The following is a 40,492-nucleotide window of genomic DNA, read 5'->3' as shown; positions in this document are numbered from 1 at the left end:
TTCTGAATTTAATCAACTAATTAGTCTAAGTTTTTCACTTAGAAACAAGTCGCACTTCCGGCAAGCTCCAACTTCATATAAGTCAAGAATTTCTAAGCATTAGACTAGTCCTTTATTTGGGTACCCGGTGGGCGCAGAAGGCATGCACACTTCGCTAGAATAAGTCGTTGTCCCGTAAATGTCCAAGCTAAAATATTAAAGGTCATGAATTTTTATGGCCTTTTGTGTTTATAAAGATATTGAAAATTAGGGTTTATTCTTTAATTTCAGCTGGAACACTTCGGGAAACGTTATTTAGCGAAATGTACATGCCTTCTTTGTTGTATTAGGGTTTCTTGATGTAAATCATGGAGAAGGTGTTACGATGGTTTGTGGTGTATTGTGCTAATTGAGATAATATTGCATGCGCAGATAGAGTTTTTTTGTAAAACGTGAGAATGGGAAGAGAAAGATAATGTTTTTATTTTCTTATGACGATTATTTAGATTTACTTCTGAATTTTAACTCCAGAAAGAGTCAATACTTAATACCAAAGAGCTTTGCTCCACTGAAATTACATTGACACTTTCTTCAGCAGTTAATTTAGATGCAGTGATAGGATTAAAGGCTGCGCCTCAAATCCTATGAACTATAGAAAGCATATGGAATATGAATTATTCTAAAGATTGTGGAGAAGTCCCATTGATTTATTACATAATTTAAGGAAAAGTAATGCATGTGCATAAGAAAGGGGCGCCTTGGACTTGCCCTCACAAGATAGAGAGAAGATTTATTGGAAGGTGAGGGCAGGTCCACAATGTACATGCTTACCTGCTAGTATTTTTTAGTAATGGCGCTATTTCCGCTACAGAAATCCAATCACAAAAAATAATAGAAATAAATATAAGAGGTAATTATTTTTAATGATTCGGTTTCTTTCGCTTCAATAACACTCATTACTCAAAAAGGACAGGCGGAAAAGCAAGTACATTGACGGCGCCCTATGAAATAAAAGTACTATGAATGCTGAAGTTGTATTATATCAAATGAAGTATTTACTACTAGCAATTGATATAACATGTTTAGGGTCAATATTTCTAAGTGGAAATACTGAATTACAAGTAATGTTATTGATATTTTATCAGAAAGAAAATTAACCAATAGTTAATTTTTATGAATAAAAAATGAAAATGCTTCAATTGTTTACATTAAGCAGTTTTGATATTATTTAATTAACGAAGGCCGAAGTTAATCAAATGTATAGATAAGTGAAGGAGTTTATTTTATGAGAATAGGTGAAGTTATTAGAAAATGTAGAAAAAAAGAAAATCTTACTCAAGAGCAAGTTGCTAAGTATTTAAATATTAGTGCACCAGCAGTGAACAAGTGGGAAAATGGAATATCATATCCAGATATAACGCTTCTATCACCTCTTGCACGTGTGCTAAAGATTGATGTTAATACTTTATTAGCATTTAATGAGGAGTTAACAGATACAGAAGTAAATAAACTTGGAAGAGAAGTTAGTGAAATGGTATCAAAAGATGGATACCAAAAGGCTTTTGAAAGAGGTAGTGATTTAATTAAGCAATATTCAAGTTGTGATGAGTTAATATTAAGAATAGCATCACTATTAAGATTATTTTTAGTTAACTCGCAAGTAGAGGAAAAATATAAATATGAAGAAAAAATTATTGCTTGGGTTGAACTTGTAGCAGCAAGCAGCAATGAAAAAACTGCGTCCATGGCCAAAATATTATTATCCGGAATATACAGAGAGAAAAAAGAGTATGAAAAAGCTCAAAGTATACTAGATAAAATTCCAGAGTTTGAGATAGACATAGAGAAAAAAATTCAACAGGCATTACTATTTGAAAGCAGCGAAAAAATTGAGGAAGCTTACTGCGTGTGTGAAGACATACTATATAAAGACGCTCTAGAAACAACAGCAGCATTATTTTTAATAAAAAGGATGTTATTAAAAGAAAATAAATTTGATGAAGCAGAAGAGTGTACAGAGCGTGCTAAAAAGCTCGTTGAAGCGTTTGATTTAGGGGCGTACCAAAAGTATGATTTAGATTTGTATCTAGCTAAGGAAAAACACGATAAAGAAAAAGCTATAGAGTTAATTATAAATATGGTAAATGAAGCAGACAGTATGGATCATATAAAGTCAAAATTATACAGGCATAGAAAATGGAAAACACTTAATAGTTTGGGCAAAGATAAATATGAAAGCTTAGCCAAAATGAGAATAAAAAAAGACAAAAGCCTTGATTTTGTAAAAGATGATCCGAGAATAAAATTTCTACTTGAATAATACTGAAATTGGTTAAATAAGTTAATCATAAAGATACCATCCATACATAAAAATAAATAATAAATTGTAAAATTGCATTATTCAAGAGATTGAATCTGTAATTTTTTATACGTTATACTACAGGAAGATTGTAGATAATATAAATAACATTTTGTTATATTACTGTCACAAATCTTAATTATTATATAAATATTAAAGTAGTTAATAATGTGATATTTATAGTATATGTTATAATTAATTCGGAATAGTAAATAAGATGAAGGAAGACTATTTTATATTGTTACTTAGAAATGGAGAAAGCGTGTTATCATGAAAATTGATAGATTACTAGGAATTTTAAATGTCCTTGCCAATACAGATAGAACTACAATACAAGAATTAGCAGAAAGGTTTGAAGTCTCCAAACGCACAATTTTTCGAGATTTAGATACTTTGAACAAGTCGGGAGTTCCTATTGTTTCATATTCAGGAATTGGTGGCGGAGTATCAGTCATTGAGGGGTATAAAATCAAAAGTAATATTCTTTCTAAGAACGATATAAAAAATGATTTTACTGCGCTTAATGGACTAATGAGCATTGATGAAAGCGCTGATTTAACAAATCTAATAGCGAAACTAATTCCAGAAGAAACAAGTATGGTATTTTCAGAAAGTGATTATGTAATTGATTTATCCTCATGGTTCCAAGACAGTATTACACAAGAAAAGGTATCTATTTTGCATAAAGCAATTCTAAATAAAAATTGTATTTATTTAGAATATATTTCTAAAAGTTCGCATTCATCAAGAATAATTCAACCTCATAAACTTGTTTTTAAGCAATCATACTGGTATTTATACGCTTTTTGTGAGGATAAGCAGGAGTTCCGTTTGTTTAAAATCAACCGAATTGTTGATCTTAAAATTATGGATGAAAGTTTCAATTGTAAGGCAGTTGAAAAAATAGATTTTAGAAAAGATTTTGGGACTGGCTTGTTTTCTTCCCAAGACCCAACAGCATTGTTTGAAATCATATTAGAATATGATATTAATAATGAATTCTTTTTAACAGATAAGATAGATGCTAAATTTTTTAATAAGATTAGTAATTCAGAAGATAAAGGGCAGATTATATTTTCTGTTTCAGACTTAGAGTGGGCTGTTAATTTAGTTTTCAACCTGCAAGACAAAGTTAAAGTTATAGCACCTATTGAACTAAAAGAAGCAATGAAAACCAGAATAAAAAGAATAAATGAACTCTATAAAGATGACATATAGGTGTCATCTTTTTCATTGTAAAATACTTAAGAAAGGAAGTGTTACAATGAAAAAAGAAATACTTGTGTTTATTTTTGATGGATATGCAGATTGGGAAAGTTCTTATATTTGTTCAGAACTCAATGGAGCAGAAACAGATTATATTGTAAAAACTTTAAGTCTGGACAAAGATCCTAAAATCTCTATGGGAGGTTTTAGAATCATTCCTGATTATTCTGTAAGTGATTACCCAAAAAACTTCGAGATGTTGATTTTAATTGGTGGTTATGCTTGGATGGAACAGAAAAACAATGATGTTCAACCTGTGGTTGAGTATGCAGTTAATCATCATATTCCAGTAGCAGCAATCTGCAATGCCGCTAATTTTATGGCGGAGAATGGCTATTTGGATAATATCAAACATTCAGGCAACACTTTAGAATATATGAAGTCACAAGCCCCACACTACAAAGGTGACAAGAATTTTATTGAAAAACAAGCAGTTTGTGATTCAGGTATCATAACTGCAAATGGTACAGCTACTTTAGAGTTTGCTAAGGAAATTATGTTGTATTTGAATGTTAAGCCTACAGAAAAAATTAATGAATGGTATAAATTTAACAAGATAGGTTTCTATTAGCATTAGAGCAATGTAGTTCATTTTAATGAGGAATAAATAATATTTTGCCATATTGCTGTCACAAATCTTAAGTATTATATAAATATAAAGTAGTTAAATATTATTTACCCCTTATTAAATAAGTATTAACCAGTATTCAGAATGGTCTATTACACCCTAGTAGATCATTCTTTTTATTTTATTTCAAGTTCTAGTTGCATTGGTCTTGTATCAAGGTAATGTTCATATTCTATTTTATAGTATATGATTAATTTTCTTCTGCCCTCATATGGTAGTGTATTTACCAATGAATCAAATTGGGCTTTTGATACAAAGCCTTTTTCTTTTATAAGCCATGTTGTAAATGTCATTAGATTTAATCCTTTCATATAGATATTTTTAATGAGGGATAGAGATGCGTATTTCTCTAATCCCATTCAGTCTGTAGATAATTTATAAAGTATTGATATTTTTCGTGATAATATAAATCAGTTCTTTTAGATTCTTCTTTTGATAAGATAGAAAGCCAATCTTTATAGTGTCCGTAAGAATTAAAAGCTTCTTTAGTAGTGAGCCATTTTGTAAATGTGAAATTTCTCATATTTTTCTCAAATCCTCTCTTAACCTTATATTATAATTATTGCCAAAGATGCGAACAAATATTCGCAGGTACTTGTACTTATTTGTATATTTTTTTAACCATTTGAGTATAAGAAATTTGATTGTTGGCTAGAATATTTTACAGATAAGGAGTGGAATAATAATGGAAAATAGAAATAAAATAAAAAAAGAAAAACCACCAACAAAGCAGCTTCATGTGGAATGTGAAATTAAGTTATATGAAGACTTTGAGGCGTATTGTCATAGGAATGGAAAAGACGTTAGTAAGGCAATAAGAGGGTATATGAAATTATGTATTGGAGAATAAATTATAAATAATTAAAGTACCTAAAAGGTGCTTTTTTGTACATAAATAATGTCTAAAATTTTTGCAAGTGGGAATAATAAAAATATGGGAGGAGAGCAAATAAAAAGAAAAGGTGGCCATAAAAGTGGAAAAGAGAAAATACGAATCAAAAACATTAATAGCGGAGTACAGATATTTAAGCGAAAATAAAGAATTTAGATTTTCTGAAACAGCTTATAGACTAAAAGATGGCTCAATAATTATTGAGTATGAAGGCGCACCCTTAAGTCGTTATGGATTGAAATTAAGTTATAACAAGAATATAGGAAGAAAAGGAATATTCAGTGTTACCAGTGATGATTATGAATTTTGGAAGTCATTTAGAGGCAGAATTGATGATAACAGTTTTGTAGATTATGAAGCTGAAAGAAATGAAGATATAGAAAAAGTCAGGGAAACATATTATAAACAAGTAAATGCAGAACATGAAAATATATTAGAAAGTTTATCATGCGAGGAGCTGCCATACTAAATACATAAGGGGAGAAATCCCCTATAAAGTGAAACTTTTCAGTTATAGTTTTACTATAACTGAATTTAGTTGAACTTATCTAGGCTCGTGACGTTCTAGCACTCACATATAACAATATGTGAGTGCTAGAACGACTAGAGATCAGATAAATAAAGCGATAATAAGGACAAGCACTTAGCACAAGGAACCCAAGTGAAAAATAATAATATAAGCTATATTCTTAAGGGTCCAACCAATAAATTAAAAATAGCATGTCCAATCAAGCGCCACAATATCACATAGATTTTTCATATCAACTTCACATATTTATTTAAAATATAGGTCAAGATCAAAAGCGAAGCGTGTCTTGAGCTACATTTTAAATAAATGTACCATCTTATATGAAAAAAACTATATAAGAGGTATGGTCTAGAGTTTCTCAATGGGGGCGGTCTTGGACTGGCTTTTTTAATACCTCTACATAATTAAAAGTAGATAATAGCTCTGAAAATCGTATCATTAAAAATAATGTCCCTGTGATACAATTTGTTATTTTTAGTGATTGGATTTTTAGAGCGAGAAACCATATAATCAAACATTTTAGTAATGAACTTAAGCCTGTACAAGATAGACATGCCGTCACATTACTAATACTTTCTTATATAATTGTGACGGCATGTCTAAGCCCCCAAAATTCTTGTCAGCTTGTCTGGCCAACTAAACATTATCTTTATATTTTCCATACCAGAAACAATAATTTATAATGAACTTAAAAAGAATCATAAACAAAAGTTTTAGTCAGAGGGATGGATCAGTATCTTTATACATATTTTAAAGAAAGAATTTAACTGCATAGTTACCTAATTATAATTTATTCATGAAAATCCATCCTGAAGTGCCCCACCGGGAACCCAAACAATGGATTAGTCTAATGCTTACAGATTCTTACTTTGTAAAAGGCTCCGAGTGAGGAGGAGACTTTTACAATGTTAGAAGCCTGTAGCTGTATGACCTGTCCATTTTTGGGTGGTGGATTGCGGCACCCAAGGAGCTCTTAAGAAAATAAACTTGTCCTTTAGAAAATGCGTATATAGGTATACCAATAATAGCTATAACATAAGAACATAGATAAAATATAATTAATTATAAACTATTTATTAGTATATAAAGATAATTTAAATTGAGTACGTAGAAATAAAACTAAACTAATAGAGTGGCGCCGCCACAAGGAGCACGTAGTGCTGCAATATATTTATTCCTTGCTGCCGCAGGCTACAACAATTAATGAGAAGTTCAAGATATATAGAGTTTATAACTGCCCAGAATATACTATCGTGACATATAGGTTCTAAAAGTAATAAAATATGAAAATAGCTTGAACTTCTCTTCTTTAGGAGCAAAGCGACGTTATTGGATTACAAAAGATAGACTGATTGAAGCTATGGCTAAATTTAAAATTGTCTAATAACTGTAATAGATTTATTCTGTCCATCTTAACTCCTTGTATTATTTTAATTTGTTACATAATAATATTGATACAAGAATATGAAAAACTTGTAAATTAATACAGTTGTAATATAATAATAATTATATAAAGTGATATTGAATAGTTAAAAACTATAGGCTTATAAAAGATTATATTAAAAGTATACAATTTATGTAGTTAGGAGAAAACTTGTGCAAGTTAATTATATGGCTCTAATTATGAATTGGATCAATTTTGGGTTAATAATTTTAATAATAATAGGAATATACAAAGGGGTAAAAGCATTTAAAAGTTTTATAAAAAAGAATAAACAAATGAATGAAAAATTAGATACAATTTTAGATAAACTAGAAGAAAACAAGAAATGAATTTAAGGCGGTTTTTCAAAATATTTTTTGATAGTAGATTATTGTGCATTACATTATTTATAAAATACATGTTCATATATCAACAATTAAATCTAACGGAATATAAATAGAATTTAGGGCAATAAACGTTGAAGATTTAATATTTATTGTGTTTATAAATACATAAGTAAAAAGGCATTAGGAATATATCCAATGCCTTTTAGATTATATATTTTACTTTTGCTGATTATTAGTTCTATTAGTATTAGGTAGTAAAACTAATATTACACTCAGGCAAAGCATCTTTTAAAGCTTTTTTATCTGCATCACTTATTGGATTATTAGACAAATCAATATCTTGTGAATTTATTAGGCTTTTTAATGCATTTATATCATATATATAATTATTATGTAAATCAAGTTTTGTTAAATTAGTTAATTCATTTAATGGATTTATATTACGTAGTTGATTAATATCTAAAGAAAGTTCTCGTAATTGAGTTAATTTACTTAATGAACTTATATCACTTATTTGATTAACACATAAATCAAGTCCTTGTAAATTAGTTAATCTGCTTAATGGACTTATATCACTTAATTCATTATATCCTAAATCAATATATTGTAAATTAGTCAGGGTACTTAACGCACTTATATTACCAATGTTATTATATCTAAGACTAAGCACTTGAAGATTAGTTAACCCCTTTAAAACACTTATGTCTTTAATGTGATTACTGTTCATAATAAGAATTTGTAAATTAGTTAGTTCTTTTAATGGGCTTAAATCACTTATTTCAGAGAGAGTTAACCCAATATATTTTAATTTAGTTAATCCTTTTAAGGGACTAAGATTTTTTATTTTAGAATGTGGTATTTCAAAATATTCTAAATTTACCAAATTTTCAATTCCTACAAGGTTAGTTACTTCATTCAAGTCATTTGGAATTGATAATGCAGTAATATCTTTAACATCACTTTTGTACAATGTTCCAGTAGGTTTATTTATTATATTTCTTACTGCTTGTTCTAAATGTTCATCTGCAAATCTAAATATTTCTGAATTTCCATTTGTACCATTAGAATTAGGAATCCATGCTCCATTTGGATCTATGTAATACACATCAACCCATGTATCAGCAGCCATTTTACCATCATTATAGAAGTAGTACCAAGTTCCCCTTATTTTATGCCAGCCTTTTTTCATAGCTCCAGTAGCGCCACTATCAGAGCTAGTATTAAAGTAATACCAATAACCATCAATCTTTTGCCAGCCAGTTTTCATAACTCCAATATTACTTGTATCACTTTCATCCAAATAGTAAACATCTCCACCAGAGTCTATAAACCCTGTTGCCATTGGTCCATGGTCATAAAAATAATACCAGTTTCCATTATCGTTGAGCCAACCTGTCTGCATAAAGCCTTTTTCTTGCAGACCTTTAGCTTGTTTATTCAAATAATACCAATCTCCATCGATTTTCCTCCATCCAGTAACTAAATTACCCTGAACAGAATCTAGATAATACCATGAAAATTTATCGGAATTTATCAACTCTTTTTGCGCATAACCATCATAGAATTTTATCCAACCTTTTTGCATATAACCATTAGGCATAAAAAAGTACCATTTTCCATCAATTACCTTCCAACCTTGTGCAAATGAATTACCCACTGTATATCGCCAGCCTATAGAATCTTTTTTCCATGCTGCACTTGTGCCAATTGGATTTAATGTAAATATTGAAGCTGTTATAAGTGCAATAGCTATTGCTTTAGTTAATTTTAATTTATTCATTGTAGTTACCCCTTTTTATCATTTGTGATTTCATTCCCATTGTATCATGTTGCCCATATAAATTATTTATGTAATTAATGGCTATATTTTTAATATTTAGCTGACTATAATAAATTCAAAAATAATCTGCACAAATTTCTATTAGAACGAACTAAAGGCAACCAATCAAGGTTACCTTTGTTATTTCACCATTATTCTTAAAAATAACTCTAATAGTAAAATCAATATTTTATTTGAGAAAAGTATTGAAAATTATGTAATGTTATTTATATAGTGAAACTAATTCAGATTTGTAAAGAAGAGTGAACTATTATTTCACCTTTTTTATTTTTATATGAAAGCATTGTTGTTAAGAATCTATTATCTTGATAGAGATTATAATCAATTCGTGATTCTTTTCTTTCTTTTGTAAATCTATTTCCTATATAGGTTATTATATTCTCAATGCTGGTTTTACTGGCGTCAAGTACATATTTAATCTTTTTGCCATCATAGGTTATCATTTTAATTAGGGGTTCACCTTCAATGGTAAAGACTAACACATTAATACTATCGGGGTTACCTAACAAAACATTGTTAAAAAAAATAGATACAGGTTCCTCATAATCAATAAATCCAACAGAATCTATTAATGAACTTATAGAGTATTTAAACGAAGATTCTGGCATAATAACTCCTTTTAATTTTGATAATAGTTAATATATACTACTAATTCTTAATTTGTGTATCATTTTATAATTTAAATTGAAATTAAACTACTTAGTTTCGGTGTTCTAATACAAATAAATTTAAAGGCGATAAACACTAATAATCAATGTTTATCGTCTTTTTGCTCATGCCACTTTATGAGAATCATCAGTAGAACTCTCTGTATCAATAGCAACACCAAGTTTAGCTGATATTATGGTATTTAACTTATTAATTGAACTTGCTAAGCTAACAATTTGCTTCTCTAAGCGTATTAGCAAATATGCAGACACTGCCACGGGAAAGCCATTATTAACAATAAGATCCATTAATTGATTTACTTCCATAAACTCATCACCTCCTATAAAAGATATATGAAATAAAATATATTAGTTCATATATAGGTAATAAATAATTATTTGAAATTAAAATAGATAAACTAAATTATTGAGTGCCAGCTTCATTTACAATATGGTTATGATAATAATTTATAGCAATATCAACTATGGTACTGACACATACATTAATATCTGGATGGATGCTCTTTAATTCATTTATTTTTCTTATAGTAGAACTTCTAAGGGTGTAGCTTCTTTTAATATTTGGAGTTTCACCATCAATGGCAGGTGCAGCACCATTAGGTAGTGGAGTTCTTCTATTATCAAAGATGTATTTCGTAGAATTTAAAGTGTTTTTCATTTCTGTGGAGTTAGTTATTTCATTTTGAACGTTGCTACCAGTATCTGAAGCAGTATTAACTTGAGCATTAGATCCATGAGATTCTTGAATAGCACTGCCACTATTAGAACTACATTTAGAATTAGTTTGAATAGTATCAGTATTAAAATCATCATCAAAAGAGAATGAAGAAATGCAGTCACCAGCTATAGGAGCTTCGCTAGTAAATCCATATACTTCACCTTCATCATATTCAAAATCATTTTTAGGAACCTTTGATGTTTTTCTTCTAGCCATAAATTATATACCCTCCTTAGCAGTATTTTTATGTATCCTTATAAAAGATATATGGTTATTTATTAGAGATTCTAAAATTCTAAAGAATTTAGGAATATATATTTTTTAGAATTTTAGAATACAAGAACTTAAGAATAATGGAATTTAAGAATATTAGAACTTAAGAATATAAGAATTTGCTTGTAAAATGCGGGTTAGGAGAGTAGAAATACAAATTTAATCATGATTTTAATGTTATGTTACGGTATAAAACATATATCAATAATAGCAGCTATTAAATTTTAAAGCTGTAGATAAATTATTGGAGTGTGTTGTAAAAATGATTAGAGATGAGATTAAACTTAATTCGGAAGAAGGAGAGGTTTTTGATAAAAAGCAAATAGCTTTAGCAATTAGAAATTCTACCTTTCAGGATGATTTAAAATGTTCTTTGTTAGAGGAAGGGATATTAGATAAATGCCAAGGATGTAGCTTGAAATATATTTGTGATGGAATAGATAAAGTTGCTGATAGTTATATAGAGAAAGCTACAGAGGTTGTTAACAATTTTAGTTTTGAATAGGTAAATGAAATATTTGTATTATATAAAGATAACAGCTCCAAGGATTAACCTTAGAGCTGTTATCTTTTATGCCTAATAATACAATGAAATATTACTAAGAATTTTCATTAATATGTTTTTCTTTCTTTGAATAGCAGTAGAGTAGCACATATTTTTAAAATAAGCATATTCCTTTACAGTGTAATTTTTGTAGAATACAAAATCTATAAGTTCAAGTTCCTCTTCATTTAAATTCTTAAGGGCTAATTTTAAATCCTCATAGTCACACATTTCACATAATGAAGTTTCAGTTGAGATTTCAAGTTCTGGAAAATCATTTTCAACAGCATCATGTAATCCTAATGCATCACTCCCCTCAGTAGATCTTCTGGTTTTAGTTCTTTTTATTAGATCATTCATATTATTTTTAATAGCATTAGTAGCATAGGCAACAAATCTATGCTTTTTTAAATTGTACCTTGAAACAGATTTGAAAAGTGAATGATAGCATTCTTGGATAATATCATATGGGGTATATCCATCAATGAAAGTTCTTTTAGAGATATTATAAATTAAAGGCTTAAACTCATAAGCTAATTTTTCTTTTGCTTCTTCATCATTGTTCTTACATCTCGTAACTAAAGTTTCAACATAATCAAAATCCATATAAACCTCCATCTTCAATATAAGAGTTATGAATTAAAGTAATTATTTTGCATATATTGTGTCTAATGTTAAATTTATCTCTACATATAGTATATATGGCTAGATTACATATAACTTATATAGGAGTATAAAAATAATTAGATTTATGTTGTCACTTAGTTTTTTAATATTGAAGTTCTTGGTTACAGCATATATATGCTCTTTTTAAAGGCGTATAACTCATATTAAAAAGTAAAAAATTAGAGATTATAGAGGAGATGTGGAAAATGATTAATTTTATAATAGCAGTAGGTCATACCGCTAGTGGTAATGTTGGATGTGGAGTTATTGATAAGTTAGATGAGAGCAATTGTACAAGAGAAATTGGAGCTTTAGTTGCAGAGTATTTGCAGCAGAAAGGTTATGGAGTCGACTTACTTAGAATTGATAAGAACAATAGCTATAACTGTGAAGATTGTTATGAAAGAGCAAATCAAGCTAGTGAAATAGCAAAGACAAAAGATATAAAACTTTATGTTGAAATTCATATTAATGCAGGAGGAGGTAGTGGCCCTGAAGTATTAGTATTTGGGAAATCAGAAGTTGCTAATCAATATGCTACGAGAGTATGCAATGAATTATCAAGCACTTTGAATTTACCTAATAGAGGAGTAAAAACAAGAAACTTAATTGTTCTTAATAAAACTGTTATGCCCGCAATTTTAGTTGAATGTTTATTTGCCGATGGTGATGATGCAGATAAATATGATCCTGAAGTTATTGCGAGAGCTATTGTTAATGGATTAGTTGGCGCTGATAATTCTAGTGATGGTGAGTTGAAGGCAGGATGGAACAAAAATGATGTAGGATGGTGGTATTGCACGGATATAGAAAATAAATACTATTATACTTCTCAAAATGGCTGGCAAGAGATTGAGGGAGAGTGGTATATCTTTGATGATAGGGGATATGCTTTGCAGAATTGCTGGTATCATGATGAAAAGAATAATGATTGGTATTACTTAGATGAGAATTGCAAGATGGTTAGGGGAAGTAAAGAAACACCTTTGTGGAAGTGGATTAATGGGAAATGTTATGCTTTTGGAGAGAATGGTAAGATGTATTGTGATTGTGTTACTCCAGATGGTTATTGTGTTTATAAGCAGGGAATGCTCAAAGAATGATTTCAGAATTGGATAATGAAATGTTTGAGGTGAATGGAGCAGTTATCTATATCAAGCAGATACTCGCCAATACTTATGAAGTGTTGGCGTTTTCTTTTTTTGTTTTAGGGGAATAGACATAATGGGATGACAATTGTAACGACATTTATTACCAGGAATGAGGAACTATATGTTATGTCATCGTTACTCAGAAACATCAGCTGTACGGAAATTAAAAGATATGGGTTTATCAAGATATTTTGTGATTGCTAATAGTTAATATCAATTATTTATTTAAACTACTTAGTTTAAAGTATTGAAATTATAATTGTATATGCATTTCCGTATAATTTACATATAGTCCGATACTAATACAATCCATATTTTTACTAAAAAGTTACTTCAAGTAAGGATATTACAGCATAAATTAGAGAGGTAGATTAGATAATGTTTACATTGTAAAAAAATGATTAAATATGCACTATATGTGTATATTTACGCAATGAATATAAAATGATACAATATTAAATATGGTAGGAGGAGGATTTAAAGTATGTTAATGGATTATTTTGTATTTAATGTAAATATAACAAATGAGAACGATATAAATGACTTGCTTAAAAAGATGAGCGTATTAAAGAATACCGAACCATTTGTAGATGAAGTAGTAGTGAATGTAAAGTGTAATAAAATCTTATACGGTAAGTTAATAGATGAATTAAAAAAGTGTTATTTTGGAACAAATGTATTGCTAGCACAAGTTAATATATATATAGATAACATTCAGGATATTAAGTTGCTACCTAATGAAGTAGATAAATTTTTAGTTCCAATATTGTGTTTTGACTCAACAAGTAATGGAATAATAAATACTATGAAAAATTTAATACATACATGTAAAGAAAAGTATTTTGCACCGATTGTATCAATAAATATAGATAATAGTAATGAATATATAAATTCTATATTAACTTATAACATGATAAAAGCTTATTTTTATGATGAAGAGATAAAGATATTGCATAATTTTAAAGATAAAGATGCGAAGTTGATAAAAGAAATTTTAAAAGATACTAGCTACATTGAGGATACATTAAACTTTTTAGGATACAGTGACAATAGTGTTCTAAGAGTAATTAAAAAATGCTTAAGGGAGATGGAAATAGGAATAGAGCAGGTGTATGAAGATACTGATAGACAAATAATTAATACAATTGATAATAAGGAAATAGACCTGGAAATTATACATAATAATCGCAAAGATTTAGTGAGAAGTTCCATGGATGATTATTTTAAAATATAATATGTGAGGTGTTTTATGGATATAATAATAGCACAATTTCCAAATAAAACTATTGAAATAGCACCATTAGGTTCTAGTATATTGATTGGAAGCTTAAGGCAAAGAGGTTATAGTGCAAAACAATATGATTTAAACATTGTTTTAAAAGATGAATTGCTGAAATCAGTAAACTTATATAATTTATATAATAAATTTTTGCCTGAATTACTAAAGCATGATTTTACAAATTCAAATTATAATGTTCTAAAATCATTTTATAGGATACTGGATAGTATTGAAAAAAAGCATTCTATTGAAAGAATAGAATTCGTAAAAGAATTATTACAAAGAAGAAAATATATAGAAGTATTTCAGGACGAGACTAATACTAAGATATTTGAAAGTATGTTGAACATATTAACTATCAGTAATAAATTTTTTGAAATAATAATATTGAACGATGTAATTGAGAAGGATTTTAAAGATATATTTGTGTATAGAGTTGTAGATAAATATCTTCAGGAATTTTGTGATATAAATCCCAAGATCATAGGATTTTCTACAGTGCAAATGCAACGAAAATTTACATTGTGGGCAGCTAAAAGATTAAAAGTTAAATTTAATTTTAAGGGAAATGTTATGATTGGAGGATCAGATGTAACTTATTATAAAGAAAAATACTTAAAATATTTTGATTATGTGGACTTTGCTATTTATCAAGAAGGAGAATTAGCAATAGAAAAATTAATTGACTATATTGATAATACATGTAAGTTAGAAGATGTTCCTAATCTTATATATAGAAAGGGGCATGAAATTGTATGTAACAAAAGTATTACTCCACATGATTTCGATAAAATCATTCCAGATTTTGATGATTTAGATTTGGATAAGTATATTACTAATGCATTACCAATGCAAGTTTCCAGAGGATGTAGTTGGGGAAAATGCACCTATTGTAAACATTTCAGAACCTATGGGGAAAAATATTATTTTGGTGATATAAATAATATAGTAGATATAATAGAAGTACTTGTAAAAAAATATAGCACAAACCTATTTCACTTTGTAGATGATGATTTTCCTAAACCGTTAAAAAATAAATTTTGTGATGAAATAATTGATAGAAAATTAGATATAAGATGGCTTACTTATAGTAGACTGGATAAAGGAATTTGTAAGGAAGATTTAGAGAAATGGTTTAAGGCAGGTTTAAGAGTAATTGAATGGGGGTTAGAGAGTGCCTCGCAAAAAGTACTTAACTCTGTTAATAAAGGAATTAACATTGAAAACATCAAAAGATTATTATTTGAAGCTAATAATATAGGATTTTTAAATAAGTTATTTATGTTTCATAACTTACCCGAAGAAGACTACGATGATTTATATGAGTCAATCTTATTTCTAAAAAAATTTGTTAGACATAAAATTGTTAGACCATTTTGGGAAATATCTACTCCTTTAGAGTTGCTAGAAGGAACGCCTTTATATGAAGAGTCATTAGTTAATAGTGTATTTAAAAAAGTCTATCTATCAAGAGGAGAACTTTTGTCAAAGGCTAGCTATATTCATAAGAAAGATTATAGAATAAAAAAAGATATTTTTAATAAGGAATTTGATGGCGTAGAAGAATTTTATAAAAAACAAGGTGTATTAAATGTTAATGATGAAGCAATAATGTTTGATGTAATAATAGATGAACTTTCAAACAAACATAAATTATATGCAAAAGTAAGGCTTTAAGATAGGTGATAGTATGGGTAAATTATTTGCGATACTAGCGGCAATATGCAATTCAGTCATAGGAGTATTTAGCAATCAGCTATATGCATTAGGAATGAGTAGTATTAGCATTGCTTTCTTCAGATGCTCAATAGCGTTAGCGATAATAGCTATATTAGGGATTAACAGAAATTTTAGAAATAAACTCTTTAACGTTAATATGAAGCAATTGCTTCAATATGCATTACTTGCATTCTTAGGAATATTCATAATGTATTCATTTGAAATATTGTCTATCAAATTTATTCCTGTTGCATTAGTATCATTTTTATTATATTCCTCAGGAATTATTACAATAATTCTAAGTTGCATATTTTTAAAAGAAAAATTAAACTTGAAAAAATTTTTATCAATTATCTTTGTTTTCTTAGGAATATTCATTATGTTTATTTCTAATCTTACAGAGAAAGGAAATTCTGTTGGAATATTAATGGCACTTTTAGCAGGAACAGGATATTCATTATTTTTATTTCTTATGAAAAAATTTAATTTAGAATCAAGTATGAAAACACTATTCTACTTATTTTTATTTGGATCTATATATTTATCTATACCATTATTGATATATGATAAAGACAGTATTAATATAAGTATAAATTGCATGCCATATCTAATTGCATTATCTATAATTCCAACAATTGGAGGGTTTTATTGCACTAATAAGGCTTTAAGTTTAATAGATGCAGGAAAAGTTCAACTATTTGAAATGACCGAACCATTTTTTGCATCAGTATTGGGCTATAGTATTCTTGGACAAGTTATAACTATATATGATTTAATTGCTGGAATATTAATAATGTTAGGATTACTAATAATAGATATCGACAAGATAAAGGTTTTAATAAAGTAGAATTTAGATATTTTATGTTTGTAAAATAATTAAGAGTATAAGTTCTAAAAATAGAAACCTAATAAGTGAAATTTGTATTTTTTACAGATTTATAAAAATGAAAAAATATAAATAGTACATGTAAAATATACTTAATGGATTAGATTCAAAATTAAATATATATTTTAATGATGTAATGAAGAAAATGGATACTTAAAGAAATATAAAGGCTTTAAGTATCCATTTTTTATTTTAAATGAGGAATTAAAAATGAAGAGGTTATATAAGCTTGAACGATTAGAAGAACTGAAATCAAAATACTCAAAGAAACAGAAGTAATAATAACTCTACTAGACGAAAACTATGGAACAGATAGATCTGTAGATAAAGACCTTTGAGGTTACATTATAATTGAAGAATTAAACTGTTGAGATTCATATTAATGAAGGAGGAGGTAGTGGCCCTGAAGTATTAGTATTTGGAAAATCAGAAGCAGCTAATCAATATGCTGCTAAAGTATGCAATGAATTATCAAGTACTCTTAATTTACCTAATAGAGGAGTGAAAATAAGAAACTTAATTGTTCTTAATGAAACTATTATGCCCGCAAATTTAGTTGAATGTTTATTTGCTGATAGTGATGATGCTGATGTTTACAATGCAGAAGTAATTGCTAGAGCTATAGTTAATGGATTGGTCGGAGCAGATGGTTCTAGTAATGGAGAATGGAAACTTGGGTGGAATTGTAATGATGTTGGTTGGTGGTATTGCACTGATATAAAAAATAGATATTATTATACTTCTCAAAACGGCTGGCAAGAAATAGAGGGAGAGTGGTATATATTTGATGATAGGGGATATGCTTTGCAGAATTGTTGGTATCATGATGAAAACAAGAACGTCTGGTATTACTTAGATGAAAATTGCAAGATGGTTAGGGGAAGTAAAGAAAAGCCTTTGTGGAAGTGTATTGATGGTGAATTCTACGCTTTTGGAGAGGATGGGAATATGTATTTTGATTGTGTTATACCTGATGGGTGGAAGGTTAATGCCGATGGTGCTTGGATAAATTAGTTATTTAGATTTAGAGGCTGATAGACATAGTGATTTTTATGTTTGTCAGCTCTTTTTAGTTTAGTTCTGGTAAAATGTTAGCTTATTAAGCGATAAAAAAGGTTAGTTTATTGTAATAATTATATGTAGCATCAAAGTATTATAGTAATGGATTTAATAAAAAGGAGCTAATAATGATGTTTAAAAATTTGGTTTTTAAAAGTAAAATAGTTACAGAGATAGAAAGAGGATCTAAAGACGTACCAAAATTATCATCAAAAGATAACTTTGATAATATCATTAATTTTGCAAAAGAAATATTAGAGTCTAACGTCAGTAAAGATGCAAAACAACATCCGATATTTGATGTAATAAGGATTTTGGGCAGAGGATTGCAAACTGATTATATGAAATACTTATTATATATAGATGGAGATGAGGATAATAGTGTTCCTAATTTAAGCTGGAGTAGTGTAGGTTTTGAGGAAATGGCTTGTATATCTAATAACCAAGGCAAATATCTTAATATACATGATTTAAAAAAAGAGGTAAAATGCAAAAAGAAAATAAATCTAAGTACTGATTTAATACTACCATGGCCATGGCATAAGGATAGGCTAATTAGAGCACTTATAGATATAGGTGAAGGTCGAAAGAAAAAGAAATGGAAACAAGATTTTAATAATCACTTTGTTGAAGTATGGCTTCCAATGGGAATAGCTTGGATCAATGGAGGAAATCACTCTATTACTATGGGGATAGTACAAGGTGGCGAATTGGATCCAGAATATTATTATTATATCAGTGAGGTATATAAATATGTATACTGTGATGGAGAAAATTTTATTATGACTGAAGACAATAAAGTTTTAGCCAAAGTTACTAATGTTGAGTTTGCTGCTATTTTGAAATAGGAAGGCTGCTAGTAGAAAAAGGATTGTCTTTTATTGATTAGGATGTAAAGATTATATGCATTCTCTTACTTAGAAAGCTAAGGCTTAATGAAATGAATTATTTGCTATCATATGTAATTTGTTAATTTATAGAGATTAATAGAAAAACACTGGATAAATATAGGTAAAATTATAAATTTTTGTAGTATAATAAGGATAGATTATTTAAATTAGATAATTTATACTTATTATTTCTTTAAGTGAAAAATAAACTATGGATTTGAGGTTCACATAATGTCTATAATGGGTAGTTTGAAATTTAAATTTATCATATATAAGTAATAATGTAGAAAATGGGGTGAAATTATGGAGATAGATAGACAAACTGAATATGAAATAAGAAAGTATATATCAGGTTTAGTTGATAATACAATAGATAAAGAGATTAAAAAAATATTAAGAGAAGATTTTAAGGAGTTTAATAAGTATGAATTATTATGTTATAGTTTGATATCAATAGAAAATGAATTTAAACTAGATACATTTAGAGAAGGTAGCATGCATCAAAATGCATCAAATTTGAGAATAATATTAGAATGGTTTATAAAAGTCATATTAAAATGTTATAAGATAAGGAAAAAAGGATTTACTTATACTGAAGATAAATATAATAAGTTTCAGGAATGTATAACTAAGATGCTTTTTATATATGGAAATTATGCTACTAATGAGAGATTCAAGCAAATGCGTGGAATAAATAAAATTAATATAGAAATTAATGATGAAGGAGAATACTATTTTAAAGATTCAATAATAGAAGATGATGTGGATTCTCGTGATAATTATTTCTATGGAGGATATACAAGTAATGAAGAGTTTGAGAAAGAAAAAAAGGCAAAGGGAGCAGCAACAATAAAAATTTTTCAAAAATATTTTGTGGGAGAATCAAAAATAAGTACTGTGGATTTTTTTTCATTCAATGAAATTGATCATGAAATATATTCTTTATGTAAAGAGAATATCTGTGTGGATATAGATAAATTTGGTTGTGGATTTAATAGTGCTATATTTAAAGATAAAGAGACTATAATAAATATTTTGGGTGCATTTATGTATATGGCACATGTAATTGTAATAAGAAATGATTTTAAAAGTTCTATACCAGGAAAAATTATTTTATTTGAAAAACCTGTAGTAACTTCAAAAAGTAAATTGATTAATCAGTTGAAAAAGTTTTTTACTATATCTGATGACGAGATAAATAAGATTATTGATTATTTTTCACTTAATAATGATTCAAGATTAGGCATAAATGAATATCCATTGATAAATATAGACGATTATATTTTATGGATTCCATCATCAATTATGTTTAATGATTTTCAATTTTCTATAGTTAATGGACATTATGGTAAGAATATTAAAATTATTAATCACAAAGAGACTGTTGCCCAATCAGTAGTGGATAAAATAGTTTTAGCATGTAAAAAATATGATAATATTATTATTTCAAGCGATAAACCATATGCTGACGAGCAGAGTAAATTTAATGGTGAGGTACTAAGAGGCGAGATTGATGTAGCATTATATGATACTATTTCCAATTCTTTGCTAATTATAGAATGCAAATGGGAAGATAAACTCTTTGTACGGGGGGACCAATATAAGATAATATGTGATGAAGTAAATAAAATTTATAAAAAACAACTTGAAAAGGATAAGTATTTTTTAAGTTTGAATATAAGTAATCTTGATTTCATATTTAGTAATGATGAGAGGGTAAAGAATAGACCATATTATCCTAGCAATATACAATATATTATGATAGATAAGAGAATTCAATTACATAGTAATGGTAAACATTCATTATCAGAGTTTAATTTCCTAAAAATTATAAAGGATAATTCTGTAAATAATACTTTGAGATTAGATATCATTATTCCATATATAAATTCATTAGAAACGAAAGTGACATATAATACTGGGAATACTAGATCTACAATAGATTATGAAGGGAAAAAAATTAAAAATTCTATATTTACATTAATATGATATAAATTTTCTAATATATTCTCAATTTAATGAGTATATAATAAAAAGGAGCAATTATTAGAATGCTCCTTTTTAAATATCCAAATTTTTTTAGAACTATACAACAGTTTATAGATAAATATTTAGCTATATGAAAGCAAACAATTAAAGTATATTAATGATTTAGGAACTGAAGTACAAGAACTTATAAATAATTTTGCTGAAGGTGATCTAGATTCAAAGGTTGTAGATCATTGGATCGGTAAATATGAAGAAAACATTGAAGAACATATAAAGGCTTTTGATTTAAATCATTTAAAGGTGTATATGAATGATGATGCCTTTCAAAAAATAAATTTAGGTATGTTAATATTAAAACAGTGCGAAAATATAGTTGAAGATTATTATATTATAGGACATGAAAATATAGATAATGAGCCTTATTACGTATCAAAAGAAGTTAATAAACTAGAATTAGAAGAAATGATTAACAAAGTGGAGTGCATTTGTTTATAAAATCATGAGTATGATACTAAAGTGCAGAAACCAGTTTTTGTTAACTCATATAATAAACCTAAATTTATAATTTTTGATAGCTATCAGGATTGTTATGAGTGGGTAAGTCAAGAGGTAGTAGATGAAGATTATTATATTGGAAATTTATATGATAAATTTATGAATAATTTTTTTACTGTACTCTTTTTTGTCAATAGAAAGAAATCAGATACTATTTATGTTTTTCCGACTACGAAAATATTAGCAGAAAGAATAATACCTAACTTATTATCAGAAGACGAGATTATATATTCTTGTGATGATGCTTTTCTTAAAATATTTTCATGCTTTAAAGATAATATTAAAAGAATGGAAATTTTACAATGGATATTAGCATTTTTTACAAATAGTAAAGGAAATTACGATGTCAAAAATGATTCTGCATCACAAATGAGCTTTGATTTTATAAGAACTATTCTTAATACAAGTTTGGATATTACTAGAAAAGATGATTATAAATATAAATTTGCATTACCTACAAATAATAAATACTTAGTATTTTTCTTTAATGAGGCGATTGCCAACTGCTGGGGAAATAAGCACCATAAGGTAAATTGTGATAATAATTCTCTTGAAGTAGTTGGGATTGATAATGTATATTGGGACAGTATTAAAGAAATGATTATTAGGAGTAACATTACTATATTGGTGTGTATAAATGTTATTAACAATAATAGTGGAGATGAATATAAAACATTTAACGCAAAGATAATAGGTGTTATGATTAGTAATTTTAAAGGATAGTTTTCTTTCGAATAACTTATTTTAACTTCTCATTATTTATATAATTAGAAGTTAAACATCTATAGAAATATAGGTGTTTTTTAATTTTAGCTAGAATAAAATTGCGAAACAGGACCTAAAAACACAAATTTAAAATATGAATTTATCAATAAAAAACTATGGTGTAAAAATGGTGTAAAATAATAAAAACATCAAGATTTTAAATACTTAAAACCTTGATGTTTTCTAACTTGGTGACCCATAGGAGAATCGAACTCCTGATTTCACCGTGAGAGGGTGGCGTCTTAACCGCTTGACCAATGGGCCTCACAACAAATATTATTCTACACCCATTTATTTATTATGTCAATAACTTTTTTGAATATATCCGTAAAAAAGGAAAGAGTTAGAGAAGAGTGCTTAAAATGTAAAAATGATTTGTTACATTTTATACAAATCATAATTTTCTAAATATTTAAAAAACATACTTGTTTTTCGGTGAAAATCTGTTAAACTATTATATAGTTAGTAATTTAAATAGAGGTGTATATTGTAAAATATACTCATCGCTCCTCTTGTATGATTTATTGATCATACGGAATTACGACTCCTTTTTAATATTTTGTGGGATATCCATTGAGATTTTATTGTTTATGAACAGTTTAATTTTGATGGGTATTATTTTTTATGATAAATTACTATACTTTATAATAAATTTATATTTAAAGCTTAAGTAAACCAAATGCTTAATTAATGCTAGAATGCAGAAAATCAATTGAAAGTTATGTTAACTAATAATTTTAAAAGCAAAAAGAGGATTGTCAAAATAAAATTTGATAATCCTCTTTTTTAATTTATACTACAAGTTTAAGTTATATTACTTGAAACTATTATTTTGAAAGCCACTCTAATACAGCGGGATTTGCGCATGCTGAAGTTTCAGCATCAATCTTTGTTACAAAGATAATATCTCCTCCATTAGCAACAGCGCTTACTTCATCAAATATTTCTTTTGCAGATAATGTATCTGTTTTTACAAAGAATCCTTCAGGCATAAATTGAGCCCATGAACCTAAAGATTTAATTTTTCCTGGTATATTAGTACCACTGTGTACATGTTCATGAGAATGATCTTCTCCGCATCCACAGCCATCACCATGTTCATGAGAATGATCTTCTCCACATCCACAATCATCACCGTGTTCGTGATGATGGCCATGAGTATCGCTTAAAAAATATGTAATCATATATGCTGACATTATTATATCAATCCCTTCTAGCTTTTTTTTATTTATATTAGGTTAACAAGTTATATTTAAATTATACAGTAATATTGATAGTTGTAAATTATTTCTTTGAAAATGTTAAATGTGGTTAGTATTTCATTAAGTGGAATACTGAACTTTTATTTAAATATAATTATTAGTGGGGTACTTGCAAAAAACAGATATTAATTCTATTTTTATGGCAATTAGAGAAGTGAAAATTTCATGCGAATTTTATTAATATAGAAACAAAACTTAACATAACGCATATAACATAATAAAGCAGAATATTATATCATATTTAAAATTATTTTAAGTTAGAGAAATCTTTTAGTTAAAGGAGGGACAAGTATATGGATTTTGCACAGTATATAACACAAAATGCTCTGATTTTGATTCCTGCTCTATATATTGTTGGCATGGTAATAAAAAATACAGAAAAAATTAACGATAAATATATTCCCCTGATATTATTATTTTTGGGAATATTAGGGGCTGTTGGAATCATGGGCCCTAGCGTAGAATCAGTAATTCAAGGCATACTGGTAACAGGAGCTACAGTCTATACTAATCAACTAATAAAACAAAGCTGTAAGAAAGAATGAGGATTTTAATTTACCAGTAAAGATTTAACGACTACAATTTTATGGTTACCTTATTATATTAAAATTATTTTGAGGTTTATTGCTGACAAGTAAACACTGTCAACAATAAACCTCATTTTAGTTGAATAAAATACAATAGTCCTATATAATTTAAAATACAATAAGAAATGATTTTTAGGTTCATATAAGGTTAAGTGTATATGATTAAAAGGGAAAGTGGTTAAAATCCACTACAGCCCCCGCTACTGTGATGGAAGACTAATCTCTAAAGTATATATAAAAGTGCTCATTAATTAAAAAGTAGCTGCTTTTAAATAGTATACTGAAAAATCCACTGAGAAATTTTCTTGGGAAGGAAGAGAATTAGGATGAGGCCAAAGTCAGGAGACCTGCCTAGGAGTTTATAAAAATGCTATTCTTCGGAGGGAAGAAAACTTGCAAATAGCGGGATGTAGTAGAGTATATTCTACATTCTTAATTTGTTATGTATTTCCTCCTTATCTAATGATAAAGAGGATTTTTATATATTCCAAATTATAAATCTTATGAAATATTTATAAATTTATTAAATTAAGGTCTTTTTTTAGACAATTTTAGGAGGAAAATACATGAGAAAAGCTATTTTAGTAGTTAGTTTCGGAACAAGCCATTTAGAGGCGCTTAAGAGTTCAATTGAAAAAATTGAAAATAAAATCAAAGAGGAATTTAAAGATTATGAAGTTTTTAGAGCTTTTACAGCTCATTTTATAATAAAGAAATTAAAGGCAAAGGAAAATTTGGATATATTAACACCAGAAGAAGCCCTAGAAGATTTGAAATCTAGAGGATTTGAAGAAGTTATAGTGCAGCCGCTTCATATAATTCCAGGAGAAGAATTTGATTACATCAAAGGTGTTGTGGAGCAAAGGAGAAATGATTTTAAAGATCTTAAGCTTGGAAGACCAATATTTTTTTATCAAGGAATGAATGGATTACCAGAAGATTATTCTTTATTTATTGAAAGTATTAAAGATGTTTTCGAAGGTGAAGAAAGTGTAATATTATTTGGCCACGGTACAGAACATCCATCTAATGCAGTCTATGGAATGCTGCAAACTGTTTTGGTAGATGAAGATTATGAGAATGTTTTTGTGGCAACTGTAGAAGGGTATCCAACAGTTGAAAATGTAGTAAGGAAATTAAAGAAAAAAGGAATAAATAAGACAAAACTTGTTCCTCTATTACTTGTGGCTGGTGATCACGTAAAGAATGATATGGCATCAGATGAAGAGCATTCTTTAAAGACTAGGCTTCAAAAAGAAGGAATTGAAGTGAAGTTACATATGCACGGACTTGGAGAGGTTGATAAATTTGATGGACTTTATATAAATAGAATTTATGACTCAATTGAGAATAAATATATAAATGCTGGAAGGACTAAAAAACTTAGATAATCTAGTCCTACAGTTGCAAAATTCTTTGCAGGTATTTAGGCAGAGTTTAAAAGTCTTGTTAGTACAGAAAGGAAAATAATATGAGGTCTATAATTATATCTTCCAATTGCAGCGGAGGAGGAAAAACTACTTTTACTCTTGGGCTTATGAAAGTACTTAAAAGTAGAAATTTTCATGTACAAGGTTATAAGGTAGGACCGGATTATATAGATACAGCATTTCATAAAGCAGTCACAGGGATAGCTTCAAGAAATCTTGATACTTTCTTAATGGGTGAAGAAGGTGTGAAAAAAAGTTTTCAAAAAGGTTCTGGAAATATTGGTATAATAGAAGGTGTTATGGGATTATATGACGGAATTGGAGCAAGTGAAAAAGGTTCCACTTATCATGTTTCAAAACTTTTAGGAAATATGCCTATAGTGCTAGTGTTGTCTCCTAAGGGGCAAAGTGCAAGTATATGCGCTGAGATTAGCGGCTTTAAAAATTATAAGGATGCTAATATTGTTGGTGTCGTATTAAATTCTGTAAGTGAAAAGTATTATAATTTATTAAAATATGCAATAGAAAAGAATTGCAATTTAAAAGTTTTTGGATATATTCCTAAAACGCCAGAAATAGCATTAAGCAGCAGGCATTTAGGGCTTGTTCAGAGTATGGAAATTCTTAATCTTGAAGAAAAATTAGATATATGTGCAAATTTAATGGAAAAATATGTGGATATAGATGGAATTATAAATGCAACTCAGGAGTATAAAATAAGTACAGATGGTGATCTTAATAATTCCTTTAAAGAAGATGATAAACAAAAAAGTTTTGAAAGTTTAAAAGAAGAATCTAAAAATAGAAATTTTAAAATAGGAGTGGCTTTAGATAAGGCGTTTAGTTTCTATTATAAAGATAATTTGGAAGCTTTAGAAAACTTGGGTGAGATAGTTTATTTTAGTCCAATCAATGATAAAGAATTACCGAAAAACTTAGATTTCTTATATATAGGTGGAGGATATCCAGAAGTATTCAAAAAGGAATTGGAAAACAATTATTCTATGAGAAAAAGTATTAAAGAAGCCTTAGATAGAGGCTTGAGATGTTATGCAGAATGTGGTGGACTTATGTATCTTACACAATCAATAGATGGATCAGAAATGGTTGGTTTTTTTAATGGGGATAGCACAATGACTAACAAGCTTCAGAATTTTGGTTACTGTAAGGTTAAAATAGATAACAAGTGTTTTAATAATAGGAGTTTAGAAGATAATGAATTTGAAATTAATGCCCATGAGTTTCATAAGTCAAAGGTAGATTTAGATGAGGACAATGTATATGAAGTAGAAAAAACTTTATATAATGGGGAAGTATTAAAGTGGAAATGCGGATACTTTAAAAATAATACTTTAGGAGGATATGCCCATATAAACTTTCTTGGAAATGAAGAATTACTAAAAGCGTTGGTTAACTTTTTATAAAAGATGTAATATAAATAAGAAAATATGGTAGATTTGTAGGGGGAGCGTAATGAGAAAACGTAGTATACTTCTCAGTATAAGCATTATAATTATTATTGTTTTAGCTTTTGGCGGTTGTATTTATATGAATATAAATGGCCTGCCTTGGAAGATCAAAGAAACAGAAGTGTTTACACAGAATTATTTGAGCAAAAAGTACCCAGATTTAAAGTATAAAATTAATAGAGCTTACTATAATTCAAAATCTGGGAAGTATTTATGTAATGTTAGTACTGAAGAAGATACCCCAGTAACATTTCGAGTGACAATGCTTAATAAAGACAGTGGTGAAGATAATTACCTTGAAAGCAAGGTTAATCTTGAGGCGAAAAATATGGTCACAAGCTTAATTGAAGAAAATGAACCTAGCATAAAGATAAAACAAATTTCAGTATTAGAAGATGCTGGAGCTAATGCAGATAGTAAGAGTTATGATAAGTATACAAGTTTTATACCAGGAGATTCATATCCTCTAAAAATAGATATAAGATGGGAAAGTGATGAAGTTTCTTTAGAAGCTTTTGTAGATAAAGTATTGAGAATTAGAGAGAATTTAAAAAATAGAGATATAGCAGTATGCGGCCTTGATGTTATTGATGATACCAATAACTATGGTATTGATTTATCAGGAAGAGAAGTAAATGGGAAAAAAGAAGGCAACTATAATTTTACAAAGGATCAGATTATAGACGATAAAATAGCTTATGAAATGGAAAAGTAAATTATTAATGAATTAATGGATTTATTAAACTTAGAAAGAGGTGAGTTTGGTGAGGTGTTTGTTAAATCCCTCGCTAAAAATATATGGAATATTTAAAAAATCCTATGGGAATTGAAGAAAAAAGTTTTGAGATTATTGGTAACGAAATGGGGGCGCACTCATTTAGCGAAGAAGAACTGCTTATAGTTAAAAGAACTATTCACACTACTGCAGACTTTGAATATAAAGATTTGGTAGAAATAAGTGAAACAGCAATTGAAACTGCAAAAGGTATTTTTAAACAAGGTGCAAAAATCTATACGGATACTAATATGGCTTTAAACGGAATTAATAAAATGGCCTTAGCTAAAACTAATAGTGAAGTTATCTGCTATGTGAATGAAGAAATAGTTCATAAAGAAGCAAAGGAAAAAAACATTACTAGAAGCATGGCAGCGGTTGAAAAAGCTTGCATGGATAATGTAGATATATTCGTTTTTGGTAATGCACCAACAGCACTTTTTAGACTTAAAGAGTTAATAAAAGAAGGAAAGGCAAAACCAAAGCTTATAATAGCGGCGCCAGTAGGGTTTGTTGGAGCTGCAGAAAGTAAGGAAAATATGGATGAGCTTAATATACCTTACATAAGAATTAAAGGAAGAAAAGGTGGAAGCACTGTTGCAGCAGCAATAGTTAATGCCCTTATGTACATGGTGGTTTCAAGATAATTAAGTTTATTAGATTAAAGATAGTTAAAAAGTTAATGATGTCAGGAGGTGATTTTTATGTTTGAAATGTACGTTGATGTAGATGGAAAAAGGTTAAGATGTGGATATACGACAGGTTCTTGTAGTGCTGGGGCAGCAAAAGCAGCAACAATTATCTTATTTAATAAAGAGAAAAATCTTAATGAAATAGAGATTGCAACTCCTAAAGGAATTGATGTAACAATGCCTATAGAATTAATAGAAAAATTTGATGATTATGTTGAGTGTACTATTTTAAAAGATGGTGGAGATGATCCTGATAACACTCATGGAATAGAAATAAAGGCCATGGTTAAAAAGATCAAACCAATAGATAATAAAATATTTCAAGATGAAGACTTGCAAAAGTTTGATAGTGCTTTAGTTGAAGATAGCAGAGCAGAAAAAGAAGATGAGTTAGAAAGAGTAGTGCTTAAAGGCGGAACAGGAGTTGGAATTGTCACTAAGGATGGGCTTTTTATTCCTAAAGGACAAGCGGCTATTAACCCTGTTCCTAGAAAGATGATAAAAGAAGAAGTATTAAAAGTGTTACCGCCTGGAGAAAGAGTTGAAGTAATAATTTCAGTGCCTCAAGGAGAAAAAGTAGCAAAAAAAACTTTTAATCCTAGGCTTGGGATTGAAGGTGGGATTTCTATTCTTGGGACAACAGGAATTGTATATCCTATGTCAGAAGATGCGCTTAAAGCTTCCATAAAGATAGAAATTACCCAAAAAGCAATAAATAATGAAAGATTAGTTTTAACTTTTGGAAATTTAGGCGATAATTATTGTAAGGAACTTGGGTTTAAAGAGGAAGAAGTGGTAACATGTTCAAATTTTATAGGATTTGCATTAGAGACTTGTGTTTCATGTAAAGTTAAGTCTATTATAATAGTTGGACATATAGGAAAGATGAGTAAAATAGCTTATGGATGCTTTAATACCCACAGTAAGGTCAATGGAGTGAGGCTTGAAGTTATTGCATTAGAACTTGCACTTCTTGGATATGATATGTCACTTGTGAAAAGAGTGCTTGAGGAAAAGACATGTGAAGGTGCAGTTAAAATGCTTGGAGATGGATATGACAAACTCTATGAGAACATTGGAAATAAGATAGTTCAAAAAATCAAAGAGCATGTTTATGGAGAGTTAGAAGTTGACGCTGTAATGTATTATGGCGCATCAAATCCGATTTTATTATGGAAGTCCATTAAGGATAATTAATAATAAGGTTCAATATAAATTTTAGGATAGTTCATTAGATTATGGATTATGTAAATATTTTAGGGATTAATATTAAAAAGTTAATTAAGCTTTCATAGGGGGACACAAAAATGATTTATATTGTAGGGCTTGGTCCTGGACACAGGGATTATATTATGCCTAAGGCCTTGGAAATATTAAAAAAATCTAATATAATAATAGGCTTTAAAAGAGCATTGGATTCCTTAGAGTTTGTAGATAATAAAAAATTATATATAAATAAGCTAAGTGATATTAACGAATATATATGTGATGAGAAAAACAGAAGTATGATTATTTCGATTGTTGCATCTGGTGATCCAACTTTTTATGGGATAACAAATTATATAAAAAGTAAAGCAGCTTTAGAATTTCAAGTAATACCAGGGATAAGTTCTTTTCAATATCTGACATGTAAATTAAATATGTCATGGAATAATGCATACCTAGGAAGTCTACATGGAAGGAAAGAAGACTTTTTGACTGTGGTTAATAATCACGACTTAAGCATTTGGCTTACAGATAAGGAGAATAATCCTGCTATGTTATGTGAAATTTTGCATAAAGAAAAAGTTAGATGTAAAGTTGTAATAGGAGAAAATTTATCCTATGAAGATGAGAGTATAACTAATGGGACTCCAGAGGAATTTATGAATAAAAAATATGATTCACTGAGTGTATTTATAGTAGATAGAACAAGTCGATAGAACTTATAATGATTTTTGTGTGACGTTGACGTTTGATTAATACCTGAAATAGAGGAGGAAATTTTCATGGTTTTTATAAAAGATGAAGAGTTTATTAGAGGAAACTGCCCAATGACAAAGGAAGATATAAGAATACTTTCAATTGCGAAAATGAACTTAACGGATAATTCTTTAGTACTAGATGTTGGAAGCGGTACAGGGAGTATTACAGTTCAGGCTGCTAAAATTGCAAAAAACGGTAAGGTGCTTGCAATAGAAAAAAATTATGAAGCATATGAAATTACAGAAACTAATGTGGAAAAGTTTGAATGTGATAATGTAAAGATTTTAAATAAAGAAGCAAGTAGAGTACTGGATACTTTGATTTTTCAAGGTTTAAAATTTGATTCCATATTCATTGGAGGCAGCAGCGGGCATTTAGAGGAGATATTACTTAAGGTAAATGCAATCGTAGTAAAAAAAGGCACGATAGTTATGAATTTTATTACCTTAGACAATGCATACAGAGCAATTGAGGTCATGAAGAAACTAGATTATAAAATTGAAATTTCATTAGTTAATATAAGTAAAAACCGTGAAGATACTTTAATGATGATAGCTAATAATCCAATATATATAATTCAATGTATAAGGAATTAAGTATAATTTAATAAAGATTTTTAAGATAAAATAATACATAGTTGTTATAAATAAAAGTGTATAAATAAAGATAATATGATATCAGTAACTAGAATTAAAATAATAATATATACATATGTAGTTACTTAGGAAGAGAGGAATTATAAAATGGCAACATTATACGGAATAGGTGTAGGACCTGGAGATACTGAACTTTTAACTGTAAAGGCAGTAAGAACAATAGAAAGGTGTCAAGTTGTAGTCGCACCATCTGCTACTGAAGGTGGGGAAAGCATTGCGCTTGAAACAGCTAGAGAATATATAAAACCAGGTACCGAAGTTATTGTAAAGCATTTTCCAATGGGGAAGAAAGATAGAGTAATAAAAGCATTGGAGGCTTATGAATTTATAGAAGCAAGGCTTAAAGAAGGAAAGGATGTTGCATTTTTAACTATTGGAGATCCGTATATTTACAGTACATATAGTCATATGTTAAAGCATGTTAGAGATTGTGGATTTGATGTTCAAACAATTCCTGGAATAACGTCTTTTTGTGCGGCTGGGAGCTTAGTTAATAGGACTTTAGTTGTAGGTGACGAGAAGCTAGTGGTTATGCCAGCTACTAAAGTGAAGGAAATAACAGATGAAAAGTTTGTTGTAATAATGAAAGTATACAAGCATGAAGAAGAAGTTATAAATACATTAGAAGAAAAAGGCTTTGATTATGTTTATGCAAGTAGAGTAGGCAGAGAGGGAGAGACTGTTTTAACTGAAAGAGAAGAAATACTAAAACTTAGAGATTATATGTCTTTAATAATAGCAAACAGGGAATAAATATAATAAAATATTAGTTAATTTAACAATAAAAAGGAGTGTTTTACGCATGATTTATTTTATAGGGGCAGGTCCTGGAGCAGCTGATTTAATAACAGTTAGAGGTCGTGATTTATTAGAAAGAGCAGATGTAGTAATATATGCTGGTTCTTTAGTTTCAAAAGAACATTTAGAATATTGCAGACCAGACGTTCAAATCTACAATTCTGCTAATATGACTTTAGAAGATGTAATGGAAATAATGACCATGGAAGAACAAATGGGAAAATTAGTTGTAAGGCTACATACAGGTGATCCATCAATTTACGGAGCTATAAGAGAGCAAATGGTTGAACTTGACAGGGTTAGTATACCTTATGAAGTTGTTCCAGGTGTAAGTTCATTTACAGGTGCGGCTGCAGCTATAAATAGAGAATTTACTTTACCAGGAGTATCACAAACTGTAATTTTAACTAGGATTGAGGGAAGAACTCCTGTTCCAGCAAATGAGGATCTTGAAACATTGGCATCTATTGGAGCATCAATGGCTATATTTTTATCTATTTCAATGATAGATAAAGTTGTTGAGAAACTTAGAAAAGGGTATAAAAAGAATGTTTCAATAGCTGTAGTTGAAAGAGCTACATGGCCTGATCAAAGAGTAATTATGGGAACTCTTGATGATATAGCAGAAAAAGTTAAGGAAAATAATATTACTAAATGTGCACAAATATTAGTTGGAGATTTTATTGATAGCGATTTTGAAAAAAGCTTGTTATATGATAAGAGTTTTTCGCATATGTTCAGAGACGCTGAGGATACAAGTAATGAATCTAAATAATGAAGAACTATCTAAAAAGTCCCAAAATGAGGCGATAAATTCACTTAGTAAAAATATAAGTATAATTTGTCCATCGCCTAGGGGAAAAGAGATAGCATTGAAGCTTAAAGAAAGCTTTAATGGAAGATTATATATAAAAGAAAATAATTCATCACAAGATCAGATTAATAATTGTAAGTCAGAAATGAACACTTTTGCATATGGTGAAGATTTCAATTTAAAGACTATTACGAAAGAAGCTATGAATAATTCAGAAGGTATTATATTTATATCTTCAACAGGAATTGCAGTAAGAGCAATAGCTCCATTTCTTGAAGGCAAGGATAAGGATCCAGGAATTGTAGTAGTTGATCTATCATGTAAATATGCAATAAATATATTAAATGGACATTTAGGTGGAGGCAATGAGCTTACTTATAAGGTATCAGAAATATTAAATTCTATGCCTATTATAACCACTGCAAGTGATAATTTAGGGCTGATTGCCCCAGATATTTTAGCTAAAGAAAATAATTTAATTATTGAAGATTTAAAAAAAGCTAAATATATGGCGGCTCTTCTAATTAATAAAAAAATAATTGGAATTAAAGATGATTATAATATAATTAAAATCAGTAATGGATACGAAAAAATACAGTACCTAAGGGAGGATTGTATTTGGATAACTCATTGTTTAAAAAGTAGTAATAATGAAGAACTTAAAAAAACTGATTATTCTAAGATACTTAGACTTATAAAAAAAGATATAATTTTAGGTATCGGTTGTAGGAAAGGCACAACTTATGAAAAATTATATGACTTTGTAAATGCAAATTTAATAAAATATAATTTGGATATAAGAGCAGTGTCTTGCATTGTTTCGGTAGATATTAAAGCTAATGAAGAAGGTATTATAAAATTAGCAGAAAGAATTAATTGTCCATTCAAAACTTTTAGCAAAGATGAAATAAAAACAGTTCAAGATAAATATGATAAAAGTGAATTCGTATTTAAAACACTTGGAATAACTGGGGTCTGTGAGCCTTCTGTTGATCTTGCAGGTGCAGAGGTTATTATAAGCAAAATAAAGCATGAAGGTATGACATTAGCTATAGGGGTACTTAAAAACATATTGGAATAAGTTTTAAAATCAATCCTTCATGTTCATGCATTGGAAAAGTATGCTATAATATAGCTGATGAAGCATTTATTTTAAAAAGTAGGGGAGAAGAGAATATGACGATTTTGGACATGCTAAATAAAATGAATGAGAATAATAAATTAATGGCTAAGTCATTAGAAATCATTAAAGACAATTATACAAGTTTAGTAAATGACAATTATGAATTGACTCTTGATGAAAATAGGGAATTAAGTGTAAAGATTCCTAGTCTTGAAAGAAGAAATGAATATGTATATAAAAGTGTGGCTGAGTACCCTTATCCATTAATTATGTGCATGAGAATCTCAGAAAGTAGTAATGTTGAAAGATATAACTATATGTTGTCTAAATTCATGGATTTATATAGAGATAAGTTGGATTTGTTATTTAAGGATGTACATATCGTTGATACATTAAAGGCAAAAATAGTAAAAACTAAAGATAGAATAGATTACGTAACATATTATTCAATAGCTACAGGAGCTATTGGTGCAGTATTATTAATTATATTCAATTTTACTAATAATGTAAAAAATGCAATTACAATAGGAATTATAGTTTTTTTTATTCTCGCATTATTCATGCAGATTACAAAAGAAAGCCAAGTGAAAAAGATAGTTGATGCATATATAAGTTTAATAAAAACAGAATGGTATCAAAAAGAATTAAATAAGCAATATACATACCTTTGCAATTTTATAGAATAATATAAATTCATTTTCATTAAATAAATATCCTATACAAAAAAACTTACTAAAAATTTATTTAGTAAGTTTTTTTGTATTTAGGAAATTATAATGCAATTAAATCAGCGGATAACTTTTATAGTAGTCTATTTTACCAGAGTTAAATACTATAAAAGAATAAAAAATGTAATTCACTATGATTAAATATTTTTTCTTAAAGATGATGATTCAACAAATACAAATTTATCTGGTCTATGACGAGATTCTGTATATTCAAAAAGTTTACCAGAATCAGTATAAGCATATGTTTTTACGACAGCAACACAATCATATGTACCTAAATCTAAAAATCTTTTATCCAATTCTGTTGCATGTTCAACAACAATAATCTTTTTTGAAGCAAGAATTTTTGTGTTTAGATCTTTTTCAATATATTCATACACGGAATTTTGAGCAATTTCTATAGTCAAATCTTTTGCTACATCAGCACTAAAATAATTTACATCAAGGATAATTGGTTCATTATCATAAAATCTTATTCTATGAAGGTGATATACTTCAGTATCTAATTTTAAAGCAGTTATTCTTGATAAGGATTCATCTATAGTTATTTTTGAAAAATGAACAACACTAGTAGTGAATTTCTTTTTTGTATGTAATTCTTGTAAGCCAAGTAGATTACCAATAGGAAGTTCTATTGATTCTCTGCTTTCTAATATTATTACGCCCTTACCTTTAACGCTTTTAACATATCCATCTTTACTCAATTCATTAATTGCTCTTCTAACAGTATTTCTACTACATTTAAATTTATCAACTAGTTCCATTTCGGTAGGAAGCATCATAGAATTATCATACTTACCACTATCTATATTGCTTTTTAATATGTGATATATATCTTTGAATTTTACATTAGGCAAAGTTAACACTCCCTTAAGTTATCTTGGGGTATATATGCTGCAATTGGATTTCTACATTTTATACTTAATTGAGCGTTTATCTAACTAAAATCTTAAATGTAAATTTATTATTGTAGCATATATAAAATATTTGTACTATAGGTAACTCAACTATAATCTATACTTATGCGTATACTTCGCCGAAATGAATAATATACTTTTATTCCAGTTTCTGGGTAATTTTAATGGGTCATTCTAAGGCTATAAAGTTGCACCCAAAGTGCTAGCCTCAAAGAACAAGCTTTGAACTAGCGCATTTGGAACAACTTATAGCCAAAGAATCACATCCATCAAAATTACCAATGAAACATTCCACAAAAGTTTATTAATCATTTCTGGTTGGGAGGTATTCCGTAGTCTAAGTATAGTTTATGATTGTGTTAACTATAGGATTCGATGAATATATTATACTTTATTTTTTTTAATAAGTTAACTAAATAATTAAAATAATAAGGTGATAAATTACTTGGTGTAATTTATTAATATATGATAATGTAAGTCACTCCAACACCTAAAAAATTTGCACTATTTTGCACTATATAGATAAACAACTTAAGAATTTGATTTATACTTTGCATTAAATGCCATACTAGAAAGCAGAAACATTTTTATGAAACAGGCATTGAAAATGAGCTGTTAAAAGCCCTTAATTGTAGGTTGTTCCATTAATGCTTGTCACAATGAAATTGGGAGCAAGCATTAGTGGTGCAACCTGCAATTTAGCACTTTCAGCAAAATTTTCATAGTCCTGTGAAATAACAATGCTTTTACTTTCGGTGGATTATTGCATAAGTCTAGGTTATATATTGTTTATCTATATAGATAAACAATTTTAAAACTGAATTTATATGGTAACTTACCGAAATTATAAATATTTTGGTTATGAAAAGCTATGAAAATATATTTATGATTTCTAGTAAAGATATGAATTTGAAACTTTAGCAGATCTGTAAATTTAAACTTGATTTAAGAGTTATTAAAATGATAGAAAATCTTAAATTTGAATAGGTTATTTGAACAAATTTAAAATATGTTTAAACATATTTTAAATTTGCTCAATGTTACAAGATGGCTTAAATGCTGAATACTAAACAATTTCAAGAAATTTGTTTAAACAAATGTTAAAAATATTATTGACTATATGTTTAAAATAGATTATGATGATATTGTAAACATTTAAATGTTAGATTTAATATAAAATTTATTAATTAATTGTTCAATTGGACTAATACAAAACAAAATTGTATTAATATTCATGAACTTATTCTTTAAAGTAATAAAAATCGAATTGGAGGTTTTAATAATGGGGAAATTTCAAAATGATGCAAAAGAACTATTAAAGCTAGTTGGTGGAAAAGAAAACATCTCAGCAGTTACACATTGTGTTACTAGAATGAGATTTGTATTAAACGATCCAAGTAAAGCTGGCGTAAATGAAATTGAGAAATTAAAAAGTGTAAAAGGAACATTTACACAAGCAGGACAGTTCCAAGTTATAATTGGGAATGAAGTATCAACATTTTATAATGACTTTATAGCAGTTTCAGGAATAGATGGAGTAAGTAAAGATGCAGTAAAAGATGTTGCTAAAAACAATATGACTTTTATACAAAAGCTTATGGCAAATATAGCAGAAATATTTTCACCACTTATTCCAGCTATCATCGTTGGAGGTTTGATTTTAGGGTTTAGAAATATTATTGGAGATATGAAATTATTAGAAGGCGGAACAAAATCTTTAGTTGAAGTATCTCAATTCTGGGCTGGGACAAACAGTTTCTTATGGTTAATTGGAGAAGCTATATTCCACTTCTTACCAGTAGGTATTACATGGTCAATTACAAAGAAAATGGGGACAACCCAAATTCTCGGTATAGTTTTAGGTATTACATTAGTTTCACCACAACTTTTAAATGCATATGCAGTTGCAGGTACACCAGCTGATAAAATTCCATTCTGGGATTTTGGATTTGCACATGTAAACATGATTGGATATCAAGCACAAGTTATACCAGCTATACTTGCAGGTTTTGCATTAGTATTTCTTGAAAGAGGTGCAAGAAAGATAAGTCCGGCATCAATATCAATGATAGTTGTACCATTCTTTGCTTTAGTACCAGCTGTTTTGATAGCTCATATTGTTATAGGACCTATAGGCTGGGCAATTGGTGCAGCTATTTCAAAAGTAGTATATGGTGGACTTACATCTTCATTTGGTATGATTTTTGCAGCAATCTTTGGATTCCTTTATGCACCACTTGTTATTACAGGACTTCACCATATGACAAATGCAATAGATCTTCAATTAATGGCACAATTTGGAGGAACATCACTTTGGCCAATGATAGCATTATCTAATATCGCACAAGGTTCAGCAGTTTTAGCTATGATATATTTACAAAGAAAGAATCAAGAAGCTCAAGAAGTTAATGTACCAGCTTGTATTTCAGCTTACCTTGGAGTTACTGAACCGGCAATGTTTGGTGTTAACTTAAAGCATGGATTCCCATTCTTCTGTGGAATGGCAGGATCAGCAATAGCAGCAATAATTTCAGTTGGAAGTGGCGTAATGGCAAACTCAATCGGTGTTGGAGGACTTCCAGGTATATTATCAATAAAACCAGCATTCATGATGATATTTGCATTAGCAATGCTTGTAGCAGTAGTAGTACCATTTGTTCTTACAGTAATTGTAGGAAAAAAGAAAGCAATAAGCTAGGATAGGAAGGAAGAAATTATGAAGGATTTTAAGAAAAGTACTATTTATCAAATATATCCTAAATCATTTTATGATACAAACGGTGATGGAATTGGAGATTTAAACGGAGTAATAGAAAAATTAGATTATTTAAAAAATTTAGGTATAGATTATATATGGCTTACTCCTTTTTATCCTTCTCCTCAAGTAGATAACGGATATGATATCTCTGATTACTATAATATTGACCCAAGCTTTGGTACACTAGAAGATTTCGAAAAATTAGTACAAGAAGCAGAAAAAAGAGATATATATGTAATGCTTGATATGGTACTTAATCATACATCAACAGAACATGAATGGTTCAAAAAAGCTATAAGCGGAGATAGAAAATATAAAGATTTCTATATATTTAAAGAATCAGAAAAAGATAAACCACCTACAAATTGGGAATCTAAATTTGGTGGAAATGCATGGGAATATGTAGAAAAGTTTGATGAGTATTACCTACATCTTTATGATAGAACTCAGGCAGATTTGAATTGGGATAATGAAGAAGTTAGAAATGAGATTTATGGTGTTGTTAACTTTTGGCTTAAAAAAGGTGTCAAAGGATTAAGATTTGATGTTATAAATTTAATTTCAAAACCAGAAAAGTTTGAAAGTGATTCAGAAGGTGATGGAAGAAGATTCTATACAGATGGTCCTAAAATTCATGACTATCTCCACGAGCTTAATGAAAATACCTATGGAAAATATGAAAATATTGTAACTGTAGGAGAAATGTCATCAACTTCTCTTGAGAATTGTATAAGATATTCTAATCCAGAAGAAAAAGAATTATCAATGGTATTTAATTTCCATCATTTAAAAGTTGATTACTATAAAGGCGATAAATGGACTGTTATGGATTTTGACTTTATGAAGTTGAAGGCGTTATTTAAAACTTGGCAAGAAGAAATTCAAAATGGGTGGAATGCTCTGTTTTGGTGTAATCATGATCAGCCTAGAATAGTTTCTCGGTTTGGAAATGATAAAGAATATTTAAAAGAAAGTGCCAAAATGCTGGCAACTACAATACACATGATGAGGGGGACTCCATATGTGTATCAGGGTGAAGAGATTGGAATGACAAACCCTTATTTCGATAGCATAGAGAAGTATAGAGATGTAGAATCTATAAATTATTATAATATTTTAAAAGAGCAGGGAAAATCTGAAGAAGAGATATTACAGATTTTAAAAGCAAAATCTCGTGATAATTCTAGAACTCCAGTACAATGGGATGATAGTGAAAATGCTGGATTTACTAAAGGTGAACCATGGATACCTGTTAGCAGTGAATATAAAAGAATAAATGTTGAACAAGCATTAAAGGATGAAGATTCGATTTTCTATCATTATCAAAAGTTAATAAGGTTGAGAAAAGATTATGAAGTGATTTCAAATGGAAGTATAAAGTTTATTCTTGAAGAAAATAATAAAGTGCTTTCATATGTAAGAAACTTAGGTGATGCTACAGTACTTGTCATAAATAATTTTTATGGAGAAAGTACAAAAGTAGAGATTCCAGATGAATATGCAAATGAAAGTGCTAAGAGTAAAATATTAATATCAAATTATAAAGATAGTAGTGTATTAAATAAAGAGTTAAATTTAAGACCATTTGAATCAATTGTATATCATATATAGGTATCTAAATTTAAAACTAGACTTATGTGATAACTTACCGAAATCATAAATATTTTGATTCCGAAAAGCTATGAAAATGTCGCTGAAGGTTCTAAGCAGCAGGTTGTATCCACTTTAGCATGCTCCAACTTTCAGTTTGACAAGCTAAAATGGAACAACCTACAGCTAAGAACCTTTAACAGCTCATTTTCAAATGTTTTCTCCACAAATATATTTATGATTTCTAGTTAGGATATGAACATAAAGTTTTAGAAACTTTTTAAATATGTTCATCTGATAAGTCTAATTCTTAAATTGTTTATCTAGAGAAAATTAGTAACTTTAAAATTATATAATATATAGAAATTACAGTAGCAACTGCTCAGCAAATGGGTGGTTGTTACTTTTTTGGATATAAATTTATTGGAGCTTCCAGTGTTAATACGTGAGTTTATAATCTTTTATGTGCGCAGTTTATATATAGGTAGAGAAAATATGAAGTT

Annotated in this window: 39 protein-coding genes, 1 tRNA gene, 1 pseudogene and 1 riboswitch (1 of these 42 running past the window's edge); of the genes and pseudogenes, 31 read left to right on the top strand and 10 right to left on the bottom strand. The window is 28.6% G+C overall.

Annotated elements, in window-relative coordinates; genetic code table 11:
* Positions 1-1,264: 1,264 nt before the first annotated feature.
* The 3 genes from ACJDTP_RS15935 (at position 1,265) to ACJDTP_RS15925 (ending at position 4,175) form a co-directional block, all read left to right on the top strand.
* On the top strand, positions 1,265-2,299 hold the full coding sequence (locus tag ACJDTP_RS15935; protein ID WP_406761796.1) for a helix-turn-helix domain-containing protein: 1,035 nt from the start codon (positions 1,265-1,267) through the stop codon (positions 2,297-2,299).
* 309 nt (positions 2,300-2,608) lie between these two features.
* Positions 2,609-3,556 (top strand): helix-turn-helix transcriptional regulator, encoded by a 948-nt coding sequence (locus ACJDTP_RS15930; protein WP_406761795.1) that lies wholly within the window; start codon positions 2,609-2,611, stop codon positions 3,554-3,556.
* A 46-nt stretch (positions 3,557-3,602) separates the two neighbouring features.
* Entirely contained in the window at positions 3,603-4,175 is a 573-nt protein-coding gene (locus tag ACJDTP_RS15925) for a type 1 glutamine amidotransferase family protein (RefSeq protein ID WP_406761794.1), read from the top strand.
* A 173-nt stretch (positions 4,176-4,348) separates the two neighbouring features.
* Here the strand turns inward: ACJDTP_RS15925 and ACJDTP_RS15920 are convergent, their stop codons facing one another.
* Together ACJDTP_RS15920 and ACJDTP_RS15915 are read right to left on the bottom strand one after the other, a co-directional pair.
* The gene (locus tag ACJDTP_RS15920; protein ID WP_173715060.1) at positions 4,349-4,525 is read right to left on the bottom strand and encodes a hypothetical protein; all 177 of its coding nucleotides are present in this window, start codon (positions 4,523-4,525) and stop codon (positions 4,349-4,351) included.
* Positions 4,526-4,581: 56 nt separating this feature from the next.
* Positions 4,582-4,755: a hypothetical protein gene (locus ACJDTP_RS15915; RefSeq protein WP_017212202.1), complete on the bottom strand. Its 174-nt coding sequence runs from the start codon at positions 4,753-4,755 to the stop codon at positions 4,582-4,584.
* Positions 4,756-4,917: 162 nt separating this feature from the next.
* On the opposite strand from ACJDTP_RS15915, the gene ACJDTP_RS15910 reads away from it, so the two are divergent.
* From ACJDTP_RS15910 to ACJDTP_RS15900, 3 genes are all read left to right on the top strand, one after another.
* Positions 4,918-5,082 carry a hypothetical protein gene (locus tag ACJDTP_RS15910; RefSeq protein ID WP_171773372.1) on the top strand — a complete coding sequence of 55 codons (165 nt, stop codon included), beginning with the start codon at positions 4,918-4,920 and terminating at the stop codon, positions 5,080-5,082.
* A gap of 124 nt (positions 5,083-5,206) precedes the next feature.
* Positions 5,207-5,593 (top strand): hypothetical protein, encoded by a 387-nt coding sequence (locus ACJDTP_RS15905; RefSeq protein ID WP_406761793.1) that lies wholly within the window; start codon positions 5,207-5,209, stop codon positions 5,591-5,593.
* Between the two features lie 1,656 nt (positions 5,594-7,249).
* Positions 7,250-7,426, top strand: a complete 177-nt coding sequence (locus ACJDTP_RS15900) for a hypothetical protein (protein ID WP_406761792.1) — start codon at positions 7,250-7,252, stop codon at positions 7,424-7,426.
* A 244-nt stretch (positions 7,427-7,670) separates the two neighbouring features.
* On the opposite strand, the gene ACJDTP_RS15895 is transcribed toward ACJDTP_RS15900, so the two are convergent.
* From ACJDTP_RS15895 to ACJDTP_RS15880, 4 genes are all read right to left on the bottom strand, one after another.
* Positions 7,671-9,203, bottom strand: a complete 1,533-nt coding sequence (locus tag ACJDTP_RS15895) for a leucine-rich repeat domain-containing protein (RefSeq protein WP_406761791.1) — start codon at positions 9,201-9,203, stop codon at positions 7,671-7,673.
* 284 nt (positions 9,204-9,487) lie between these two features.
* Positions 9,488-9,871: a DUF4362 domain-containing protein gene (locus ACJDTP_RS15890; protein ID WP_406761790.1), complete on the bottom strand. Its 384-nt coding sequence runs from the start codon at positions 9,869-9,871 to the stop codon at positions 9,488-9,490.
* Between the two features lie 165 nt (positions 9,872-10,036).
* Positions 10,037-10,237 (bottom strand): YvrJ family protein, encoded by a 201-nt coding sequence (locus tag ACJDTP_RS15885; protein WP_077869671.1) that lies wholly within the window; start codon positions 10,235-10,237, stop codon positions 10,037-10,039.
* Positions 10,238-10,334: 97 nt separating this feature from the next.
* A complete protein-coding gene (locus tag ACJDTP_RS15880) occupies positions 10,335-10,865 on the bottom strand; it encodes a hypothetical protein (RefSeq protein WP_406761789.1) in 531 nt (176 codons plus the stop codon).
* Positions 10,866-11,184: 319 nt separating this feature from the next.
* On the opposite strand from ACJDTP_RS15880, the gene ACJDTP_RS15875 reads away from it, so the two are divergent.
* Positions 11,185-11,427, top strand: a complete 243-nt coding sequence (locus ACJDTP_RS15875; protein ID WP_406761788.1) for a hypothetical protein — start codon at positions 11,185-11,187, stop codon at positions 11,425-11,427.
* 72 nt (positions 11,428-11,499) lie between these two features.
* Here ACJDTP_RS15875 and ACJDTP_RS15870 read toward each other — a convergent pair whose 3' ends face one another.
* Entirely contained in the window at positions 11,500-12,072 is a 573-nt protein-coding gene (locus ACJDTP_RS15870) for a sigma-70 family RNA polymerase sigma factor (protein ID WP_406761787.1), read from the bottom strand.
* 266 nt (positions 12,073-12,338) lie between these two features.
* Between ACJDTP_RS15870 and ACJDTP_RS15865 the strand changes: the two genes are divergently transcribed.
* The 9 genes and pseudogenes from ACJDTP_RS15865 (at position 12,339) to ACJDTP_RS15825 (ending at position 22,383) form a co-directional block, all read left to right on the top strand.
* On the top strand, positions 12,339-13,235 hold the full coding sequence (locus ACJDTP_RS15865; RefSeq protein WP_406761786.1) for an N-acetylmuramoyl-L-alanine amidase: 897 nt from the start codon (positions 12,339-12,341) through the stop codon (positions 13,233-13,235).
* Between the two features lie 532 nt (positions 13,236-13,767).
* Positions 13,768-14,517, top strand: coding sequence for a hypothetical protein (locus tag ACJDTP_RS15860; RefSeq protein ID WP_406761785.1), 750 nt, complete (start codon positions 13,768-13,770; stop codon positions 14,515-14,517).
* Positions 14,518-14,532: 15 nt separating this feature from the next.
* Positions 14,533-16,239, top strand: a complete 1,707-nt coding sequence (locus tag ACJDTP_RS15855; protein WP_406761784.1) for a B12-binding domain-containing radical SAM protein — start codon at positions 14,533-14,535, stop codon at positions 16,237-16,239.
* Positions 16,240-16,252: 13 nt separating this feature from the next.
* A complete protein-coding gene (locus ACJDTP_RS15850; RefSeq protein ID WP_406761783.1) occupies positions 16,253-17,128 on the top strand; it encodes a DMT family transporter in 876 nt (291 codons plus the stop codon).
* A gap of 405 nt (positions 17,129-17,533) precedes the next feature.
* A pseudogene (locus ACJDTP_RS15845) lies at positions 17,534-18,181 on the top strand (N-acetylmuramoyl-L-alanine amidase); the annotation flags it as partial.
* Between the two features lie 176 nt (positions 18,182-18,357).
* The gene (locus ACJDTP_RS15840) at positions 18,358-19,074 is read left to right on the top strand and encodes a DUF6710 family protein (protein ID WP_406761782.1); all 717 of its coding nucleotides are present in this window, start codon (positions 18,358-18,360) and stop codon (positions 19,072-19,074) included.
* 345 nt (positions 19,075-19,419) lie between these two features.
* A complete protein-coding gene (locus ACJDTP_RS15835) occupies positions 19,420-21,105 on the top strand; it encodes a hypothetical protein (protein ID WP_406761781.1) in 1,686 nt (561 codons plus the stop codon).
* A gap of 306 nt (positions 21,106-21,411) precedes the next feature.
* Positions 21,412-21,600: a hypothetical protein gene (locus ACJDTP_RS15830; protein WP_406761780.1), complete on the top strand. Its 189-nt coding sequence runs from the start codon at positions 21,412-21,414 to the stop codon at positions 21,598-21,600.
* A gap of 21 nt (positions 21,601-21,621) precedes the next feature.
* Positions 21,622-22,383 carry a hypothetical protein gene (locus tag ACJDTP_RS15825; RefSeq protein WP_406761779.1) on the top strand — a complete coding sequence of 254 codons (762 nt, stop codon included), beginning with the start codon at positions 21,622-21,624 and terminating at the stop codon, positions 22,381-22,383.
* A 231-nt stretch (positions 22,384-22,614) separates the two neighbouring features.
* Here the strand turns inward: ACJDTP_RS15825 and ACJDTP_RS15820 are convergent.
* Positions 22,615-22,689: transfer RNA gene (locus ACJDTP_RS15820), tRNA-Glu, on the bottom strand.
* Between the two features lie 563 nt (positions 22,690-23,252).
* Complete coding sequence (locus ACJDTP_RS15815; RefSeq protein ID WP_077839735.1) at positions 23,253-23,621, bottom strand: hypothetical protein; 369 nt, start codon at positions 23,619-23,621, stop codon at positions 23,253-23,255.
* A 359-nt stretch (positions 23,622-23,980) separates the two neighbouring features.
* Between ACJDTP_RS15815 and ACJDTP_RS15810 the strand changes: the two genes are divergently transcribed.
* The 12 genes from ACJDTP_RS15810 (at position 23,981) to ACJDTP_RS15755 (ending at position 34,682) form a co-directional block, all read left to right on the top strand.
* The gene (locus tag ACJDTP_RS15810) at positions 23,981-24,232 is read left to right on the top strand and encodes a phage holin family protein (RefSeq protein WP_077844963.1); all 252 of its coding nucleotides are present in this window, start codon (positions 23,981-23,983) and stop codon (positions 24,230-24,232) included.
* Positions 24,233-24,391: 159 nt separating this feature from the next.
* Positions 24,392-24,643: riboswitch (cobalamin riboswitch) on the top strand.
* 197 nt (positions 24,644-24,840) lie between these two features.
* Positions 24,841-25,665, top strand: a complete 825-nt coding sequence (locus ACJDTP_RS15805) for a sirohydrochlorin cobaltochelatase (RefSeq protein WP_406761778.1) — start codon at positions 24,841-24,843, stop codon at positions 25,663-25,665.
* 80 nt (positions 25,666-25,745) lie between these two features.
* Positions 25,746-27,128: a cobyrinic acid a,c-diamide synthase CobB gene (locus ACJDTP_RS15800; RefSeq protein WP_406761777.1), complete on the top strand. Its 1,383-nt coding sequence runs from the start codon at positions 25,746-25,748 to the stop codon at positions 27,126-27,128.
* A gap of 49 nt (positions 27,129-27,177) precedes the next feature.
* Complete coding sequence (locus ACJDTP_RS15795; RefSeq protein ID WP_077856499.1) at positions 27,178-27,888, top strand: YfjL-like protein; 711 nt, start codon at positions 27,178-27,180, stop codon at positions 27,886-27,888.
* Positions 27,889-27,971: 83 nt separating this feature from the next.
* Entirely contained in the window at positions 27,972-28,595 is a 624-nt protein-coding gene (locus tag ACJDTP_RS15790; RefSeq protein ID WP_012058527.1) for a precorrin-8X methylmutase, read from the top strand.
* A gap of 57 nt (positions 28,596-28,652) precedes the next feature.
* Positions 28,653-29,837, top strand: coding sequence for a cobalt-precorrin-5B (C(1))-methyltransferase CbiD (gene cbiD, locus ACJDTP_RS15785; RefSeq protein WP_406761776.1), 1,185 nt, complete (start codon positions 28,653-28,655; stop codon positions 29,835-29,837).
* Positions 29,838-29,947: 110 nt separating this feature from the next.
* Complete coding sequence (cbiE, locus tag ACJDTP_RS15780; protein ID WP_406761775.1) at positions 29,948-30,562, top strand: precorrin-6y C5,15-methyltransferase (decarboxylating) subunit CbiE; 615 nt, start codon at positions 29,948-29,950, stop codon at positions 30,560-30,562.
* Between the two features lie 66 nt (positions 30,563-30,628).
* Positions 30,629-31,201, top strand: coding sequence for a precorrin-6Y C5,15-methyltransferase (decarboxylating) subunit CbiT (cbiT, locus tag ACJDTP_RS15775; protein WP_012058530.1), 573 nt, complete (start codon positions 30,629-30,631; stop codon positions 31,199-31,201).
* Between the two features lie 147 nt (positions 31,202-31,348).
* On the top strand, positions 31,349-32,014 hold the full coding sequence (locus ACJDTP_RS15770; protein WP_012058531.1) for a cobalt-factor II C(20)-methyltransferase: 666 nt from the start codon (positions 31,349-31,351) through the stop codon (positions 32,012-32,014).
* A 49-nt stretch (positions 32,015-32,063) separates the two neighbouring features.
* Entirely contained in the window at positions 32,064-32,834 is a 771-nt protein-coding gene (gene cobM / locus ACJDTP_RS15765; RefSeq protein ID WP_041897259.1) for a precorrin-4 C(11)-methyltransferase, read from the top strand.
* Positions 32,821-33,954 carry a cobalt-precorrin 5A hydrolase gene (cbiG, locus tag ACJDTP_RS15760; protein ID WP_406761774.1) on the top strand — a complete coding sequence of 378 codons (1,134 nt, stop codon included), beginning with the start codon at positions 32,821-32,823 and terminating at the stop codon, positions 33,952-33,954. Before cobM ends, cbiG begins: the two co-directional genes overlap by 14 nt.
* Before the next feature lie 95 nt (positions 33,955-34,049).
* Complete coding sequence (locus ACJDTP_RS15755) at positions 34,050-34,682, top strand: hypothetical protein (protein WP_077844972.1); 633 nt, start codon at positions 34,050-34,052, stop codon at positions 34,680-34,682.
* Between the two features lie 179 nt (positions 34,683-34,861).
* Here the strand turns inward: ACJDTP_RS15755 and ACJDTP_RS15750 are convergent, their stop codons facing one another.
* Positions 34,862-35,590, bottom strand: coding sequence for a UTRA domain-containing protein (locus tag ACJDTP_RS15750; RefSeq protein ID WP_242965547.1), 729 nt, complete (start codon positions 35,588-35,590; stop codon positions 34,862-34,864).
* 1,333 nt (positions 35,591-36,923) lie between these two features.
* Between ACJDTP_RS15750 and treP the strand changes: the two genes are divergently transcribed.
* The 3 genes from treP to ACJDTP_RS15735 form a co-directional block, all read left to right on the top strand.
* Entirely contained in the window at positions 36,924-38,339 is a 1,416-nt protein-coding gene (gene treP, locus ACJDTP_RS15745; RefSeq protein WP_078115672.1) for a PTS system trehalose-specific EIIBC component, read from the top strand.
* A gap of 18 nt (positions 38,340-38,357) precedes the next feature.
* A complete protein-coding gene (gene treC, locus ACJDTP_RS15740; protein ID WP_406761773.1) occupies positions 38,358-40,010 on the top strand; it encodes an alpha,alpha-phosphotrehalase in 1,653 nt (550 codons plus the stop codon).
* A gap of 387 nt (positions 40,011-40,397) precedes the next feature.
* Positions 40,398-40,492, top strand: partial view of a hypothetical protein gene (locus ACJDTP_RS15735; RefSeq protein WP_406761772.1) — the 5' portion only. The gene runs 46 nt beyond the window's last position; the window shows 95 of its 141 coding nt (coding positions 1-95); it begins with the start codon at positions 40,398-40,400; its stop codon lies off the right edge, out of view.

This window comes from Candidatus Clostridium helianthi, from assembly GCF_045310795.1.
In the GTDB taxonomy this organism is placed as follows: domain Bacteria; phylum Bacillota; class Clostridia; order Clostridiales; family Clostridiaceae; genus Clostridium; species Clostridium helianthi.
Note: the sequence above shows the minus strand (reverse complement) of the source record. Positions and strands in the feature narration are given on the sequence as shown.

What these genes read in the sequence shown, in the direction of transcription:
- ACJDTP_RS15830 (WP_406761780.1), top strand. Translation starts at nt 21,412, where the DNA reads ATGAATGATGATGCCTTTCAAAAAATAAATTTAGGTATGTTAATATTA.
- cobM (WP_041897259.1), top strand. Translation starts at nt 32,064, where the DNA reads ATGATTTATTTTATAGGGGCAGGTCCTGGAGCAGCTGATTTAATAACA.
- ACJDTP_RS15920 (WP_173715060.1), bottom strand. Translation starts at nt 4,525, where the DNA reads ATGACATTTACAACATGGCTTATAAAAGAAAAAGGCTTTGTATCAAAA.
- ACJDTP_RS15870 (WP_406761787.1), bottom strand. Translation starts at nt 12,072, where the DNA reads ATGGATTTTGATTATGTTGAAACTTTAGTTACGAGATGTAAGAACAAT.
- ACJDTP_RS15885 (WP_077869671.1), bottom strand. Translation starts at nt 10,237, where the DNA reads ATGGAAGTAAATCAATTAATGGATCTTATTGTTAATAATGGCTTTCCC.
- treP (WP_078115672.1), top strand. Translation starts at nt 36,924, where the DNA reads ATGGGGAAATTTCAAAATGATGCAAAAGAACTATTAAAGCTAGTTGGT.
- ACJDTP_RS15910 (WP_171773372.1), top strand. Translation starts at nt 4,918, where the DNA reads ATGGAAAATAGAAATAAAATAAAAAAAGAAAAACCACCAACAAAGCAG.
- cbiD (WP_406761776.1), top strand. Translation starts at nt 28,653, where the DNA reads ATGTTTGAAATGTACGTTGATGTAGATGGAAAAAGGTTAAGATGTGGA.
- ACJDTP_RS15875 (WP_406761788.1), top strand. Translation starts at nt 11,185, where the DNA reads ATGATTAGAGATGAGATTAAACTTAATTCGGAAGAAGGAGAGGTTTTT.
- treC (WP_406761773.1), top strand. Translation starts at nt 38,358, where the DNA reads ATGAAGGATTTTAAGAAAAGTACTATTTATCAAATATATCCTAAATCA.
- ACJDTP_RS15930 (WP_406761795.1), top strand. Translation starts at nt 2,609, where the DNA reads ATGAAAATTGATAGATTACTAGGAATTTTAAATGTCCTTGCCAATACA.
- cbiE (WP_406761775.1), top strand. Translation starts at nt 29,948, where the DNA reads ATGATTTATATTGTAGGGCTTGGTCCTGGACACAGGGATTATATTATG.
- ACJDTP_RS15895 (WP_406761791.1), bottom strand. Translation starts at nt 9,203, where the DNA reads ATGAATAAATTAAAATTAACTAAAGCAATAGCTATTGCACTTATAACA.
- ACJDTP_RS15925 (WP_406761794.1), top strand. Translation starts at nt 3,603, where the DNA reads ATGAAAAAAGAAATACTTGTGTTTATTTTTGATGGATATGCAGATTGG.
- ACJDTP_RS15815 (WP_077839735.1), bottom strand. Translation starts at nt 23,621, where the DNA reads ATGTCAGCATATATGATTACATATTTTTTAAGCGATACTCATGGCCAT.
- ACJDTP_RS15770 (WP_012058531.1), top strand. Translation starts at nt 31,349, where the DNA reads ATGGCAACATTATACGGAATAGGTGTAGGACCTGGAGATACTGAACTT.
- ACJDTP_RS15790 (WP_012058527.1), top strand. Translation starts at nt 27,972, where the DNA reads ATGGAATATTTAAAAAATCCTATGGGAATTGAAGAAAAAAGTTTTGAG.
- ACJDTP_RS15795 (WP_077856499.1), top strand. Translation starts at nt 27,178, where the DNA reads ATGAGAAAACGTAGTATACTTCTCAGTATAAGCATTATAATTATTATT.
- ACJDTP_RS15835 (WP_406761781.1), top strand. Translation starts at nt 19,420, where the DNA reads ATGGAGATAGATAGACAAACTGAATATGAAATAAGAAAGTATATATCA.
- ACJDTP_RS15860 (WP_406761785.1), top strand. Translation starts at nt 13,768, where the DNA reads ATGTTAATGGATTATTTTGTATTTAATGTAAATATAACAAATGAGAAC.
- ACJDTP_RS15915 (WP_017212202.1), bottom strand. Translation starts at nt 4,755, where the DNA reads ATGAGAAATTTCACATTTACAAAATGGCTCACTACTAAAGAAGCTTTT.
- cbiG (WP_406761774.1), top strand. Translation starts at nt 32,821, where the DNA reads ATGAATCTAAATAATGAAGAACTATCTAAAAAGTCCCAAAATGAGGCG.
- ACJDTP_RS15800 (WP_406761777.1), top strand. Translation starts at nt 25,746, where the DNA reads ATGAGGTCTATAATTATATCTTCCAATTGCAGCGGAGGAGGAAAAACT.
- ACJDTP_RS15840 (WP_406761782.1), top strand. Translation starts at nt 18,358, where the DNA reads ATGTTTAAAAATTTGGTTTTTAAAAGTAAAATAGTTACAGAGATAGAA.
- ACJDTP_RS15805 (WP_406761778.1), top strand. Translation starts at nt 24,841, where the DNA reads ATGAGAAAAGCTATTTTAGTAGTTAGTTTCGGAACAAGCCATTTAGAG.
- ACJDTP_RS15880 (WP_406761789.1), bottom strand. Translation starts at nt 10,865, where the DNA reads ATGGCTAGAAGAAAAACATCAAAGGTTCCTAAAAATGATTTTGAATAT.
- ACJDTP_RS15935 (WP_406761796.1), top strand. Translation starts at nt 1,265, where the DNA reads ATGAGAATAGGTGAAGTTATTAGAAAATGTAGAAAAAAAGAAAATCTT.
- ACJDTP_RS15865 (WP_406761786.1), top strand. Translation starts at nt 12,339, where the DNA reads ATGATTAATTTTATAATAGCAGTAGGTCATACCGCTAGTGGTAATGTT.
- ACJDTP_RS15890 (WP_406761790.1), bottom strand. Translation starts at nt 9,871, where the DNA reads ATGCCAGAATCTTCGTTTAAATACTCTATAAGTTCATTAATAGATTCT.
- cbiT (WP_012058530.1), top strand. Translation starts at nt 30,629, where the DNA reads ATGGTTTTTATAAAAGATGAAGAGTTTATTAGAGGAAACTGCCCAATG.
- ACJDTP_RS15850 (WP_406761783.1), top strand. Translation starts at nt 16,253, where the DNA reads ATGGGTAAATTATTTGCGATACTAGCGGCAATATGCAATTCAGTCATA.
- ACJDTP_RS15755 (WP_077844972.1), top strand. Translation starts at nt 34,050, where the DNA reads ATGACGATTTTGGACATGCTAAATAAAATGAATGAGAATAATAAATTA.
- ACJDTP_RS15855 (WP_406761784.1), top strand. Translation starts at nt 14,533, where the DNA reads ATGGATATAATAATAGCACAATTTCCAAATAAAACTATTGAAATAGCA.
- ACJDTP_RS15810 (WP_077844963.1), top strand. Translation starts at nt 23,981, where the DNA reads ATGGATTTTGCACAGTATATAACACAAAATGCTCTGATTTTGATTCCT.